Annotated in this window: 46 protein-coding genes and 3 tRNA genes (2 of these 49 running past the window's edge); 30 read left to right on the top strand and 19 right to left on the bottom strand. The window is 55.6% G+C overall.

Translation table 11 applies throughout. The features are described 5' to 3' along the window. The 3 genes from ACK4FF_RS06645 to ACK4FF_RS06635 form a co-directional block, all read left to right on the top strand. Positions 1–143, top strand: the 3' portion of a protein-coding gene (locus tag ACK4FF_RS06645) for a hypothetical protein (RefSeq protein ID WP_409706254.1). Its footprint begins 223 nt before the window's first position; 143 of the gene's 366 nt are visible here — the last part of the coding sequence; its start codon lies off the left edge, out of view; its stop codon occupies positions 141–143. A gap of 72 nt (positions 144–215) precedes the next feature. Next, the gene (locus ACK4FF_RS06640; RefSeq protein WP_409706251.1) at positions 216–848 is read left to right on the top strand and encodes a tyrosine-type recombinase/integrase; all 633 of its coding nucleotides are present in this window, start codon (positions 216–218) and stop codon (positions 846–848) included. Between the two features lie 23 nt (positions 849–871). Further along, positions 872–1,378, top strand: coding sequence for a hypothetical protein (locus ACK4FF_RS06635; protein ID WP_409706248.1), 507 nt, complete (start codon positions 872–874; stop codon positions 1,376–1,378). Positions 1,379–1,390: 12 nt separating this feature from the next. On the opposite strand, the gene mobC is transcribed toward ACK4FF_RS06635, so the two are convergent. The 4 genes from mobC to ACK4FF_RS06615 form a co-directional block, all read right to left on the bottom strand. Then, a complete protein-coding gene (mobC, locus tag ACK4FF_RS06630; RefSeq protein ID WP_409706245.1) occupies positions 1,391–2,134 on the bottom strand; it encodes a MobC family replication-relaxation protein in 744 nt (247 codons plus the stop codon). Beyond that, positions 2,134–3,909 (bottom strand): type IV secretory system conjugative DNA transfer family protein, encoded by a 1,776-nt coding sequence (locus ACK4FF_RS06625; RefSeq protein ID WP_409706242.1) that lies wholly within the window; start codon positions 3,907–3,909, stop codon positions 2,134–2,136. The genes mobC and ACK4FF_RS06625 overlap by 1 nt, the downstream gene beginning before the upstream one ends. A gap of 281 nt (positions 3,910–4,190) precedes the next feature. Continuing rightward, positions 4,191–4,952 (bottom strand): helix-turn-helix domain-containing protein, encoded by a 762-nt coding sequence (locus ACK4FF_RS06620; RefSeq protein WP_409706239.1) that lies wholly within the window; start codon positions 4,950–4,952, stop codon positions 4,191–4,193. A 4-nt stretch (positions 4,953–4,956) separates the two neighbouring features. After that, entirely contained in the window at positions 4,957–5,223 is a 267-nt protein-coding gene (locus ACK4FF_RS06615) for a helix-turn-helix transcriptional regulator (protein WP_409706237.1), read from the bottom strand. Between the two features lie 97 nt (positions 5,224–5,320). On the opposite strand from ACK4FF_RS06615, the gene ACK4FF_RS06610 reads away from it, so the two are divergent. Beyond that, positions 5,321–6,061: a hypothetical protein gene (locus ACK4FF_RS06610; RefSeq protein ID WP_409706234.1), complete on the top strand. Its 741-nt coding sequence runs from the start codon at positions 5,321–5,323 to the stop codon at positions 6,059–6,061. 412 nt (positions 6,062–6,473) lie between these two features. Here the strand turns inward: ACK4FF_RS06610 and ACK4FF_RS06605 are convergent, their stop codons facing one another. The 4 genes from ACK4FF_RS06605 to ACK4FF_RS06590 form a co-directional block, all read right to left on the bottom strand. After that, positions 6,474–7,991 carry a flavin-containing monooxygenase gene (locus tag ACK4FF_RS06605; RefSeq protein WP_409706231.1) on the bottom strand — a complete coding sequence of 506 codons (1,518 nt, stop codon included), beginning with the start codon at positions 7,989–7,991 and terminating at the stop codon, positions 6,474–6,476. 24 nt (positions 7,992–8,015) lie between these two features. Continuing rightward, the gene (locus ACK4FF_RS06600) at positions 8,016–8,849 is read right to left on the bottom strand and encodes an SDR family NAD(P)-dependent oxidoreductase (protein WP_409706228.1); all 834 of its coding nucleotides are present in this window, start codon (positions 8,847–8,849) and stop codon (positions 8,016–8,018) included. 42 nt (positions 8,850–8,891) lie between these two features. Further along, a complete protein-coding gene (locus ACK4FF_RS06595) occupies positions 8,892–9,803 on the bottom strand; it encodes a metal-dependent hydrolase (RefSeq protein WP_409706225.1) in 912 nt (303 codons plus the stop codon). Between the two features lie 73 nt (positions 9,804–9,876). Beyond that, a complete protein-coding gene (locus ACK4FF_RS06590) occupies positions 9,877–10,845 on the bottom strand; it encodes an alpha/beta fold hydrolase (RefSeq protein WP_409706222.1) in 969 nt (322 codons plus the stop codon). Between the two features lie 409 nt (positions 10,846–11,254). Between ACK4FF_RS06590 and ACK4FF_RS06585 the strand changes: the two genes are divergently transcribed. From ACK4FF_RS06585 to ACK4FF_RS06575, 3 genes are read left to right on the top strand one after another with little or no spacing between them, the layout of a single operon-like run. Then, positions 11,255–13,138 carry a 7TM-DISM domain-containing protein gene (locus ACK4FF_RS06585; RefSeq protein ID WP_409706219.1) on the top strand — a complete coding sequence of 628 codons (1,884 nt, stop codon included), beginning with the start codon at positions 11,255–11,257 and terminating at the stop codon, positions 13,136–13,138. Then, on the top strand, positions 13,135–13,818 hold the full coding sequence (locus ACK4FF_RS06580) for a response regulator transcription factor (RefSeq protein WP_409706216.1): 684 nt from the start codon (positions 13,135–13,137) through the stop codon (positions 13,816–13,818). Before ACK4FF_RS06585 ends, ACK4FF_RS06580 begins: the two co-directional genes overlap by 4 nt. Next, on the top strand, positions 13,819–16,221 hold the full coding sequence (locus ACK4FF_RS06575) for a TonB-dependent receptor (protein WP_409706213.1): 2,403 nt from the start codon (positions 13,819–13,821) through the stop codon (positions 16,219–16,221). It abuts the gene before it with no gap. Here ACK4FF_RS06575 and ACK4FF_RS06570 read toward each other — a convergent pair. Both ACK4FF_RS06570 and ACK4FF_RS06565 read right to left on the bottom strand, forming a co-directional pair. Next, positions 16,201–16,806 (bottom strand): TetR/AcrR family transcriptional regulator, encoded by a 606-nt coding sequence (locus ACK4FF_RS06570; protein WP_409706210.1) that lies wholly within the window; start codon positions 16,804–16,806, stop codon positions 16,201–16,203. The genes ACK4FF_RS06575 and ACK4FF_RS06570 overlap by 21 nt on opposite strands. Beyond that, positions 16,799–19,063 (bottom strand): molybdopterin-dependent oxidoreductase, encoded by a 2,265-nt coding sequence (locus tag ACK4FF_RS06565; protein ID WP_409706207.1) that lies wholly within the window; start codon positions 19,061–19,063, stop codon positions 16,799–16,801. Before ACK4FF_RS06565 ends, ACK4FF_RS06570 begins: the two co-directional genes overlap by 8 nt. A gap of 221 nt (positions 19,064–19,284) precedes the next feature. Between ACK4FF_RS06565 and ACK4FF_RS06560 the strand changes: the two genes are divergently transcribed. From ACK4FF_RS06560 to ACK4FF_RS06525, 8 genes are all read left to right on the top strand, one after another. After that, a complete protein-coding gene (locus tag ACK4FF_RS06560; RefSeq protein WP_409706204.1) occupies positions 19,285–23,871 on the top strand; it encodes a filamentous hemagglutinin N-terminal domain-containing protein in 4,587 nt (1,528 codons plus the stop codon). Next, positions 23,865–26,345: a CHAT domain-containing protein gene (locus ACK4FF_RS06555; protein ID WP_409706201.1), complete on the top strand. Its 2,481-nt coding sequence runs from the start codon at positions 23,865–23,867 to the stop codon at positions 26,343–26,345. The genes ACK4FF_RS06560 and ACK4FF_RS06555 overlap by 7 nt, the downstream gene beginning before the upstream one ends. Then, positions 26,342–27,073, top strand: a complete 732-nt coding sequence (locus ACK4FF_RS06550; RefSeq protein WP_409706198.1) for a hypothetical protein — start codon at positions 26,342–26,344, stop codon at positions 27,071–27,073. Before ACK4FF_RS06555 ends, ACK4FF_RS06550 begins: the two co-directional genes overlap by 4 nt. Positions 27,074–27,103: 30 nt before the next feature. Then, positions 27,104–29,050 carry a CHASE2 domain-containing protein gene (locus ACK4FF_RS06545; RefSeq protein WP_409706195.1) on the top strand — a complete coding sequence of 649 codons (1,947 nt, stop codon included), beginning with the start codon at positions 27,104–27,106 and terminating at the stop codon, positions 29,048–29,050. Positions 29,051–29,075: 25 nt separating this feature from the next. Then, on the top strand, positions 29,076–30,788 hold the full coding sequence (locus ACK4FF_RS06540) for a ShlB/FhaC/HecB family hemolysin secretion/activation protein (protein WP_409706192.1): 1,713 nt from the start codon (positions 29,076–29,078) through the stop codon (positions 30,786–30,788). Between the two features lie 170 nt (positions 30,789–30,958). Continuing rightward, complete coding sequence (locus ACK4FF_RS06535) at positions 30,959–31,654, top strand: DUF305 domain-containing protein (protein WP_409706189.1); 696 nt, start codon at positions 30,959–30,961, stop codon at positions 31,652–31,654. Positions 31,655–31,712: 58 nt separating this feature from the next. Beyond that, complete coding sequence (locus ACK4FF_RS06530) at positions 31,713–33,191, top strand: LVIVD repeat-containing protein (protein WP_409706186.1); 1,479 nt, start codon at positions 31,713–31,715, stop codon at positions 33,189–33,191. After that, positions 33,188–34,393: an MBL fold metallo-hydrolase gene (locus tag ACK4FF_RS06525; RefSeq protein ID WP_409706184.1), complete on the top strand. Its 1,206-nt coding sequence runs from the start codon at positions 33,188–33,190 to the stop codon at positions 34,391–34,393. The genes ACK4FF_RS06530 and ACK4FF_RS06525 overlap by 4 nt, the downstream gene beginning before the upstream one ends. 12 nt (positions 34,394–34,405) lie before the next feature. On the opposite strand, the gene ACK4FF_RS06520 is transcribed toward ACK4FF_RS06525, so the two are convergent. Then, on the bottom strand, positions 34,406–36,109 hold the full coding sequence (locus ACK4FF_RS06520) for an acyl-CoA dehydrogenase family protein (RefSeq protein ID WP_409706181.1): 1,704 nt from the start codon (positions 36,107–36,109) through the stop codon (positions 34,406–34,408). Positions 36,110–36,274: 165 nt separating this feature from the next. On the opposite strand from ACK4FF_RS06520, the gene ACK4FF_RS06515 reads away from it, so the two are divergent. Beyond that, positions 36,275–36,601: a hypothetical protein gene (locus tag ACK4FF_RS06515; protein ID WP_409706178.1), complete on the top strand. Its 327-nt coding sequence runs from the start codon at positions 36,275–36,277 to the stop codon at positions 36,599–36,601. A gap of 11 nt (positions 36,602–36,612) precedes the next feature. On the opposite strand, the gene ACK4FF_RS06510 is transcribed toward ACK4FF_RS06515, so the two are convergent. Beyond that, complete coding sequence (locus ACK4FF_RS06510; RefSeq protein WP_409706175.1) at positions 36,613–37,320, bottom strand: TetR/AcrR family transcriptional regulator; 708 nt, start codon at positions 37,318–37,320, stop codon at positions 36,613–36,615. Positions 37,321–37,379: 59 nt separating this feature from the next. On the opposite strand from ACK4FF_RS06510, the gene ACK4FF_RS06505 reads away from it, so the two are divergent. The 3 genes from ACK4FF_RS06505 to ACK4FF_RS06495 all read left to right on the top strand — a co-directional run bounded on the left by ACK4FF_RS06505 (position 37,380) and on the right by ACK4FF_RS06495 (position 41,901). Continuing rightward, entirely contained in the window at positions 37,380–38,522 is a 1,143-nt protein-coding gene (locus ACK4FF_RS06505) for an acyl-CoA dehydrogenase family protein (RefSeq protein WP_409706172.1), read from the top strand. 281 nt (positions 38,523–38,803) lie between these two features. Next, the gene (locus ACK4FF_RS06500; RefSeq protein WP_409706169.1) at positions 38,804–39,385 is read left to right on the top strand and encodes a two-component system response regulator; all 582 of its coding nucleotides are present in this window, start codon (positions 38,804–38,806) and stop codon (positions 39,383–39,385) included. Continuing rightward, positions 39,382–41,901, top strand: coding sequence for a SpoIIE family protein phosphatase (locus tag ACK4FF_RS06495; protein ID WP_409706166.1), 2,520 nt, complete (start codon positions 39,382–39,384; stop codon positions 41,899–41,901). Before ACK4FF_RS06500 ends, ACK4FF_RS06495 begins: the two co-directional genes overlap by 4 nt. A gap of 39 nt (positions 41,902–41,940) precedes the next feature. On the opposite strand, the gene ACK4FF_RS06490 is transcribed toward ACK4FF_RS06495, so the two are convergent. Further along, on the bottom strand, positions 41,941–42,279 hold the full coding sequence (locus ACK4FF_RS06490; protein ID WP_409706163.1) for an STAS domain-containing protein: 339 nt from the start codon (positions 42,277–42,279) through the stop codon (positions 41,941–41,943). 198 nt (positions 42,280–42,477) lie between these two features. Between ACK4FF_RS06490 and ACK4FF_RS06485 the strand changes: the two genes are divergently transcribed. After that, a complete protein-coding gene (locus ACK4FF_RS06485; protein WP_409706160.1) occupies positions 42,478–45,537 on the top strand; it encodes a SpoIIE family protein phosphatase in 3,060 nt (1,019 codons plus the stop codon). Here ACK4FF_RS06485 and ACK4FF_RS06480 read toward each other — a convergent pair whose 3' ends face one another. Further along, on the bottom strand, positions 45,538–46,356 hold the full coding sequence (locus ACK4FF_RS06480) for a sulfite exporter TauE/SafE family protein (RefSeq protein ID WP_409706157.1): 819 nt from the start codon (positions 46,354–46,356) through the stop codon (positions 45,538–45,540). A gap of 128 nt (positions 46,357–46,484) precedes the next feature. On the opposite strand from ACK4FF_RS06480, the gene ACK4FF_RS06475 reads away from it, so the two are divergent. Beyond that, positions 46,485–47,081, top strand: coding sequence for an isochorismatase family protein (locus ACK4FF_RS06475; protein ID WP_409706154.1), 597 nt, complete (start codon positions 46,485–46,487; stop codon positions 47,079–47,081). A 64-nt stretch (positions 47,082–47,145) separates the two neighbouring features. Beyond that, positions 47,146–47,478: an H-NS family nucleoid-associated regulatory protein gene (locus ACK4FF_RS06470; RefSeq protein ID WP_409706150.1), complete on the top strand. Its 333-nt coding sequence runs from the start codon at positions 47,146–47,148 to the stop codon at positions 47,476–47,478. A gap of 130 nt (positions 47,479–47,608) precedes the next feature. Here the strand turns inward: ACK4FF_RS06470 and ACK4FF_RS06465 are convergent, their stop codons facing one another. From ACK4FF_RS06465 to metG, 4 genes are read right to left on the bottom strand one after another with little or no spacing between them, the layout of a single operon-like run. Further along, positions 47,609–48,496, bottom strand: a complete 888-nt coding sequence (locus ACK4FF_RS06465) for a segregation and condensation protein A (protein WP_409706147.1) — start codon at positions 48,494–48,496, stop codon at positions 47,609–47,611. Next, positions 48,493–48,678 carry a DUF3460 family protein gene (locus ACK4FF_RS06460; RefSeq protein WP_409706144.1) on the bottom strand — a complete coding sequence of 62 codons (186 nt, stop codon included), beginning with the start codon at positions 48,676–48,678 and terminating at the stop codon, positions 48,493–48,495. Before ACK4FF_RS06460 ends, ACK4FF_RS06465 begins: the two co-directional genes overlap by 4 nt. 45 nt (positions 48,679–48,723) lie before the next feature. Further along, positions 48,724–50,385, bottom strand: a complete 1,662-nt coding sequence (locus tag ACK4FF_RS06455) for a SulP family inorganic anion transporter (protein ID WP_409706141.1) — start codon at positions 50,383–50,385, stop codon at positions 48,724–48,726. A 14-nt stretch (positions 50,386–50,399) separates the two neighbouring features. After that, positions 50,400–52,454 (bottom strand): methionine--tRNA ligase, encoded by a 2,055-nt coding sequence (gene metG, locus ACK4FF_RS06450; protein WP_409706138.1) that lies wholly within the window; start codon positions 52,452–52,454, stop codon positions 50,400–50,402. Positions 52,455–52,747: 293 nt separating this feature from the next. Here metG and ACK4FF_RS06445 point away from each other — a divergent pair, with 293 nt between their 5' ends. The 6 genes from ACK4FF_RS06445 (at position 52,748) to ACK4FF_RS06420 (ending at position 55,671) form a co-directional block, all read left to right on the top strand. Next, positions 52,748–53,767 carry a TIGR03032 family protein gene (locus ACK4FF_RS06445; RefSeq protein ID WP_409706615.1) on the top strand — a complete coding sequence of 340 codons (1,020 nt, stop codon included), beginning with the start codon at positions 52,748–52,750 and terminating at the stop codon, positions 53,765–53,767. Further along, positions 53,764–54,378 (top strand): adenylyl-sulfate kinase, encoded by a 615-nt coding sequence (gene cysC, locus ACK4FF_RS06440; RefSeq protein WP_409706135.1) that lies wholly within the window; start codon positions 53,764–53,766, stop codon positions 54,376–54,378. Before ACK4FF_RS06445 ends, cysC begins: the two co-directional genes overlap by 4 nt. An 88-nt stretch (positions 54,379–54,466) precedes the next feature. Continuing rightward, positions 54,467–55,186, top strand: a complete 720-nt coding sequence (gene queC / locus ACK4FF_RS06435; RefSeq protein WP_409706132.1) for a 7-cyano-7-deazaguanine synthase QueC — start codon at positions 54,467–54,469, stop codon at positions 55,184–55,186. 149 nt (positions 55,187–55,335) lie between these two features. Continuing rightward, positions 55,336–55,411, top strand: a tRNA-Gly gene (locus tag ACK4FF_RS06430). A gap of 79 nt (positions 55,412–55,490) precedes the next feature. After that, positions 55,491–55,564, top strand: a tRNA-Cys gene (locus ACK4FF_RS06425). 14 nt (positions 55,565–55,578) lie between these two features. After that, a tRNA-Leu gene (locus ACK4FF_RS06420) sits at positions 55,579–55,671 on the top strand. Positions 55,672–55,772: 101 nt separating this feature from the next. Here ACK4FF_RS06420 and ACK4FF_RS06415 read toward each other — a convergent pair. Then, positions 55,773–56,459: a LuxR C-terminal-related transcriptional regulator gene (locus tag ACK4FF_RS06415; RefSeq protein WP_409706129.1), complete on the bottom strand. Its 687-nt coding sequence runs from the start codon at positions 56,457–56,459 to the stop codon at positions 55,773–55,775. Positions 56,460–56,894: 435 nt separating this feature from the next. On the opposite strand from ACK4FF_RS06415, the gene ACK4FF_RS06410 reads away from it, so the two are divergent. Both ACK4FF_RS06410 and ACK4FF_RS06405 read left to right on the top strand, forming a co-directional pair. Next, positions 56,895–57,533 (top strand): RNA polymerase sigma factor, encoded by a 639-nt coding sequence (locus tag ACK4FF_RS06410; RefSeq protein ID WP_409706126.1) that lies wholly within the window; start codon positions 56,895–56,897, stop codon positions 57,531–57,533. Positions 57,534–57,545: 12 nt separating this feature from the next. Further along, positions 57,546–57,671, top strand: partial view of a hypothetical protein gene (locus ACK4FF_RS06405; RefSeq protein ID WP_409706123.1) — the start only. 291 nt of this gene lie beyond the right edge of the window; only the first 126 of its 417 coding nucleotides appear in the window; the start codon lies at positions 57,546–57,548; the stop codon falls past the right edge of the window.

Raw genomic sequence — 57,671 nt, 5'->3', positions numbered from 1 at the left:
GGGCTTTGAAAAATGAGTTGGCTGTCACGAAGGCAGAGGTCATTCGGGCAGGACTTCAAGTTTTGAATGCCCTGAGCGACTCAGAACTTTCTAAAGCACTCCGTGCTCTTGAAAAAGTCAAAACTGGACGGCCAAAGGTCTGATGGATTGGTGTTGTCTTTGTCCTGGGTCTAATCTTTACAAAAGGCCCATTTTGTTAAGAATTGAGGTTGACGATGACCAGTTCCACTGACTTTGCACTTGAAATACAAGAGTCGCCCAAACGGCGAAATGTAAAGAATGAGAAGCCAGATACCCTAGATGTCCACGAACGCCAGGGAAAAGATTTCCTCACCGCTGGCGAAATGGATATGGTTTTGAAGGCTTCACGCAAAGGCAAGTTTGGTAGCCGCGACCATTGCATGTTCTTATTGATGTATCGGCACGGCTTAAGGGTTTCTGAACTTATCGGAATGCGTCGTTCAGATGTGAGTCTTGATGAAGCTCGTGTTTTTGTTCGCAGAAAAAAAGACGGCTTATCAACATCTCAGCCCCTGGATGGAGAAGAAATTAGGGCACTGAGAGCCTATTTGCGGACCCGTTCTGATGATATGCCCTGGCTTTTTATCAGCATGCGACGTGCCCCATTTACCAGACAAGCATTGAACTACCTTGTCTCTCAGGTCGGAGAGAGGGCGGGTTTTGCTGGACTTCATCCACACATGTTCCGTCATTCTTGTGGTCATGCGTTAGCTAACAAAGGCACGGACACCAGGCTTTTACAAGACTGGCTTGGTCACCGCGATATTCGACACACTGCGCATTACACCAGGACATCGGCAAAGCGGTTCGAAGGAATTTGGGGCTGAGTTAGAAATGATTGGTGACTCGAATGGCACATCTTGATGAACAGTTGGTGGAGCAATGGTTAAACAAAAACAAATTCTTCACCATTCAGGGTCTAAAGTCTGGGAATGACGAAATAGATTTTTTGGCCATCAGATTGTTGGACGATGGCGGGGTCGAATACAAGCATGTCGAGGTTCAGGTCAGTTTTCGGCCGATTGGATTTGTTTGTGGGTTGCCTTTGGCAACTAAAGAACAAGTGGATGTCCAGGCAGGGGTTGATGCTTGGATTCACAAAAAATTTCTTAGCCCGAGGAAGGTTCAGTTGCGCGAGATGTACGCGCCTAGAAATGCGAAATGGGAGTTTGTCCTTGTTCACGGAGAGATGAAGCACTCGATTGAAAGTGAAATCTTTCAGAAATCAATCATTCAATTGGTCCCGTATAAATCGGTGTTGTCCGAGTTATCCAGTGAAGTCGCTCATGTGACCTCCTCACCCGCAAATGGCATTCTCGAAATTTTGAGATACGTTGCTAACAGAAACGGAAAGTAGCGTTGCACTTTATCAATTAGGCCAGTCTGCAATTGTCGTGAAATGAAGCTTTGAGTGATGGCGCTCGGGGTCAATCAACACACTTTGGCCGCGAACGTTCACCTTCCTGATACTCAGGATGATTTTTTCAAGCCGTTTCTTAAATTTGAGGTCTGGACAAATCCATACGACAGCATCCACTTCGCCTTGCTTCAGACTTTGAAGGTAGGTGGAAAGTATGGCTTCGTACCTTTTGATGGTTTTGAAACTTCGTTCGAATTCAATCGCACACCTGTTACCACTTGGTGATGTGAACAAGGCATCTGGTCTTTTTCCGTCTTTGGTCGAAGCCTTGAGTCTATTGCCGTCAGTCCAGTTGGTCCACCCGCTTTTTTCGGCAAGTAAGCGTATTTTCTGAATACCGATGTGATGGTGAGCGGTCGTTTCAGCGATGCGAGAGGGGTCAAAATAGTTTTGGTTAGGCGCCTCATCCGCATCTGGGTCAAAAGCGCAAATCTGACCGTGATTTGTGATTCCCCACACTGTTTTTTTCCCGCCGAGGCTCTCCAGGTGGTGCCTTTTAATAAGGTCCTGTTTTTCCATTCTGGACAGCGTTTGATGAATAGTTTGCCTGGCCTTCACATTAGCAACCTCCCTGAGGACTTCTGAGGTACTCCAAATTTGGTCGCGTAAGAAGCGCAGAATTTTATGTTCCTTTTCTTCTTTTCGAGCCATGCGTTCACTGGGTGATGCAATAAGGTTTTGTTGTTGGGTCATCAAATCAGGTCCGCCGCTTTTGCAATTGCAACTACATGTGGAGTTGCCTGGTAAATGGTTGGTTTGCTGTTGCTGTGTGGAACAGGTGATGTGCTGAAAGCCTTTGCCTCAGCGCCAATAAAAAGAACGCCACAAGACACGGTTTTCCCATCTGTATAGTCAGTTGGCATTGGTAAATTGGTTAGAACATTGGCTGGAATTGTGGGCTCGTAGACCTCGCGCCAACTACCTGTGCCCTGGTTGGTGAGTTCGTGTGGCTGCTTGCCTGTAACTTCATCAAAGCGCTTTTCTTGCACGGTCATCCGAGACAATTCATCGGCATAACCGACTTCAGGAATTCGAAAAATCATTTTGATGGCTGTGTTGGTCAAAACGGCGCTTTTTGCTGATTCCTCATTTAGTGTTGGATTGTCTGCTAGGTCGCCTATGGCTTGGAATGCCAGGAGGCAGTGGCAATTCGAACTTCGCATGACCCCAAGCGCTGTGAGAGCTGCAGGAGAGAGCATATATTTAAACTCATCAAGAACTACCGCAACAGAACGCTCCTTGTTCTCACGATCTTCGATGATTTGCATTATGCGCAGTAAAAGAAGTCTCTGAGCCATCCATACAGATTCGCTGCTAGAGCTACACTCAATATAAATTACAGCACCTGCTTGAATTTTTATTTCAAGGTCGGGGCCTTCGGCAGTCATAAAAACTTTTGAGCGTTCCAATTTTCGGAGTTTGCGAAGGAAATTTTCTTCTTCACAAACTACTGGGTCCGCATGTGCTTTTCCAATGATGCTTGCTAGTGAGTCGATTCCTTGGTCTGCCAAGGTGTAGGCGCAATCTTCTTCCCTGCCTTTATAGTAATCACCATCACTGCCTTTGGAACGCAACTCAAATGCTGCAATCAGGAGATCGGCGGACCTAGCAGCGGTCGTTTTGGCAAAGGGATTTACTTGTGGTATGGGCTTTTTGAGATTGAGGTAAACGAATTCTCGGCCGCTGGCCTTTGCTTCTTCAAGAAGGATAGATTTCGCGTGGGAATCGCCTTTTGGGTCAAAGAAAATGACCGTCTTTTTCATTCTGATGAACTGTTTTCCCATCAAAGACAGAGACACACCTTTTCCTGCTCCAGTGCTACCCATGATTTGGAAATGGGTCTCGTCGATTTTGCGCCATGGGACATAAATCGGAAGGCGGTTTATATCGATCCCGATGAAAAGACCTTTTGCTGTATTGATGAATTGATTGGGGTCAAACTGTGGTGATTTTTTAAGCGCATCCAGTAGGGATTGCGTTTTTGGCCCTAGCCCCTGTCTCACCACGCTGGGTATCAGGAAAACAGTGATTGCCAGGCTACAAAAAATTCCAAATATCAAGCCTATGGCCTGTGCCGTATGCGTACTGGATGTGGCTGTCCAGTACGCATCAATCGCTTTCCAAAACAGTGTGTGTGCGGAGAATCCTGCAAATGTTGGATGTGGGTGAATTCCAAAAGCCAAAACATAGCCTGCAATGGCAAGCCCCGTGGTGGAGAGTACGACGAATCCACTGAGCCAAAAAATAGGGTAAATCGACGTTGCACAAATCCGAACCAGATTTGAGACCTTGGGCCACGTTGGTTTTTCAAATTCGCGAAGTCGGCTCTGACTGAGTACCATCGTGACAATCAACATCGTCAATCCAGACCATACCAGGGGATGAAAGATGTTAATGGTGTTTGAAATCAGCCATTCAGAACCCTGAAAAGCGCGGTTGGCGATATTGGTCATCATGGGTTCAAGCATGGCGAGAAAACCTATAGTCAGAAGTAGGAAAGCGAAGAGGCGAAACATGGTTGTGAGACCTCAATCGAAGCTCTAGGGCTTTTCTCGCTCCTTCCGCGATTGTTTGTATCTCGTTTGCGGAAATTGATTCAGACCGCTCAAGTTTTTTGAATATGCTAAGCAAATCTGAAAGGTTCTCCGTTGATTCCATGCAGTAGTGCGATTGATTTGTCATATATGATGCCTTCATGAGCTACGTTTAAAATTTGGTGGCTAATTTCTAGGTTCCCCTAGACGTTGGGTCAGCTTTTGCTTGTTCTTGGCAAGAGACTTTTCGCCTTCCTTAGGGCTAACTCCGCAAGTTCTTTATTCGGTGTGTGGGCAAGCCTTGAGGGATTGCTTGCAATATCTCTCTCTATCTGGTTGTTGCGTTGTTCTGCTAGCTTCACCCCTGCCACTGGTTCAAATTCACGTTTTTGAAATTTGTGGATCAAACCTCTGAACCATTGAAGGTTTGTTTTCTTTATGGTTTTTGTTTGAATTGCTGCGCTAAGTTCGTCAAGGAGTTGTTGCGCAGCAACAGCTGGAATGCTAGTGAGCATTTTTTGTATGCTCGATTTTTCGATTTGCGATAGTTCGGGTGGGTATATGAGTGGTGGTAGTAGTGATGGATCATGTGGTGGTTCTAGGGGTGTCAGGTAAGTGACCGGCTCCCCCATGCCTACATCTGTCACCCTCTCCCCTGGCATTTGCTTCTCGTTTTTCGGGTAGGGTGTCAAATTGTCACGGTTCACTGAAACCGAAAGCATCAGGCGGTAACTGTTTGAGGTCTGCCGTCCATTTCCTTTAAACCGAGATTCTTTGGACAGCAATTTCATGCTGATTAACTTTCCAATTGTCCTTTGAGCGGTCCGGGTTGATATATTGCATTTCTTGGCGATCAACCTCATTCCTGGCCAACAAATTCCGAGATCATCGGCACAGTCTGCGAGGGCAAGGAGCAAGAGCTTTTCGGATGGCGCTAGCTGGATGTTCCAAGCCCAGTTCATTGCCTTTATGCTCATTTTTTCAGTCCTCTGAGCGGGGTCTGCCGATTTTCGACGATTGCTTAGTTGCAGGCTCTGGTGTACGACTCTGTTCGAGCCAGGCTTTGATGTCCCTGACGAACCATAAAGCACGACGTTTTTTCGGAAATGCCGTGGCAGGTAATTCCCCTCTGTAGGCCATCTGACTGATTGCATTTTCAGATGTGCATAACAGCTCCGCCAGTTCTGACCTGTTGATTATTGAGTCAGCTGCAAGTTGATTAAAAATAATTCTGAAATCTTGGGTCATTTCGATCACTCTGGTTTTTTAAAAATGCTAAGTTATTGATCGGAAGGCTATTCCCGATTGTTCTTGTTTACTAGGGCCAGTTTTTGAAAGGTGAGTTATGAACCGTGGGAAAAACAGAGGTAGGAGATTAAATCCTGCGTTAGTTCGCTTCGCTTCGATTTTGATAACCGAAGCGCGTGAATTGACCGGCCTGTCTTTGGCAAAATTAGATGAGGCTTTAGATTTGTCAACAGGCCAGTCAAAGCGTTACTCAAGCCCTTACGTTACAGACAAAGGGCGTGCGCCTCAGGCTGCAGCAATTCAACGCCTTGAGGATCGAGTCGCTGCGCTTTTAAAGCGACCAAACCATAAACTGTTCGTTTTTAAGATGGAACACGAAGAGGAACAGTCGGCGAGGCCGCTAAATCCGTTCGGGTTCTCCTTGGATGAAGTAATTGGAATCCCCGAGTCGGAGATGAATCTTAGGTTTGCAGATTCAATTGAACTGAGGATTGGGTATGAATACGAGTGGCCCGACTACCGTAGACTTCGAGCCACGAATTACAGACACGTAGATGAGACTGGAGTCTATTCGCTTTTTGATATTTGGAGCTGGCAATACGGGATATTTTGGGATCTAACCGACCCTTGTCCCCTCCGAACGAAGTTTTCTATTCCTACAGAAGTTCCTTCTACTGAGGCGATTAGGAACATTTACGAGTTTGCTCGTGCAGAGCGAATTAAAGTTTTGGAGGGAAGGCCTGACTCATTTTTCGCAAAGTATCCAGACCTAGTTATTAAGCCAAATCGCGTGTTTTTTGGACCGAATTCTCAAGCTGAAGACCGGTTTAAGGTTTAAATTGACCAATCTGGATGCAAGGCATGCGCAAGTACTAAACTTTTTGAATTGTGATTACATTATCCCTTCAATTTTTGTAAGTTCAAATCTGCCGGAAATCTGCCGGAAACCCTGAGAGATTTAGAGTTAATTCGAGAGATTAAAGAGTGCGTAAGCTGCTGTTACGTAAGAACAAATTGTGTTATGGTTTAGGGGCTTTGTTCGACTGTTAATCCGCAGGTCCCTGGTTCGAGTCCAGGTCGGGGAGCCAAACACAAAAAGGCCCGCAGCAATGCGGGCCTTTTTCTTTTTCCGTACGAGCTTCTCTCTGAAAAAAATTTGAACCAGGTTGAGCGTCAGGCGGGCGCGGAGCAACCGCTGTCGCCTACTTGCGCAATCAGAACGAAGCAGCTAGTTTGGTCGACCGATGGTGTTAGGCCGCCTTTTTACTGGCTTTCTTCGACGATTGAATGACGACATCGTAATCAGCCATGTTGAAGTGGCTCAGTCGTTTTTTCAAGGTGGCCAGTGACCATGGCCAGGCTGCGAAGTTGCGGCCGTTTTCGTCGAGGTAGTAGCTTCTGCATCCGCCTGCATTGAACACGGTGCCCTTCAGGTGTTTTTGCACTTTCTGGTTGTGGGCATCCAGCACGTCGGGTTTGATGGTGAGCTTGCTGATCGATTTGTTTTTGATCAATTTCAGGCCATCAATGATGTAGTCCAGTTGCGTTTCGGCCAGGCCGATGAACGAGTCATAGACCAACACATTGGGGCCCAGTACAAGGAATGCATTGGGCACATCGCGCAGTGTTGCGCCCAGGTAGGCTTCTGGCGAGCTTTTTTTCCACAAGTCGGCAATTCGCTGGCCCTTGGCATTGATCACTTTTTTGCCAATGGGTGGGTGCGACACGTTGAAGCCGGTTCCCCAGATGATCACATCCACTTCATGCTGTTCGCCGTTGGCAGAAATGACGGTGTTGCCGTCGATTTGTGTCAACCCATGGGGAATCAGTCGGGTGTTGCTGGCTTGCAGGGCAGGGTAGTAGTTGTTGGCAAACAGGATGCGTTTGCAACCCAAGGTGAAGTCGGGTGTAACTGCTTCTCGCAGGGCTTTGTCTTTGATTTGTACTTTCAGCAGTTGTTTGGCCGCAGTGCTGACTGGTTCAAGCACGCTGGGGTTTCGCAGGCCAAAGTTAATCACATTCAATGAGCCTGCCACGGCTTTGCGCCAGGTGCTTTGAATGACGGGCAATTTGTCCATCAGCAGTTTGCCCTTGGCACCCAGTTGCATGTCGGGTTTGGGCAGCACCCACGGGGCGGTGCGCTGAAACACAACGAGGCTTTTGACTTTGGGCTGAATCTGCGGAATGAACTGGATGGCGGAAGCACCAGTGCCGACCACGGCCACGCGTTTGCCGGTCAGGTCGATGTCGTGGTTCCAGCGGGCGGAGTGGAACATGTCGCCCTTGAAGGTATCGAGGCCGGGCAAGTTGGGAATTTGCGATTCGGTGATGGGGCCAGTGGCGAAGATCACTGTTCTGGCCAGGTACTGGCCCTTGCTGGTGTCCATGACCCAAAGGTGGCGTGTGTCGTCCCAAGCCGCCTGTTCCAGTTCGTTTTCAAATTCAATGAGCGGGGTGATGTTGAATTTGTCGCTCACGTCTTCAAGATATTCCAGAATTTCCGGTTGCAGCGCAAACAGACGGCTCCACTTGCTGCTGGGGGCAAATGAATAGGAATAAAGGGAAGAAGGCACATCGCATCCGCAGCCGGGGTAGGTGTTTTCACGCCAAGTACCACCCACTCGCTTCGCTTTCTCAATGATTTTGAAGTGATGGTAGCCTTCTTTCTTCAATTTGATGGCTGCTGCAATACCGGATATTCCGGCACCGACAATGAAGGTGTCATAAACGGTGTCGCTGGAATGAATTGTATTTTTTTGGGCGGGCATGGTGTGTACAGGGCCTTTTTCGAATTATTTGACAAACTGATAGGAGAAGCCGAGGAACTTGGCGTACAGGTTGGGCGCGGCGCGTTTCATGAGCCAGAACAGCTTGGCATCGACCTGGGGGGTGGTGTAGAGCTCACCGCTGTCCAGTCGGTTCAGGGTCAGCTTGGCCACCGAGTCGCTGGTGACCATGGCGTAATTCATGAGAGCGTGATCGGCCAACTTGGAGTACCGTGCAGGCAGGCGACCATCTTTAATGATGTTGGTGGGCACCAGCGTTGGGCAAAGTACATTCACCGAAATCTTGTCTTTCTTGAGTTCTGCGAAGAGTGTTTCTGACAGAGCACGCACCCCGGCCTTGGTGGTGTTGTAGGCGCTCATTTCCGGTGCTGCTGTGTACGATGCAGCGGACGCCACATTGACAATCGCACCCCGCCCAAGTTTTTGGAATTTGGGCACGAAGTAATGGCAGCCATGAATGACACCCCACAAGTTGACGTTCATGCACCAGCGCCAGTCGTCTAGAGTGGTTTCTTCAATCTTTCCACCCAAGCCAACACCTGCATTGTTGATGAGCAAGGTCACTGGGTGCCCCATCAATTCCTCGGCCTGTTCAGCCAATTGCTGCACCTGTTCTGCAATGCCCACGTCGCAAGCCACAGCAAATGCCTTTCCACCTTGGGCTTGGATCAGCCGTACGGTTTCCTCAGCACCTTCCAGCTTCAGGTCGGCGCAAACCACGACACCCCCCCTGCGCGCAATCTCCAGTGCGAAACTGCGACCAATGCCACTGCCCGCGCCAGTCACCACGGCGTAGGCGTTGTGGCTGGGCAGGTCCTTTTTTCTTCTCAGTAAATTCATGGTTGTCTCACTTTGGTTTGCTCAGCAAGGGCTCGCGCTGACTCAGGCTGCCTTGGCATTTGGGTAAAATTCCCGCGTCATGAAGGGGCTTAGCACGCCATTGACGGGGTTCAGCAGCTTTTCTTTGTAATAGGCCAGCAGGTCGCTGGTGTCATGGTCGCTGGGGTGGAAGTCCCGGCGCAGGTATTCAAGAATGTGCTTCATGCTGCCGCCAAAGACACTGTCCTTGCCGGTGAACAGCAAATTGAGGCTTACGCGGGCATCTTTCCAGAACCCGAGTGTGAAGACACTGCTGGGCTTGCGCAGAAACGGAATCAAGGCTCCACCCAGTGGCACCAGCATCAGGATGGTGACGAATGCCATGCCGAATCCGGTGATGCGCATCAGGTAGTCGCCCGACAATTGTTGATACACATCGTAGGCAATGTCTTTGTGCTCGCACTCTTCCAGCATGTGCCACATCCACAAGGCGCGCTGCTTTTCATCGTGGCTGAGGAAGAAGATTTCCTCGTGCTTCATCATGTATTCGGCCAGTACGGCTGTGAAGTGTTCGATGCCGGCCATCAAGGAAAGCTGCATGCCGTTGGGCAGTTGCTTAAAGCCATACTTGAAAACCTGTTCGGCAAGGAAGCGGTAGAACTTCACGGGGTAGTCGTTCTCGGCCAAGGTGTCATTGAACTCATGGTGCAGTTTGGAATGAATGGCTTCTTGACCAATCAGTGCGGTGACGCGCGCCTTCAAATCAGGGTCTTTGACAAATTGACGGTGGTGGCGGGCCGTGTCGATCACCAGGTCTTCACCAAAAGTCAGGAAGATGGACAAGGCGTGAAAGTAGGCGCTGGCAAAAGTCGTGTTTTTGTAAAACACGGAGTCAAGGTCTTTGCTGTCGAATTTGAAATCCATGTGCCGGATTGGGATTCGGGTGCCGCTGGGCATGGAAAAAACGTTGGTCATGATCACACTTCCATTGAATAAGACTGAGCGTTAATTCGGGGTTGTTGAAAAAAGTGCTTGGGTTAAAAAGTGGTTACTGGGCCGCCAGCCAAAAGCGCTTGAGCAGTTTCGCGGCCTTGACGGGTTTTTCCACCATGGGCATGTGCCCCACACCGGGAAGACTTTTGATCTCTGCGTGGGGTATCAAAGCCTTGAAAGTGTGGGCGCAACTGGAATGAATGATTTCATCCTGATCGCCCCACAGAATCAATGTTGGCGCTGAAATTGCCGAGAATGAAGGCTGATCAGGAGCCGGTGCATATTCCAGAAGTTGGCGAAAAATGTGCTGGTTCACATGGCGCCGGGACACCACATCCCAGTAAGCAAAAGGCGTCATCAACAGGGGCAGTGTCCGGCTGGCTATCGTCGAGCCCAGCAAATCCAATACACCTTTGATGTCATGGGCGATCAGCGTATTGCGCCCCTCCTGCAGGTTTCGTTCGAAGGGAGTCAACTCGCTGCCGACGACCCCTGCTGCGTTCATGAGTGTCAGGGAACTTACCCATCGTTGATGGCGTGCTGCGAGCAAGGCGGCAATGCCGCCACCCATGGAGCTGCCCACCCAGTGTGCAGGGCCTTGCAGTACCGATTCGGCCCAGTCGGCAAGCCTTTCGACTTGTTGGTCGAACCCGTATACCTTGTCGCTGCAGAAATGGCTTTGCCCCCAGCCTGGCAGGTCGGGAACGAGCAGCCTGTGCTGCTTCATCAGAAAAGGCATCAGGGGCAGCCAGTTCTCTTTGCAAGAACTGAAGCCATGAAGCAAGACCACGGGGCTACCTTCAGGGTTGCCCCCCTCGAGCCACACCATGGTGCTGCCGTCAATCGATCTGCGGTGCGTTGCAAAGCCGGTGAGTGAGCCATGCAGGCGGTGCAGCAGGGGGAAAAAACTGCGGTAACGCCAAGCCTTGACTCGCTCAAGGTTGGGCGATTTGGCCTTGCTCAGGTAAGCATGGGCCACCTGATTGACGAAACTGTTTTCCAGAACTTGCTGGGTGTTCAACATGACACGAACTTCCATAGGATACAAAACATGCTAAACCGTGACATTGATTGATGTAATGGTAAAACGAATGTTTGTTCGGATTCAATGCGGAATGCGCTCGGTTTGTTGGGTATGCCTACGATGAAAATAAAGCCATTGTTCTCAGGTGTTTACCTTTACAAATGGATGCAGAATTGAAAAGCACACATTGATTGTTCGGTTTCTAATCGTCTATGTTGTGGCCCAAAAGATGAAATGCAGGCTGCTAATGACGAGGTTGATGCTGCAGAAACTGGTGCCCGCCTGTGGGCGAAGCAACGCCTTTTGCCCTTAAACTAGCGTAGGGCTTTTTGGGGGTAGAGGGATTTCTATGGCGCCGTCTGATACAGAGGACAGTGGTGGGCAGAGGGCGCAGTTTTGGCATCCCCAGATGTTCTGGGCCGTCTTCCTGACGGTGGTGTTTATTGTGCTGATGGGCTATGTGTTGTCGCGCCCCGCTGCCCAACTTCACGACAACAACTTGATTACCGACTTGTCTGTGTTTCGGACCTCTCGGGTGTTGACTCTCGAACAAGCCATGTCTCAGCCTTTCAAGCCGTCTGACGGGGTACTGGTCAAAGGCAATTCCCGGGAGCAGGTTTGGTTTCGTTTGCAAACCCGGGCGATTGATCAACCGGTTGTGTTGACTGTGCAGCCGCCCTATCTGCGTCACATTCGGGTTCATGTGTTTGACGCCAGTGGCCGTGTTCACACCGAAGAGCAGGGCATGGTAGTGCCCTTTCAGAATCGTGAACTCAAGGCCTTTAGTTTTGCCTTTCCCCTCAATTTTGATCCGGATGGGTTCAATGCTGAGGTCAGCGTGCCGCAGGCCTACACGGTGTTTGTGGAGGTGAATAGTGAAACCTCCGTGATGTCGGTTCAGATTATGGCTTTGAGCCAGTTTTTGCAACTGGAAACCTCGTTGAATTTCGCCTTTGGTGTTTACATCGGCTTGTCAGCCATGCTGGTGCTGTTGGCCACTGTGGTGTGGGCCGTCACTCGCGAACGGTTGTGGATTCGGAGCGTTTGGTTTGACGCTGTGGCTTTTAACTTTGGGGCTATTCAGTTCGGTTTGGTCAGTCAATTCATACCGGAGTCGTGGGCCAGTTCGATGATGGTCATTTATTGCCTGTCGCAAACCTTGCTGACCATGGGGATATGTCAGTTCTATCCGAAGTTGTACGGCGACTTTGGTTTAACGCCCAGGCAGCTCGTGGTCTACCGGCCTTACCCCTTGGTGCTTTTGGTGTCTCTGGGGCTGATTGCTGCGGGCTTTTACGCTGAGGCACTGATGTTGAACAACATTTACATTTTCATGTTGGTGTTGGCTAGTTTTTACTTTGTTTATAAAGCCCGAATTGACGAGCCCTACCTGTTGATGATGTTCAGGGTGTTTACCCTTGGGGTGGTGTTGATGTCGGCGTTCTGGATGAGCTCGATCCTGTTGGGGATGAAGGTTTCCCGGGAGTACCTCTTCTACGCCTTGGCGCCAAGCAATTTGTTTTCCATGTTCATGATTCTCATGATTTTGGCTTACAAAACCATGTTGAAGGGCCAGGAACGGCAAAGGCTTGAGGTGGCGGAGAGGGAGGCCCGTACCCGCTTGGTGATGGAACACCAGAAACTGGAGGAGACGACGAGTTTCTTGGGTATGGTGATTCATGAGGTGAAAAACCCCTTGAACCACATACGGCTTGCAGTGCGCAACCTGCAAATGCGTGCCATGCAACGGGGGGAAAACGACCCGCGCCTGGATCACATTGTGAATTCGGTGACGGCTGTGGACGATGTGCTGGAACGCAGTCTGCAGGTGGATATGCTGGAGCAGGGCGCCTTACAGGTGCAGATGCTGCCTTGGGATTTGGACGAACTGGTGGCCCAAGGGGTTGCCCGGCACTTGGAGCACGAACGTGTGACCGTTCGTTCGCCCGGGCCGATGAGAGTGTTTCTGGACGCAGACGTGTTTACGTTGGTGTTTCGTAACTTGCTGGACAATGCGCTGAAATATTCGCCCAAGGGCAGCCCCGTATTCTGCGAGCTTGAACAAGCTGCAGAGGGCGTGGTGTTGAGGGTGAGAAATGCGGTGGGTTCGGCGGGGAGGCCAGACCCGGAGCGCCTGTTCAAGAAGTATTATCACAATCAGGCAGTTCGGCCTGCTACAGGGATGGGGCTGGGCTTGTATTGGGTTCAACAGGTGCTTCGCCGGATGAATGGGGACATTGCCCTGTTGCCAGGCCATGAAGAGGTGGTGTTCGAGCTATGGTTACAGGGATGAATATTATTGTCGTTGAGGACCATGACCTTGCACGCGAGGAGTTGGTGACGCTGCTGCAAGGGCAGGGTTGGCATGTGGATGGTGCCGATTGTGGTGAGGAGTTGAATAATCTCCTTCGGCAGCGCCGCTATCACTTGGTGGTGTTGGACTTGAACCTGCCTCAGGAAGATGGCCTGAGCATTGCCGCACGGCTGCGCGAAAGCCACCCCGACATGTGGATTGTCATGCTGACGGCGCGTACTCGGGCCACCGAGCGTTCGGAGGGCTATAAGGCGGGTGCGGATGTGTACATCGCCAAGCCTGTGAACCCCGATGAGTTGCTCGCGGTGATTGCCAATTGTGAGGTTCGCATCAACCCGGTGTTTGAGGGGGGCGCTCAATTGAATATGGCGGACCGGAAACTGACCTTGGCCAGTGGGGTTGAGGTTCGCCTCACCTTGTCTGAGGCTTTGTTGATTGAGGCCATCATGCTGATGCCCGACCGCATGGCCCACACCGATTACTTGTTGGAGAACTTGTCTCCCGGAGGTGATCAAGCGCTCAGTCGTGATCAACTCACGGTGATGGTTAGTCGCCTTCGGTCCAAGGTTCAAGACGCCGACGCAGGGCTTGATAGCCCTTTTATTTCTGCGGTGCGTGGAGTGGGTTACCGCCTTGACTGTGCGGTGTTGGTTCGCTGAATGCGGCGTTTTATTCTTCCGGCCCTGTGCTGTTTTTCGACTGCCAGCCCGGTGCTGGCGCAGTCGGCTGGTGGGTCGCCCTCGCGCTCTCTGGCTGAGGTGCAGGTGACGGCGGGCAGCACTGCCGTCAAGGACTTGTTGGACACGCCTGGCTCGTCCACCGTGTTGTTGACCGGGCAATCGGTTGAGGCATCAAGCAGCCAAACCCTGACTGACTTATTCAAGCAAGTGCCGGGCGTCACCAATTTCGGAACCACAGCCCGAAATTCAGGATTGTCTGTTCGGGGTTTGGGCAACACACAGTTCAATGATGGCGTGAGCAGCAGCGTTGGCTTGTACGTCGACGGCGTGTATCAGCCACGGCAGGCAGTGTTGGCCATGGGCCTGTACGACCTGGATTACGCCGAGGTGCGCCGTGGGCCGCAGGATGCCTCCTATGGTTTGGGCAGCACTGCGGGTGATTTGCTGGTGCAAACGCGCGCGCCGGAGCCCGGCCACAGGAAGTCCTTGTCGTATTCAGTCGGTGAGCTCGGCTTTCAGAGCGCCACGGCAGTGTTCAACAGCCCTTTGGGGCAAAGTGGTGTGTTGGGCCGATTGAGCGTGTATGGGCAGGTTCGGGACGGCAACCTGAAGAACCTCTACGACGGCAGCATGATCAATGCCCAGAACAAGTTGGGGCTGAGGGGCCAGTTGGCCTGGCAACCGAATGCGAACTCGTCAGTGAGGCTGATTGGTGAGTATGGCTTGATCAACCAATTGTGTTGTGATTTTCCATTGTTGGGCCCTGTCAGCAGAGGCACGGCAGCCTCGGACGCCTACATGCAGTTTCAGCGGCCGGGGACCAACCCGGCGGACCGTGTGGTGTCCAACGACACGCCCAACCATCAGCGCCAGTCGCTTAAAGCCTTGACCATGATTGTGGAGAATCAGGTGTCTGAGCGCAGCCGCCTGACCAGCATCAGCAGTGTTCAGGATTTGTCCTACGAGTCGTTCATTGGTGACAACACCCCACTGAAACTGTTGTCGGGTGAGTTCAGCACTCGGTCGCGCCACATGGTTCAAGAACTCAGATTGAGCACCGAGTTGAAACGTTGGCGTTCCACAGCCGGGGTGTTCTACCTCAAGCAGCGCATCAATGGCCAGGAGATTGGGACGCTCGGCCCTGACATTGCCCGCTATGCCTTTGGTGGGCAGTTGAATCAAGCGTCGCCCGCATTGAACCAGAGCAACAGTGGGCTGTTGATTGACGCGGTGGTGCCGCCTGAAGCAGTGAATGGTTTGCAGGTGGTGACCCCGGGCCGGCAGGAAGCGGATACGCTGTCCACTTACTGGATGAATGAATTGGCGTTGAGTACCCGAACACGGTTGACGGGCAGTGTTCGAATGACCGCCAGTGATCGCTCCTCGTCGGTGTTTCGGTTTCAGCGGGGCGGCAACCTGAACGCAAGCCCTTTGGCCTTCACCAACAGCTTGAATGTGTTAGGCGGGCTGCTGGGGCAAGATGTGAGTGGAGTCACTTTTAATGGCCTGATTCAGGACTTGGTGGGCCGCAATTTTCAACGCACCGATGGCCGCCGTGACTTTGGCATGTCGACCACTTTCGGCGCTTTGCACCGTTTGACCTCTGAGTCGTCAGTGCATGTGCGTTTGGCCAGTGCGTATAAAAATGGGGGGCTTAACCTGGCGGGCACCCCTGCGTATGTGCCTGCCCAGTTTGAGCGGGAGCGCTTGAATGGTTGGGAAGCAGGGTGGGTGTTCAATTCCACGTCCCGGCGTTTGCAGTCGCAAGTGAATGTGTTTCAAAGTTGGGTGAAGGATTTTCAGGCAGTTACTTTTGACCAGGGCGAAGGGTTGATTCGTGTGCCCCGGCAGTCGGTGGTGTTGAATATTCCGCGGGTCAAATTACAAGGCGTGGAATGGAATGCCTCGGGCCGCTTTGGGGCCAATTGGGCCTTGGGAGGTGGCTTGTCCTACACCGAAGCCATCAGCACCCGGTTTCCGAATGCACCCAATGAAGACACGAATCAGGCGGACAAGGACTTGTCCGGGCGCCAACTGTTCAATGCACCCCGGTGGAGTGGTTTTCTGGGTTTCGAGCACACGCTGGCACGGGTCAACGGCGCGCAATGGTATTGGGGCGGCAATGCAATGTTCAAGTCGTCCTATTTTGGCGCGGTGGAACAAAGCCGAACCAGCTTCATTGACGGCTATGAGGTGCTTGATGCACGGGTGGGCGTGCGCAGTTTGAAACCGGGATGGCAGGTGGAGGCCTGGGTGCGTAACCTGCTGGATGAGCGTTATCTCAGTGGCGTATCCACCGTGTACGGTATTGGAGATTATGGTGGCATTGCCGGGGATGCCCGCATGCTGGGGTTGACCACCTCATTCACCTTGGGGCCTTGAAAGGCGTTTGCACTCAGCAATTGTGTTGCCCAATAGTGCCAGCATCACTTGGCCCGCTTGGTCCAAGGCTTGCGTACTGCGTTGAATGCGGCACGTCAAAATGGCCCCTTCAAGGGCGCAGAGCACTGCTGTGGCCAGTGGCCGCGCTGCAGATTGGCTGACGCCGTGGGCTTGAAGTGAATCGGCCAGCAGTTCAGACCAGCGCGTCAATGCGCTTGACGCACTGTTCAGGGTAGGTGTGAATTCTGCCCCGGATTGACTTTCAACGGCAATCGCAATGACCGGGCAGCCCGCTTGGAAGTCCGATGCTTGAAGCACTTTTTTCCAATGCTTCAGGAAGGATTCAATGCCTCCGAGCGTGCCATATTGGTTCAACACTTTGGCCAGGGTTTGGCTGACATGCTCGCCAGCCAAGTCAACCGCCTCGGTAACCAGTTGTACCTTGCCCTCGGGAAAGTAGTGGTACGTGGACCCCAATGGGGCACCCGTGTGCTTGGCCAGTTCACGCACACTGGTCGCCCCAACGCCCCGAGTTCGAAGCAGGTCGATCGCACCCAACAACAGCTTGGAACGGGAATCAGACATGGGCGGGCGCTTTTTCCAGTTTCACCGGCACGAACTTGTGGAACGGTGTTTTGCTGAAGGGGTCGCAGTCTGCGGAGCGGGTCAATTGATTCAGTTCAGGTCCCAAAGGTGGATTGCCTTGGCTGCGGATTCCATAGCCGTGCGGAAGGCTGACGGTGCCCCGTCGCATGGACGCGTCCAATTGTACAACCGCCCGAATTTGTCCCCCTCGTGAGCTGCATTGAACGGTGTCTTTGTCGGCCAGGTTCAGGGCCATGGCGTCGTCCGGGTGAATGCGCATGCTGCCTTCTCGGTCCACTTTGCGCCATGCAGGGTCGCGGAAAATCTGGTTGGCGTTGTAGGCGCGTCGTTCACCCGCAGCAAGAATGAATGGGTAGTCTGGGTCGGTTTGGGTGCGTTGGGCGGGCAGTGCTTGAAGCTCTTCCAGCATTTCCGAAATATTGAGGTGAACTTTCCGGTCGGGTGTGCGCAGGAGCGTCCAGACATCGGCGTACTCGTGTCGGCTGATGATGAGGCCGGAACGGGCACGAAGGATGGCTTTGAACAGGTTGATGCCCAAGGTGAGTCTGTTGCCTTTGATGCCCGCTGCTGCAACAGCTTTGGCGTGCCTTTTGCCGTAGTCCATGCACATGGCGAGCAATGGCGCTGCAGCCGCAGACCCATTGGGCATGTTCGGCCCCAGTGTGCGGTACATCAGTGAGACGGCGTAGGGCATCAGGTGTTTGTTGCGTGCCAGTGTGGCCATGGTTGCTGCCATGTAGGCCATTAACCCGAGGGTAGAGCCCGCCGTTTTGCCCAGTAGGGCCAGTAGGCGATTGGGTTTGGGAAATACGCCCATGCGTTCGATCAGGCGGGTGTAGATTTCTGGCTCGGGCAGGGTGTCGCCTGTGGGTTTGACAACGGGGTGTCGAAGGTGAAAGCCGTTGACCGGGAAGTCAAGGTTGAAGCCGGTGAATTCCCATTTTTCAAATTGGGAGGAAGCGGGTAGCACATAGTGCGCCAAGCGTGCAGTTTCAGTCAGTGCGACGTCGGTGACCACCAGCAAATCCAGGCTTCGGAAGGCTTGTTCAAGCCGGGGTGTGTCAGGCCAGGTCAGCATGGGGTTGCAGCTGTCGATCACCATGGCACGAATGCGATGTTCGCCCGCCAGCAGGATTTCATCAGGCAACAGGTTGGGGGGCATGATGCCGGCGATGGGAAACATCTGGTGGTGAACAGTTCGAACCACTTTGCCCCGTTCATCCGTGTGGCCCAAGATGGGGGCCAGAAAGGTGTGCAGGTTGTTGCCGCCTTGTTTGCCGAATTGCCCGGTCAGTAAATACAGCAGTTTTTCGAGGTATCCGTTCAAGGTGGTGTTCAGGGTGTGTTGAATGCCCAGGTCGATGCGCACACTGGCGCTGCGGGCTGTGGCGAACCCTCGCGCCACCCGTTCAACCAGTTCAAGAGGCACATCGGCACGTTGCACGTAGTCCTCAATGGGCACAGCCCTCAACACAGATTCAACGGCCTCAAAGCCGGTGCAATGTTGGGCGATGAAGTCACGATTGTGGAGATTGTCCCTAAGAATGATGGCCAGCATGGCGCTCATCAAAAAGGCGTCGGTGCCGGGTTTTAATTGCAGGTGGATGTCCGCGTGCTCGGCAGTTTCCGTGCGGCGAGGGTCGATGACCACCACCGTTCTGTTCGGGTCTTTTTTGAGGTGCTTGAGGGTGTCCCGTGCGTTGGGAATGCCGTGGGCTTGATAGGGGTTGCATCCGATGAACAGCGCGAAATCCGCATGCTCGACATCTTCGGTGGTGTGGCAGGTTTGGTGCCCAAACAGTCGGCCATTCACCCAGAAGTCGCCGGTTTTTTCCTGCCCCAGTGAGTTGTAGTTATAGCGGCTCTTCATCGCAGCCCGCACTTGCGCAAGGTAAGCGCCGCCGAGGTGATTGCCCTGGCCACCGCCGCCTGCCGTAGCAAAGGCTTTGCCGCCATGTTGGTCGCGGATGGTGGTGAGTTGCCTGGCGATGTCTGTCAGTGCTTCGTTCCAGCTGACGGCTTCAAACTCACCCTGCGCGTTGCGTTTCAGCGGGTGTGTGAGCCTGTCGGCATGGTGTTGATAGTGGCCCAAGCGTGCCGCTTTCTGGCAGATGTAGCCCCCGGTCAGCGGGTGCGCCTCATCCCCTTTGATCTTGGTGATCTTGTTGTCTTCGATGGTGAGTTCCAGGCCGCAGTTTCTGGAGCACAGGATGCAGGCGGAGGTTTCGGTGGTCATAGAATGATGCTCCATTTATAACGGATGTTATAAACGAGCTTATCGGCTTGATATGGTGTCGTCAACCGTTCCTCTGCGAGCCTTGCTGGGCGGGGGTGTGAGCATTGTCACACCTGCCTTTCGGCAGTGCTTCGGGTTAGCTTGCCATGGTGTTACCATTAAGGGTTAACTCGGGTTAAACATTCGAGTCCTGTGGCGTTTTAGGGTATCTGGGGGGCAGCTTGGGGCGTGCTGGATTGAACCGTTGTTACTCACTGGTTTGGAGTGTGAGCCGATGGGCCTGGGTGGTGGTGTCCGAACTCGGCAGGACAACGTCCGGCCGTTCGGGTGGTCCATCCTCCAGCAGGCTGGGTGCTCTGTTGATGGCATTGTCGTCCCTGGCCAGCCCGGTTGCGTGGGCACTCGACCCGCTGGCCCTGCCCGGCGGTGCCGCTGTGGTGTCCGGCACTGTTCAGCTTCAACACACCTCGCCGGGCGCATTGACCATCCAGCAGACCGGCAGCCGTGCCATGGTGGATTGGCAGTCTTTCTCGATTGGCCGTGATGCTTTGGTAACGGTGAATCAGGAGTCTACTCAGTCTCTTTTGGTGAATAGGGTCACAGGCGCCACGCAGTCTGTGCTGGACGGCAAACTTCAGTCCAACGGACAAGTGTGGTTGCTTAACCCCAACGGCGTGTTGATGGGGCAGGGCGGGCGTATTCAGACCCACGGTTTTTTGGCCTCCACGCGAAGCCTCAGCAACGCTGACTTCTCGGCTGGCCGCTTTGGGTTGTCCGGGCAAAGTGTTCAGCCCATTGTGATCCATGGTGAGATTTCTTCGGGTGTGGGTGGCTACGCAGTGCTGAATGCCAGTCAGCTTGAGCAGAATGGTCGCGTTCAAGCGCCGCAGGGCAGTGTGGTGTTGGCCACCAGTCATGGCTTGAAACTCGATTTGGTCGGTGACCGTTTGTTGTCCTTCAATGTGGAAGACACGCCCGTTGCCACACAGTTGGTGCATCAGGGCATCACGGTGGCTGACGGAGGCCTTGTTGCGCTGAATGCTGCAGCCGCCCGCGAGGTGGTGGGCAGTGTGGTGAATGTGGGCGGTTTGGTGCAAGCCAATTCGGTGAACACCAACAACGGTGTTGTGGTGCTTGGGGCCGGTGCGGGCGGTCAGGTGCAGGTCAGTGGCACTGTGTTGGCCCAGGGGCAGCAGGCAGGCCAGTCGGGCGGGATGATTCGGGTTCAAGGCCGACAAATCACCGTGGGGCCCACCGGTGTGCTGTCGGCCTCCGGTGAGGGGCATGGGGGCCAGGTGCTTGTTGGTGTTGGCAGCAACAACACGCTGGCTGAGCAACTGACGCTGAAACACGGTGCAAAGATCACCGCGCAATCGCGCACTTTCGGCGACGGTGGTTTTATTGAAACCAGTGCAACGCGAGTGAATATTGCTGATGGTGTGAACATCAGTACGAAGGCCGCGCAGGGTAAGGATGGCCAGTGGCTGATTGACCCGGATGATTTCACCATTGCCGCCACGGGCGGTAATGTCACTGGCGCAGCGCTCAGTGCCGCTTTGCAAAACAACCATGTCACGATTCAGACCCTGGCTTCGTCCAACACCTGCAGCGGTGTGACTTGTTCTGCGGGTGCCAGTGCTGGCAACGGTGACATCGTGGTTAACGACACCATCAGCGCCACAGGCAGCGGTAAAACACTCACCTTACAGGCTGTCAGGGATGTGAACCTGAACAGTGCTGTGTCCGTGGATGGCCTGGAGCTTACGGCCGTGCGTGATGTGAATGTGGGCGCTGTCGTCAGCGTGGGCAATCAACTGTCCGTGAACTTCTCGGCCAATCCTGATTTCACACCCAACAGTGCTGCAATTCCCGGCAGTGCCGGGGCCTTGAACATGACCATGAATGGTTCGGGGTTCGTGGGTCGAATTGATCTGGGTGCATCGGCCACTGTGGCCATCAACGGTGTGGCCCACACCGTGTTGCGTTCGGCCGCTGAAGTGGGCAGCGCACGGGATGCCATCAACGCCAATGTGGGCCTCACCAATTCATATGTGCTGGGTAACGACATCGACCTCGGGAACGTGAGTTGGGTGGGCATTGGCAACGAGCAACAAGGCTATCAAGGTGCATTTGACGGTTTGGGCCATCAAGTTTCTGGCCTTAACGCCAATTCACAGTACCCCGGCTTCTTCGGCATTAGCCTGGGGGCGCGTGTGAGTAACCTCGGCGTTGCCGGTATGTCAACCATCAATTCCACAACGGCCGGTTTTGGGGGTGGTTTGGTTGGCGCTGTTGTCAACTCAACCCTGAGGAATGTGTACGCCAAAGTGGATGTGAGTAACCCTGCGTCAGATAGAGCGCGCGTTGGGGGCTTGGTGGGCTATTTGTGGACGAGCCCTTCATTTGCCGCACTCCCGAATTCTTCAATCACCAATGCCTTTTCGACAGGCACAGTCAGCACTTCCCAAAATGCCACTGTGGGTGGCCTGATTGGGTTGGCCGATGGCAGCATTCAAGTCACCAACGCCTTTGCCACGGGTGATGTGATGACATTGGGCGGAAGCTCGAATGCGGGTGGACTGGTGGGCATTGCCGATGGTGCAACATTCAACCGGGTATTCGCGACGGGCCGGGTGGGTAGCTTGGCCAATGCCGCTGCTGCGGGTGGTTTAACGGGCGGGGGTACTGGTCATCATTTTTCAGATGCCTACGCCACAGGGGCGGTGGAAGGTGCTTACGCAGGCGGTTTGGCCGGTGTGACATTTTCATCCTCATTCAGCAGGGCTTACGCCACTGGCGCAGTGACCGGGCCAGCCGGGCAAGCAGGGGGCATTGCGGGCTTTGCGGATTCGGCGGGCACCCATGTGTATTGGGATGACACATCCACTGGGCAAGCCACAGCGGTGGGCGGTGGTGGTATCAACGCGCAGGCGATTCGAATTGGGCAGTTGACCGCGTTGCCCACCGGGTTTACCGCGGACGTTTGGCGTTTGTCGGGTGGGGTGCCGTTGCTCAACAGTGTGTTGCTGGCCCCCCCGGTGATCACCACACCAGTGTTTGTCCGACTGAACTGTGACCCATGCTCGAGCACTTATGGGGATCTGCCAGTGTTCAGTTTCGCCCTTTACGATGCAGCGACCGGCGGGCAGTTGGTGACTGATGCGCAACTGACCGGGACAGCGCTGTACAGCCTGACGCGCAACGGGCAGTTGAGCGGTACTGAGCTAGGGCGACTGACCGACGCAGGCACGTATTCAGTCAGTTACACCGGTGGCCTCGTTGCGGGCAATTCATCCTATCAATTGGCCGCAGGTTCGGACATTACCTTCACGGTACAACCCAGAGCCCTGACAGTTGCCTTGGCCGGAACAGTGGCCAACCCGTTGAGCAAGACCTATGACGCAAGCCGTTTGTTCACGCTGGTGGCCAGCAACTTCACCTTGGGAAATTTTGTGGACCAGCAGGGGGCCGGTGCCAGTGTCAACCAGACGCAGGGCATGTTCAACAGCAAGGATGTTGCGCAGGCTAACCAACTGACTGTCGAGTTAAACGCTTCCAATTTGGTTGTTGGGCCCGGCGTGAACCCTGACAACTATGTGTTGCCGAGTTCAGTGACGGCGGCAGCCAACATCACACCCCGTGCATTGATGATTTCTGCCAGCAGTGTGGCTGCGCGTCAGTATGATGGCACTCGTGTGGCTGCAGTCACTGCGGGCAATCTGTCTGGAACCGTGTCAGGTGAAACCTTGGGGCTTGTTACCTCGGCCTTGTTTGACACCGCTGATGCGGGCGATGCGAAAGCGGTGACCGCTGCGCATGTGCTGCAAAGCACTGGAACAGGCTTGGCCTCCAATTACACCCTGGGCCAGTTGGCCAATGAGTCGCTCACCGGTCGAATTGATCGGCGGGACTTGTCGGCACAGGCCACTGTGGCCGACAAGGTGTTCGATGGTGGCACAGCCACGGCAGTGTCTGTGGACTTGGTGACAGGCTACGTTGGCCTTGAGACATTGGCGGTCAGCGCGGTTGCCAATTTCGACACACCCGCAGTCGGCCAGCGAAAAAGTGGTGTGACTCAGTTCACATTGAACGATGGCAGGAATGGCGGCAAAGCCTCCAATTACCGGTTGGATGATCAGGTTTTTGAGGCGTCCATCACGCCTGCGCAGCCTGCTGTGCCGGCACAGCCTACGCTACCCGTGGCGGGGGCGCCTTCGTTAAGTCAAATTACCCAACTGTTGATTCCTTCGGTGACACCCACTTTGGCGCCTGCGCCAGCCGCTGCAAGTAACTCGGGCTCCGGGCCATCAGCCACCGGGAATACTCAGCCATCCTCGTCCAGAACGGAAAAAGCATCGCCCTCCAAAACATCGGACTCGGGACCTGCAGCCTCTTCGGCATCTGTTTCTTCCGCCCCTGTTTCTGGCACTCAGGGCGCAGGGACTTTGCCCACTGCAGGCGCGGCACCGGTGGCAAGCCCATCTGCAGCACCCGCTCAAAACGTGGCACCAGCCAACGGACTGGTGGTGGCCTTCGTTCCTGATGTGGGGGGCGCGGCGGTGACACCCACGCCACCGTCCCCGGTCGGTGACACCAAGCCAGAAACCAAAGCCGACGAAGCCGATGCAGCCGACCCTACGCTGCAGTCCGTGGGCGAAGGAAACACTACTGGCCTGAGCGGTAGTGGGCCTGTCAGCACACCCTTGGTGCCTGGGCTTTTGTCACAGGTGACTCAGCCACCACGCCGGGCAGCCCGTTCTGCGGCCGCGGCCAGAGTGTCGAATTTGGGGGATGAGGGGCGATGGTAATCCGTCAATGGCTGTTGGCATTGCTTGGCCTGTTGGGCAGTGGGCTGGGCATGGCAAGCCCGTTGGATGAGGCTCGCAAGCTGGACGCCAATGGCCGCTATGCACTGGCCGAGCCGCTGTATCGCCAGGCCTTGGAGCAACTGCTCAAGAGCAAGGGGGAACGTGATTCGGACACAGGCAATGTCCTGCTGGATTTGGCGTTGAATCAAAGCAATCAAGGCAATTTTGAAGTCGCTGACACCTTGTTGCGCCGTGCCGAGAATTCCCTTCAGTCGTCGGTGTTTGAGTCGGACCGCGCCCGTTTGGCCATGTATCAGTCGTATCACTTCGCCAATCAGGGGCGTTACGATCAAGCCTTGGCCGCAAGCCAAATGGCTGCGGGAGTCTGGCGCAAGCTGTTGTCCGGTCAGGGGGCGAACAAGCGCCTCGGGGCCACTGAAGACGAAGCACCCGACCAAAGCGTGGAGCAGGGTGAACTGGCGATGACCCTGAATTTTCAGGCGAGAATGGCTTTGCGTCGTGGTGAGTTGTTCACCGCTTTGGCCCTTGGAGGCGAGGCCCTCCGAGGTTTGCAAGCCACCGAAGGCTTGCCTCCAGCGTGGATGGCCAGTGTGATGCAAACACTGGGAGAGATCAGTCTGGTGCAGCGCCGCACTGCGGCAGCCGAAACTTACTTTGCCAAAGCCTATGACTTGCGCAGGCAACAATTCGGTGTTGGCCGTGCCACGGTGCAAACACTGGCGGAGCTGGGGCGGGCCTATCAAGCCGATGGGTTGGACACGTCTGCCATCATCACCTTCCGGCGTGCATTCAATGAGGCCCGCCAGTTGCGCAATCAGCAAGACCTCTTCACCCGTCAGCAACTGGTGGCTTTTGGCACTGCAGTTGCCGACTACAGCAAGAGGCTGACCGACCCGGCCCAGAAGGCCGCTTTGTACGCTGAGGCTTTTGACGCATTCCAGTACAACCGAAGCACCGTGGTTGAACAAACCATCGACAAAGTTCAGAACGCTGCGCGCTTGAATGACTCGGAGTTGCAAAAGCTGGTGCAGGACATTGCCTTGGCCGATCGTGAATTGACCCGTGCCAAAGCAGACCGTTTGACCGAGGAGAACAAACCCGTACAGGAACGCACGCGTGGCCTGCTGGAGCAATTGAGTTCAGCACAGGAGGCTGCCCTTCAGCGGCTTACCCTGCTGGAGCAAACCCTGCGTTCACGATACCCCGACTATGTGGCAGCCAGTGACCCGCTGAAGCTGAGCCTTGAAGATGTGCGCAGAAGCCTGCGCGATGATGAAGCCATGGTCAGTTTCATGCTGGGCCGCACGGAGTCTTTCGTGCAGTTGATTCGCCGCAGTGGGTCTATCGTGGCCCGAGTGCCCGTTGGTGAAGATGACCTCGCAGACTCAGTCAAGCAATTGCGCCGTTCATTGCAGGTACAGGCTGGGACTGTGTCTGAATTCAATGTCGCAATTGCGAGTCAGTTGCATGACCAGTTGTTGGGTGGCGTGGCTGAGCAACTGAAGGGTGTAACACATTTGGTGGTGGTGCCCGATGGGCCCTTGGCCAGCTTGCCCTTTGGTGTGCTGGTGCGCAGCGCGCCTCAAAGTGGCGATTATGTGAAGGCGGACTGGTTGGGGCGTCACGTGGCACTGTCACACACGCCATCCATTCAGGCCTTTTATCAGTTGAGAACCCGGGTCCGCAGCGCTTCTTTCAAGCGTACTTTGTTGGCGTTCGGTGACCCGGTTTTGCAGGGAGGTGCCCAGCGCAACGCCCTTCGTGGAGGGTCGACCCCAACCCAGCCACCCACGGAAGTTTGCCGTGCAGAAGGGCCGATGGACCCCGCGGCCTTATTGGCGATGCCCCCATTGCCAGAGACTGCGGTTGAGCTTAAAGCAGTCCAGAAAGCATTTGGACCTGGACAGTCTGACGTATTCCTGAGGGCTGACGCCACCGAAAGCCGCCTGCGGCGAATGCCCTTGAGTGATTACCGGATTGTGTACTTCGCAACACACGGCCTGTTACCCGAAGAGTTGACATGCCAGGCGGAGCCCGGGTTGGTTCTTACTCCGCCAACATCAGCGCGTGCCTTGTCGCGTGCTGACGATGGCCTGCTGGATGCCAGCGAAATCGCTGCCTTGAACATCAGGGCAGACCTCGTTGTTCTGTCGGCCTGCAACACAGCAGCCAGCGGTACCTTGGGTGGAGAGGCCTTGAGTGGCTTGGCCGAATCATTTTTCTTCAGCGGGGCCAAAAGCCTGCTTGTCAGTCATTGGCAGGTGCCTTCAGGGGCAACCGCCGCGTTGATGGGCGGCTTGTTCGCAGAACTCTCGCAGTCCAAGGGGCTCACACCGAGCAGGGCCTTGCAACAGTCGCAAGGCCGATTGATGAATGCAACAAAAACAGCGCATCCGTTTTTTTGGGGATCGTTCGTGGTCGTCGGCGATGGCATGGGGGTGGTTCAACAATGAAGCTTGCACGGTTTTTCAGCAGCGGGCTTTTCGCCTTGGCTGGGGTCTGGGCCATGGGCTCGGGGTCGGCTTGGGCGGCTTACACGCTCATCGATGTGAAGGGTGGTGGTTTTAAAACCGGGCAACAATTGGAAGCCAGCGACACAGTCAACCTCAAAGAGGGCGAGCGTATCACGGTGGTGGGGGTCAATGGCAAAACCATCACCTTGCGGGGGCCCTACAGCGGGCCTTTGTCCAAAGAGCCCGAGGGGGCGACTGACCGTGCATCGGCTTTGGCTGCACTGATCGCCAATCGTGACGCCCGAACCAGCACAGTCGGAGTCATTCGTGCGGGCAATGATTCAGCCCGCCTGCCATCCCCTTGGCTGGTTGACGTCAGTTTCTCCAGTACCAAATGCATACAGCCGGGCAACAAACCGGTGTGGTGGCGGCCCGATGCCGCCGGTACCGACACCCTCAGTGTGTCGCCTGCCGACAGGTCCTGGAAAGCGGACTACGTGTGGCCCGCAGGTCAAGCTGTCCTGAACCCGGACCAAGTGTTGCAATTGCAAGCCCAGAACCTGATGTATGTCCGCACAGGGCAGAAGGAGGTGGGCATTCAATTGTTGGTGCTGCCGGCAATGATCAAGGACCCGATTGTTCAACTGGGCTGGATGTTGGAGAAAGGATGTGTCCAACAAGCCAACGCGTTTCTGGATGAACTGCGAGACAGAGAGCAGCGTCAGTGATACCCACCAACACCGCTGAAGTGGTCAGCCATGACTAAGCACCAGCGCAGGGTCTGGTTCACAGCCGCGTGGGCGACCCTGCTGGCCACCTGTTTGGCTGTGGGTGCGACACGCTACCTCAGCTTTTTGAACCACTTGGAGAATGTGGCGCTGGACATCCGGATGGCCGCATTTCAGCCGCCGGTGCCTCAATCCAAGGATGTCGTGATTGCCGCCATCACTGAAGACACCGTTGCACAGTTTCCCTATCGTTCACCGGTGGACCGCGCATTTTTGGCAGAGTTGATTCAAACCCTCGACCGCAAAGGCGCCAAGGTGATCGCTGTTGATGTGCTGATTGACCAGGGCACCGAACCGACCAAAGATGAGCAGTTGCGTGCGGCGATGCTGTCCACCCGTGCCCCCTTGGTGTTCAGTTACTCCTCGACACCCAGCATCGTCAATCAAGCCCAGTTGAGTTTCTTGAACGGATTTGTTCCAGAGTCAATGCGCGCAGCCGCCAATTTGGCCACTGACCCTTTTGATGGCGCAGTTCGATGGATATTCCCTGGCCAAACCAGCGCGGGTATGCCTTTGGGCTTTGCCTACAAGGTTGCATCTCTGTATGGTGTTACACGAAGCCCGGGTTGGCCAGAGATTGCCTGGCGGCCGCAGAGTGATGCTCAAACCTCGGCCTTTGCCCAATACCCAGCCCACGCCATTGGCCTGTTGCCGGACGATTGGTTCAAAGACAAAGTGGTGCTGGTGGGCGCGGTGCTGTCAATCACTGACCGGCACCGTACGCCGCTTCGCGTGGTGTACGACGATGAGCGCGGCTTGATGCCGGGCATTCTCATTCAAGCGCATGCGGTACAGCAATTGATCGAAGGTCGAGAGTCTCCCCGGTGGTCGTTTCCACCGTCAACGGCATTCACAGCGGCCTTGGCCTTGGTTGGGGTGCTGATTGGCTTGGCAGGCCTGGGGGTGATGTACACCTTGTCTGCCGGTGTGCTGGCGCTGCTGGGCTTGTGGTTGTCGGCTGTTCTGGGTTATGCCCACGGTTTGCCCATGGTGCCTTTGGTGGCGCCAACCTTGGCCATGGCACTGGCCTTGTGGTTGACTGACCTCGCCATTGGCCGACAGGAACGGCGGCAGCGGCAGTTTGTTCAAGGCGCGTTTTCTCGCTATGTGTCACCCGCAGTGGTTCGGCAACTGCTTGACCATCCTGAACGCCTGTCCATCAGCGGGCAACGTCAAGAGGCTACTTTTCTGTTCACCGACATTGCCGGTTTCACCACCTTGTCGGAATCGTTGGAGTCCGGCAGTCTCTCGGACCTTCTCAACGAATACCTGGATGGGGCTTGTCAAATTATTCTCAGGCACGAGGGTACAGTCGACAAATTCATTGGGGACGCCATCATGGCCATTTTCAATGCGCCTGTTGCTCAAGTTGACCACGCTGAACGGGCCTTGCGCTGCGCTTTGGAACTGGATGCGTATGCCGAGTCGTTCAGGTTGACGAAAAATGCTGAAGGCATCCCCCTTGGGTCCACGCGCATCGGCATTCACACTGGTGTGGCGGTGATCGGAAACTTCGGCTCTGTCTCACGGATGGACTTCACCGCACTGGGTGACACGGTCAACACGGCCGCGCGCACCGAAGGTGTGAACAAAATCGTGGGTACGCGAATTTGCTGTACCCATGAAGTGGTGGCCCGCGCGCCCCTCATCAATGCCCTGCCGATTGGTGATGTGCTGTTGAAGGGGAAACACCAAGCTGTGCGGCTTTATACGCTGATGGATCAGCACACTGCGGCAAGCGATTTGCCTTGCGCATATGCAGACGCGTTTGCCTTGTTGGAGCGTGGTGAACCCAGCGCCTGCGACGCCTTCGAACAGCTTCACCAACAATACCCCCATCACGCCTTGGTGAACTTCCATCACCAGCGTTTGCGTCAAGGGCTTTGTACTGCCCGCGTGGTGATGGATGACAAATAACCCGATCGAACGACAATCTTTCAAGATGATGAATGCACCGGCACCCCAGTTTTTTCTGACGGCTTACCTTTGCACAGCCATAGCCCTGTTGTTCGCAACGCCTATTGGCCATGCACAAGTGGTTATTCCGCCGCAATTGGACATCTCCCGGCAGCGCGCACCACAACTGCCTGTGCCCACAGACCAGCCTCGGTTTGACCTGAAACTGCAGTCCACGGAAAAGTCCGCAGTCCCCAAGTCGGCTGACTTCATTGAATTTCCCGTGCGTCAGTTCGACATTCAAGGGGTGACCGCTTACCCAGCAGAACGCGTGGCCGAGATTTTTGCCCCATTGGCCGAGGGCACCAGCAGCTTGGTGAAAATCAGGGAAGCTGCGGAACAACTCGAGAGGGTGTACCGCAACGATGGTTTTTTTCTGACGCGGGTGTTTGTTCCTCCGCAATCCATCGGTGACGGCACAGTCCGAATCCAGGTGATTGAAGGCTACGTGGGGGACGTGCAGTTTGAAAATTTGTCGGCTGGCCTGCAACAAGCCGTGAATGCCCGCCTGCATGCGGTGTTGGAGGAAAAGCCTGTCCGCTTGGCGACACTGGAAGACGCGTTGATGCGCATCAACGATTTGCCTTCACTCAGCGTGCAGGGGGTGTTGAAATCAGGCCGGGAATTGGGTGCTTCAACCTTGACTGTGACGCGCGCCGAGTTGGATGACGTGCAACTACTGACCCTGAATAACCAGAGTTCAACCGTGACAGGCCCCTGGAATCTGGGTTACAGCGGGCAGTTTAAGGCGCCGTTGACCGTGCTGGATACCCCACACACGCTGTCCGTGGGGGTGAACGGGGCAGGTGGTGGATTGAGCGAAGTTCGTTCAGTGAACGCCTTGATCAGCGCGCCCCTGGGCGACAGCAACTGGATTGCAGGTCTCGGTGGCTTGTGGGCTCGGGCCGAGCCGGGCGGCGCTGCCAAGCCGCTTGATCTGGTCAGCCAGTCTTCCAGCCTCTCTGCCCGAGGGCGATATGCTCTGCAGCGTTTAAGGGCCAGTTCATGGTTTGTTGACCTCGGCCTGACCTTGAACCGGACAGAAACCACCCTGTCAGGCATTACGCTGGCTGCCGATCAAACAACCGTGGGTGAAGTGGGGTTGAGTTGGTTGGGGCAAGGCCCACTGGGGGGCAACAGTGCCGCGTCTGTACAGGTGTACAAAGGGCTGGATTGGTTCGGTGCCATGGACCGTTCGGCAAGCAACCCCAGTGTGATCGGCTTTGAGCCCGATTTCACCAAAGTGGTGGTGAATCTTCAGCACACCCAGCCATTGGCCGAGCAATGGAGCCTTCATGCCCAAGCACTGGCCCAACTGAGCCGCGACAAATTGGTGGCTGGGGAGCAAGTGGCTTTTGGTGGCGCCAACTTTGCCAAGGGTTATGACCCCTCAACCATTTTGGGAGACAAGGGGCATGGGGTTGCCTTGGAACTTCGGCGCGACGTCAGCAGTCCGGTTGAATGGCTGAAGGGCCTGCAACTGTATGGTTTTGTGGACATGGGGCAGACCACCGCTTTGGCCACACCCGGAACGCCAGAATCAAAGTCCTCTCTCGTTTCAGCGGGTGTGGGTGCGCGAATGGCGATTGGGCAGGCGTGGAGTGTCAATCTGTTTTATGCCAAAGGGCAACGGGAGCGGGGTGTGATGACCGCCGTCGATGAGGACCGTATCGTCCTCAGTTTGATTCACCGGTTTTGAGCCCCCAAGCCCCTGAATCTGAGCGTGGCACTCACGAGTATCAACTCATGGTGCTCAGCACCAGACAATGACTGGCAATCAAGCCAGCGTGAGGAGCCATACATGACTTTGTTGTTCACGGGTGATTGCACTCAACCGTGCCCGAATGCGCCTTTGGACCTGCCCAACCCATGACACAGGGTGTTGACCAATCGGGCTTGAAAGGCTTCAGGTTCTCAAGCCGCCATGTGTTACTGGCCGCACTGGTTCTGGTTGCCTTAGGGCTTGGATGGCTGGTTGGCCCACGCCTTGCTGCCCTGGTGACTCCCGCTGAAAACCACTTGCCTGCGGACCTTAACGCAGTGGATGTCGGGTTTGCCCAATCCATGATGTTGCACCATGCCGCAGCCATTCAGATGGCCATGGCCGTGAAAGCGGCGGACGACCCGCACCTGCGCGGCATTGCGCAAAATATCGTGTTGAACCAAACCCGCGAGAGTGGGGTGCTCGAGGGGTGGTTGACCGCCTGGAAGCAGCCTGTGATGGCCATTGGCCCCCAAATGGCGTGGGTTGAGCAGGCCAGGGATATTCAGCATGTGGACGACCAACTCTACGCCAGCCAATGCAAAGACAGTGGCGGCAACATGGCGGGCATGCCTTCTGCACAAGACATTGAAGCGTTGGCGGCACTGACTGGCGTTGCGCAGCAGCGCCGATTTTACGAACTGATGATTGCACACCATTCGGCAGCGATTCCCATGGGTTGGTTTGCTTACCGGAATGGACAGTCCAGCCTGGTTCGTGCCATGGCCCGCTCGATGATTCGTGACCAGGCCTTCGAAATTGCCTGGATGCAAACCCGTTTACAGGCCTTGGGGGCGCCCTGATCAGGGGGCGCAAAGCCTGTTAAAGAAAAAACACAACAACAAGACGGAGACATTCGGCATGAACAGTCGAAACAGAGTGAGCCATGCGGTGGCGGCCGCATGCGTATTGACCGGCCTATTCGGTTGTCTGGGTAATTCATCCACCTCGGGCTCGCCCGACAGAATCACCCCCAGCAGCGTGCAACCGAGCAACGATGGCATCGACATTGCAGCCACGCCCCAAGGCCTTTGCGGTCCGGGTTCCCGTCCAGAAATGGGCATGCAGGGCAGGGTCAGTCAGGAAGATCACGACTCAGGCCGGGCCGCCTTGGGCTTTACCTGCAACACCGAGATGATCAGCAGCTTCAGCCCCGGTTTTGTCATTGGCACTGTTGGCGGTTTCAAGGTAGAACGCTACCGCGACAAGAATGGCCGCGACTGCGCGTACTTTGACAGCACCCTGTTGTTTCCCACCAATTTGTTGGACCGCGAAATTGGCGTCAATGTCATGGACATGACCGACCCTGCCAAACCTGTGCGCACCGCGCGTTTGGTGACGCCAGCCATGCTGTCGCCCCATGAGTCGCTGGTGGTGAGCCAGGACGGCGGCATTCTGGCGGCTGTTCTGGGCAACCCCAGTTTTGGCCCCGGCGTGGTGGATGTGTATGACTTGAAAGAGGACTGCCGCTTTCCAGTGTTGAAGTCATCAACCCCGTTGGGCATTTTTGGCCATGAAAGCGGCCTGTCGCCCGATGGCAAAACCTTTTATTCAGCCTCGCCATCAACCTCCACCATTTTTGCGTTGGACATCTCCAACCCCAGCCTGCCTAAACCCGTGTGGAACGGCCAGTACCCCTCGCATGGACTGTCGCTGAGCCCAGACGGAAACCGGGCTTATGTGGCTGCGGTGAATGGCCCCGGTGGCTTGGTGGTGCTCGACACGTCCGAGGTGCAGGCCCGCAAGGCCAATCCGCAGGTTCGACAGATTTCTGCTTTGACTTGGGACACGGTCACCATTCCACAAAATGCGATTCCCATCACCATCAAGGGCAAGCCCTACATCGTGGAAATTGACGAGTACTCCGGCAACCCCAGCGGCGACCTTGCACCCGTTGCACCTCACGGCCAGTTGGTGGGCGCCGGGCGAATCATCGATATCTCGGATGAAACGCGGCCCAAAGTGCTGTCCAATTTGCGGCTGGCTGTGCACAACCGCGTGAACCGCGATGCCATTGCCAATGACCCTGGCGCGTTCAACCCCACAGGCGGCTATGCGGGCCATTATTGCAACGTGCCCACCCGTGTGGACCCCACCATCGTGGCCTGCAGCATGATCCTCTCCGGTTTGCGGATTTTTGATATTTCCGACCCCGCCAACCCGGTGGAAGTGGCTTACTTCAACGCACCCGTTAAACAGAGGGCCATCACCGCGCCTGCCCCAGCCAGCAACTGGGCCATGTCCAGCCCGTCCTTTGTCCCTGAGCGCAAAGAGATCTGGTACACCGACGGATACCAAGGCTTCTACGTGGTCCGCGTCACCAACGGCGTCTGGAAATGATGGCCCGGTTGGCTGCCGCGCTGCTGTGCCTTTTGCTCGCAGGCTGTACGGGCAATGAAGGCTCAGAAGCGGCGTCGGGCTCACGGGTTGAGCCCGGGCAGTTCGACCCCTCGCAACCGACATTCACCACCAGCAATTTTTCAGCCTTGCCCCCAGCCGCGCCCGATACAGCGCTGATGGCTGAGCGTGAGCGGATTCTGGGGCCTGGGGCCAACAACCCGGATGAAGTACGGCTGTGGTGGGTGGGCGTGTCCAGCTTTGTGGTCACCATGAAAGGGCACCTGTTCCTGCTGGATGCTTGGGAGATCGTCGGCCTTCACGCCAATTACGTGCCCATTGGGCGAGAAGAATTGGCCGCCTTGAAGCCCGAGGCCATTTTTATTGGTCATGGTCATTTTGACCATGCGGCCGACGCAGGCTATGTGGCTGGCCACAGTGGTGCAGTGCTGGTGGCTGGCAGCACCGTCTGCGACAGCGCCCGTGCCAGCGCAGCCCGCGATGGCTTGTCCACTGCATTTCCCTGTGTGGTACTGGGCGATGTCAACAACACCGCACCGGGACAAACCCAGTCCTTGAAGTTGTGGGCAGACTTGCCCGCGGTGACCGTGCTGCGCCACACCCATTCCGAGGCCGATCCGACCGACCTTGCGATGGGGGGGCGCCCCTTGCTCTACATCCCCGATGTGCTCACCTACCCACAGTACCTGAACACCAACGTGGGCGAGACTCTGCGGTTCCTCGCGACGTTGCGGGACGATGGGGGTGTTGGGCAGCCCGCAGGTGGCACCTGGGCCTACCATTTCAGGGTGGGTGATTTCACGCTGTTGTGGCACGACTCCACTGGGCTGATGCGCAGCGGCGATGCCGACAGCGAGGCCATCTTCAATGCCTTGCGCAAATTGCCTGATTGTGTGGATGTGCAGCTCAATGCGATCGTCGGCTTTGGCATGGTGACCAGTGCTTACCGCGATGCCTTGGCGTATGTGGCCGCCGCGCAGCCCCGACTGAGCATGCCCACCCATCATGATGCCTGGGCGCCCGGCATTGGCGGTGGGGCCAACGCCTATGAACAAAGCTGGACGTCTGCGGTGGCCAGCCTGCCATTCAACACTGAAGTTGATTACCTGAAAGACCCTTCGGACTACCTAAAACCCCGTGTTTTCAAGTCCGACGACCCTCGCTGGCAACCCGGGTGCCGTTGAGCAGTCGGCGCATCAGTACTTCTCAATCGCCGGGTCGGCGCGTTGCAGGATGGTGCTCACATCCGTACCCGCAGGCAGTGTGCCGTAATGATGCTGCCCTTGCCCGGCCAACCGGCTTGCGCAGAAAGCGTCAGCAACCGCTTCGGGGGCGTGTTGCACCAACAGCGCAGCCTGTGCAGCCAAGGCCATTTGATCCACCAGGAAACGTGCGCCAAACTGAATGGTGAGGGCGTCAGCGCTCATTAATTGGCCAAGCTGGCTGCGCAACTGGCTCATGTACTGGTCCAGGTGCCGGTTGCCGCCGCGCGCTTTGTCCAGTTCTGTCTGGTAGCTCATCAGCACGCTGGGGTCTTTGGCCACCGCACGCAACACATCGAGACACTGAACATTGCCGCTGCCCTCCCAAATCGGGTTGATCACCGATTCACGGAACAAACGCGGATACACCGAGTTCTCCATCACGCCACTGCCACCAATGCATTCCATTACTTCGTAGGTGTGGGTTGGGGTGCGTTTGCAGATCCAGTACTTGCCCACCGCAGTCATCAGGCGCGCCAAACGGGCCTCATGTTCGTCGCAGTCTTTGTGGTCAAGCGCGCGTGCCATGCGCATGCTCAGTGCAATGGCCCCTTCGTATTCCAGTGCCAAATCAGCCAACACGTTCTGCATCAGCGGCTGGTCAATCAAACGCGCACCGAATGCCGCCCGGTGACGGGTGTGGTGCATGGCATTGGCCAAGCCCATACGCATCAAACCGGCTGAGGCCCCCATACAGTCAAAGCGAGTCAAGCTGACCATCTCAATGATGGTGGGCACGCCACGGCCTTCCGCACCCACCAGCCACCCTTGGGCGCCCCGGAATTCCACTTCGCTGGATGCGTTGGACTTGTTGCCCATCTTGTCCTTCAGGCGAATCACATTCAGCGCATTTTTGGTGCCGTCCGGCAACCAGCGAGGCACCGCGAAGCAAGACACCCCAGCCGGTGTTTGGGCCAGCACAAGAAACAGGTCACACATCGGGGCCGACAAAAACCATTTGTGCCCCACCAGCGAATACAACTGCCCGGGCCCGGCCTGGCTTATGGGCGTCGCCTGTGTCGAGTTGGCCCGCACATCCGAGCCACCCTGTTTCTCGGTCATGCCCATGCCCACCGTGATGGATTGTTTTTGATCAACCGGTACATTGCGCGGGTCGTATCCTCGGTTCAATACCTTGGGCAAAAACAGTGAGGCGACCTCAGGCTGCAACTGCAGGCTGGGTACCGCTGCGAAGGTCATGGTGACAGGGCAACCATGGCCAGCCTCCACCTGGCTGTGCATGAAAGCCTTGGCCCCCCGCACCACGTGCGCACCTGCAACAGGGGCTGTCCACGGGGTGCTGTGCAAGCCTTCCTCAAGGGAGGCCTTCATCAAGGCGTGGTACGCGCTGTGGTAACGAACAAGGTCCACCCGGTTGCCGAAGCGGTCATGGGTGTCCAGCTCGGGTGTGTAGCGGTTGGCCAAGTGCCCAAGTTCGAGCGTGTCCGCTTGCCCGCAGTACTGGCCAAATCGTTTGATCTCGTCCATGCCCCACGCGCCACCCTCGCGTTGCACTGCCTCCACCAGTGGGGCATCGGTGGTGAACAGATTGAAATCCGTCAGGTCGTGCGCCACATTGTGGACATGGTGTGTTTCACCGACTGGGGTTGATTTCAGGAATTCATGGGTGGCGTTCATGGTGCGTTCACGGGCTGAGCTGGACGATGTGTCAAATAATTACACGAAATGACAATACTGTCAAAATAAGGTAATTATTTACAGGAGGTTGCTCACCCCGGTGTGGGCCTTGTTGCGTGCAGCCGGGTGGGGTATAACAAACAAGACCCACACCGAGGCGATAGCATGAGCGAAACCCATCGAGTGAGTATTGACCTGGAGACCCTTATGGCCTTGGTCAATGAAGTGGCCCGGGAAGACCCGCTGGATTATGCCGACCTGCCCGTCGACGAAGCGGCGCTGAGGCAGGCCTGCTGCCTGGGGGCGCTTAACATTCTTCAACACGCCTCAGAGTTCAAGGCCGAGGAAGTGTTGTATGTCTTGCTCAGCGCCATGGCCAAACTGATTGAAGAAAATGTGTTGCTGCATGCCCAGCACATCGAGAAGGGTGCGCAGATTCACAGCAATCTGGTCAGGGATGTGCTTGAACGTGCGAAGAAAGGAAAGGGGTAGACCAGGCGCCTTCAGGCCTGGGTGGCCAAACGCAAAAACGACTGGCGCGCCGCTTCTTCCAACTGTTTGCGGGTCAAGCCACTTTGCGGCCCCACCAACTGCGTGGCCAAACCGTGAATCTGCACCACAATCATCGCCGCCCTCAATTTGTACTCAGCCGTGCTTAGGGCGGGGTTGATGCCCACAATCAGTTTGAACACCTCTTTGCGCTCACGCGCATACACGCTTTCCATCAGCCGCGCGGCAAAAGGCAGGCGGTTCGCCAGGGCATAAATTTCCGCAAGAATGCCGTAGGTTTCAGGGCGGCGTATCTCCTCAATGACCATGTCCACAATCACCTGAAAACGTTCGAGCTGGCTTTGGCTGCCCAAGGTATTCATCAACTCCGCCACCACGGCTTGATAATTGTCCATCACATAAGTCAACACCGCCTGCACCAGCGTGTCTTTGTTTTTGAAGTAATGCTGCACGGTGCTCAGAGACACCCCCAGCGAATTGGCCACCGAACGCATGGTCAAACCGGAATACCCTTCGGCCGCCAGCAGGTGTTGCGCCGCTTTCAGAATTTCTTCAAGCCGCTCCTGGCCTTTGCCGGTGGTGTGGCTGAGTTTGTCTTCGTAATACTCGGACAGTGCTTTGGACATGGGTTCAAGCCCACAGGGCAGGGCGCGCAAGGTTGTAGGGCCACAGAATACCGCAGGATTTGACAAATAGGTCATGTGACCTATAATCGATGCGTTTTGTAGGTCATGTGACCGGTTATTGAGGATGATTTGCCATGAGATACCCCAACCCCAGCTGGATGAACGCCGATCTTGAACTGTATCGCTCCAATGTGCGCCGGTTTGTGGATGAAGAAATTGTCCCCAACCGGGAACGCTGGGCCAAGCAGCAGCATGTGGACCGCAACACCTGGCTGAAAGCAGGTGAGCTTGGGATTTTGCTGGCCGATATTCCTGACGAATACGGCGGCAGTGGTGGCGACTTCTCCCACATGGCCGTCCTGTTCGAGGAATTGGCCTATGCGGGCGACCGCGCCTTTGGTGTGCATGTGCACGCCATCGCGGCGCATTACATTCTGAACCACGGCACGGAAGAGCAAAAGCAGAAGTACCTGCCCAAAATGGCCACCGGCGAAATGATTGGCGCCATCGCCATGAGCGAGCCAGGAGCAGGCTCCGATCTTCAGGGCATTCGCACCACAGCCACGCGGGATGGCAACGATTACGTGGTCAATGGCTCGAAAATTTTCATCTCCAACGGCTACATGGCCGACCTGATTGTTGTGGTTACCAAGACCGACCCCACCGCAGGTGCCAAAGGTGTCAGCCTGCTGTTGCTGGAAACCCGCAATGCCCCCGGCTTCAAAGTAGGTCGCATTCTGGAAAAGCTCGGCCAAAAGGGCCAAGACACCTGCGAGCTGTTCTTCGACAATGTTCGGATTCCCACCAGCCAGATTCTGGGCGCTGAGGGGCTGGGTTTCATGCAGTTGATGACCGAGTTGCCCTACGAGCGGCTTATGCTGGGCGTCGGGGCCATGGCGATTGTCGAACTGGCATTGGAAATGACCCTGGAGTACACCAAAGAACGCAAAGCCTTTGGCCGCAGCGTGTTCGATTTCCAAAACACCCGTTTCAAATTGGCGGAGCTGAAGTCTCAAGCGGTGGTCGCCCGCGCATTCATTGACGATTGCGTAAACAAAATCATTGCGGGCAAGTTGGACACCACCACCGCCTCAATCGCCAAACTCCACCTCAGCGAACTGGAATGCAAGGTCATTGACGAATGTTTGCAGTTCTTTGGCGGGTACGGCTACATGATGGAATACCCCATCGCCCAGATGTACGCAGATGCCCGTGTGCAGCGCATCTACGGTGGCACCAGCGAAATCATGAAAGAAATCATTGCGCGTTCCCTTTAATGCCCGAAATTGTGAATCAATGACAAAAAAACCCCGAATTGTTTCGGGGTTTTTTGTTTGTGGTTTAATGATTGATGAGGCCAAGTCAACCAGTAAAATTTGTCTATTCGCGGGGTTTCAGGTTTGGTAGACTGGTCTTGGTCGATGTTAAAAAATATTAAGAAATCGGGAGGTGCTGTAAGTACCTCACTGATACAACTATTGCCTCTGAACAGTCTCCCCTATTGAACTGGGCTTATCCGCGCAAGCCGCGGTGTTTGGCCCAAAGTTGGTGTTTTGCTGTGTTGAATAACAAAAAATACACTGTGTTGATTGTGGACGATGATCCAGTCACCACAGCCATGTTGGGCTCTCTGTGCACCAGCTACGGGTTGAATGTCATCACCGACACTGATGCCGAGCGTGCACTTCAACGTGTGGCCGATGGGCAGGCCCAAATCGTCATTTCCGATTGGCACATGCAGGGCATGAATGGCCTGCAGTTCTGCGAGCGCATTCGCAGCCTGCCCGTGGGCGATTTTGTTTATTTCATCCTGATGTCCGCGTACAGCGAGGATGAATTCATCCGTGACTGCATTCTCAGTCAAGTCGATCAGTTTTTGCCCAAACCCATCGAGAGCCAGTTGCTCAGGCACAGCCTGTTCAACGCATTTCGTATTCTGGATTTGAAAGACAGCTTGGGCAGCCTGGACCTTGAACTGCCTGAGCAACAAAAGACCTTGCAACAAGACCTTCAATTGTTGCGTTTGTTGCAATTGAGCATGATGCCCCAGCGCAATCAGGTTCTGTCGGGCACCCGCTACACACTTACTCCAAACCCAGGGCAGCACTCTCAGGCGACCACTGCGGCGTATTCCGCTTGAACGATGACACCATCGGTTTTTACATCGTTGATGTGGTGGGGCACGGCATGCCTGCGGCCATCCGTGCGATGGGCGCTGCGCGTCTTCTGTCGTCGTCGCCCTACGAGTCCGTGGTGTACAAGGACCGCGAGAATCCGGACGATCCCCTCGAGATTCGGGGCTGCGCCGAGGTCATGACGGTGCTGAACACCATCTACCAGATTTCCGACGAAGACCAGGCCTACGTCTGTGGCCTGTATGGCAAATTCAACCGCACCACCGGCGAGCTGGAAGTGTCCGTGGCGGGTATGCCATTGCCCTATCTGGTCTCAGAACTGGGCGAGGTCGAGCTTTTGGGCCAGAGCGATTTGCCGCTGGGGATTCAGGACACTCAGCAGTATCGCAGCGTTCGCCGCACCCTCAGACCAGGCGACAAACTCGTCATGATTTCGGACGGTTTGGTTGAGATACGCAACCCCGCAGGTGAGGTTCTCGGGCTGGAGCAGTTCAACGATTTGTTGGCAGGCTGCGTCAAAACGGCCACAGACAATTTGCTGGATTGCGTCGTCGGTGGCGTCCTTAAGTGGGCCGACCGACAAGAGAGCAAGGAGTTTCAGGACGACGTCACCCTGATGCTGCTGGACTTCTACCCGGAGCCTGCGCGTCCTGCCGTCCAAGGCGAAAAAAGGCCAGTCGCTGAGCCACTGCCCAAACCCAGAGTCAGGCGTTTGGGGTGGCCTTGGGCCGGCATTCAGAGCGCCGCTGAGGTGAACAAAGCGGGGCAGGCACTCAGCGAATTCAACCTTCGCAAATGCTTGGTCGTCTCCGGCGAAAACACCATGTTGGACGCACTGCTTCAGGGTTTGCAAGCCATGCACCTGAGTGTAGAGCGGGTGGCACAGGACTATTTTCTCAATGCCGAAGACCCCATTCTCAACGGCGTGGATGTCGTGTTTATCCACGCACAGGACGGCAGCAGCAAAGCCGCCAAGTGGGTTCAGATCATCCGTGACGCCATGGATGATCATCCGCCTTACATCGTTCTTTGCTTTGATCAACCCAAACTCAAGCAGGCCAGCGACCTCATCAAGCTGGGCGGTGACAACTTCCTGCAAGCGCCCGTGAGGCCGGAACGGTTGAGTTTCCTGATGGAAACCATCAACCGGCAGCACACCCTGCGCCAAAATGTGCGGCGGCGCACGCGCGAGTTGAAAAGCCTGCGACACGAACTTAAACAAGACCTCTTGGCCGTCTCCCGGATGCAGGCGGCCACCTTGCCCAAACCCTTTCCTGATCTCAAACACCTGAAGTTTGATTGGGTGTTCAAACCTGCAGAGTCTGTGTCTGGCGATTTTCTTGGGGTGATGAAGATTACCCGCTCAGTCATCGGTTTTTACGCTATTGATGGTGCAGGGCAGGGGGTTCTTGCCTTGATCAAGGGCTGGCAAGTGGCCCGCCTGTTGGCGGGTGTTCAACGCAGCAAAGCCCCCTCATCATTTCAGGCCATCAGCGGGCTTAGCGGGCACAGGGTATTGAAGTCTCCTGCCGCAGTGCTGAAGGGTTTGAATGAGCGACTGTTGGCCATGCCCTCGGCCTACGGCATGCGCTGCTCCTTGGTGTATGGCACGCTGGACTGCGAGACTGGGCGCGGCATGATTGCCATCGCGGGCCACCCGATTCCGGTGATCTCCCGGCAGGACGGCACCTTGACTGCGCTGGGCCATCAAGGGCCTGCGGCCGGTGAATCCAGCGGACACGACTATGTGGACGTCGCCTTTGTGCTGCGCCCTGGCGACCGCCTCAACCTGTTTTCCGATGGCTTGGTGCAAATGTTGGGCGCACCCAATTCAGGTGTGGCACAACCATTGGAGCAGGTTCATGCCCTGCTCAGCACCCTTGGGCGTCATCCCCTGCCGGAATCCAAGGCCCTGTGGGACAGTCGGCTGGACATGATCGAAGCCGCAGACTCCAAGGATGTGTCCTTGTTGATGATGGAATTGGGAGAGTCCAAGCCAATCCGCAGCCGTGAGGTCAGTGTGACCGAATGGGTTGACCGGTTTCAGCCACTGCTTGAAGGCATGGCCGCGCAGCATGCGCTTCCCGGCAAAGGCAAAGTGTTTGACACCCATTACAACGAATCAGCGCTGCACAGCCTTGTGCAACAAGTGCGCGACTGGTTGTTGGTGGAGTACGGGCATGAGTTGGCTGCCATCGATCGCCTGGCCCACCTCATTGTCGAATTGGGCTGGAATATTCAACGCCAGCCACGCCTGTTCAGCGGAGAGATTCGCATGGAAGTGGCCGTAGTTGACCTAGGGGCGCAGTGGCTGGTTGTGATTCACGACAATGGCCGAAGCATCACCAATGAAGAGCTTGACCGAGCTTCATCCATGGCCGTGGACGACACTGAGCACCATGATTCCGAGGACACTCAATTGGGCATGGGCTTGATCATGGCCATGAATTTGTCGGACGACATGCGCTACCACGCAGGCCATCACAACAACACGTTTGTGGCGGTTCAGAGCAAAAATTGAGGTGTTGGCCCCCGTCCATGCGGGCGGGGCAGCCCGAACTCAGCCAGCGTTCAGGTTGTTCAGCGCATTGTCCAAGGTGTCGGCCAGCACAAACACCTTGTCCATCCGTGTCATCTGAAACACCGACATTACGGTTTTCGTGAGGTGGCACAGATTCAATCTGCAGCCGTTGTTCTTGATGAACTTCTGCAACATCACCAAACCGGCCAAGCCCCCACTGTCAATCAAATTGGTTTTCCCGAATTCGATGACAAACAATTGATGGGGGGGCACCATGCCGGCCACTGTTTGACGGATCGCGCCTGCGATGCGTGAATCCACAATCTGAGATTCCACGTGGATAACCTGAATGGCTCCGTGGTTGGACACTGTGATCATGAAAAGGGTCGATTAGAGTCTGGAAGTAGCAACTTTGCTGACAGCTAAATGTTTAAAAATGATTCATCATGTGAATCAGATCAAAACTATGCCGATACTTCAGCATACACCGAGTGTTAAAAAGGGCAACACGTTTGTGGCTAAATTCGTGTTTTGTCCTGATCAATTCGCATTTTCGGTGGGTTTGGTGTCGGGCCAATGAATCACGCGCCTTCTTGGCGTGGTCTTCAACAGTGCATTGCCGTGGTCAACTCAGCAGCAGAACTACACACCTTGAAGGTTCTCGTCATCGACGATGACCCAGTCAGCCGAACAACCGTGGCCTCGCTGTGCGAACGGCTGGGGTATAGCTCACTGGTCTCCAGTGGGCAAGACGGTGTGGTTGATCGCATTGAGCAGGAACAGATTGATCTGGTGATCTGTGATTGGGAGCTTGAACACACCACTGGCCTGGATGTGTGCGCAGCAATACGCAACCGTTGGCCCGATCGCTTTGTCTATTTCATCCTCATGTCAGCACATTCCGCAGAGCGCTACATACTTAGCGCCCTCATGGCGGGCACCGACGAGTTCATTCACAAGCCGCTGGACCAGGGCGAACTGTCTGTTCGGCTGCTGGTGGCGCGGCGCATCATTCAACTGCAGCACAAGTTGCAGACCCTTCGGGCCGAGGTGCCCAAGGCGCTTCGGGAGTCAAGCCGCGACCTGCGCGCCATGGCCTCGCTTCAGGCCTCACAACTGCCTGACCGTTCAGTGCGTTACCCGGGTGTGGAGTTTGATTATTTCTGGATGCCCAAGTTGTATGTGTCGGGCGACCACTTGAACCTGATGCAGCTTGATGAGCACACCACAGCCTTTTACATGCTGGACGTGGTGGGGCACGGCGTGCCCGCTGCACTGCGTGCACTGGCCTTGTCCAGGGTGTTGTCGACCCATCCCTATGAAGGCGTTTTGATCGACCGATGTAAAACCTCTGGTGCAGCCCGCGTTCGCAGGCCTCACGAGGTGTTGAACATTCTCAACGCCCGGTACCCCATGCAGGAAGGCTCCGAGGTCTATTTCACCGTGGTGTATGGGCTGATCGACGCGCGCGCAGCCACGGTGACGTTCTCCACCGCCGGCAGCCCTTACCCCATGGTTCAGCACCCGAGCGGGTCATTGGAGCTTGTAGGGCAGGCCTCCTTTCCAATCGGCATCGTGGACGACCCCGGTTTTGAGGATGTCACCGTGCCCTTGCAGGTGGGCACGCGTCTGTTTTTCTACACCGATGGATTGACCGAGTTGCGTGATCAACAGGGTCAGCAACTCGGTCAAGAGCAACTTGCCAAACTGTTGCAGGACAGTGCTACATTGGCCTTGCCTAGTCAACTGGCCATGAGCCGTCAGCATTTGGTGAACTGGGCGAATGGCAAGCCAGCAGACCGTGTTTTCGAGGATGACGCTTCGCTGTTGGCCATCCAGTGGCACGGTCTAATTGAGCAGAGCCAAACCGACGATTCACCCTCGCTGGCCAAGCGGTTGCTGGCCCAATTCGGCGCGCATGCCCACCAAACCCCGGAAATGACGGAGCCATTCCAGTTTGCGCGCAGAAAAGACAACAGCCGCGTGCTGCTGTTCACCGATCGACCCGACGTGGATTGGTTGACGGGCAACCTCAAGGAATGGGGTTATCAAGTGGACTTGGTTCACGAATCCGAGCAGGCTGCCGATGCGCTGCGCCAGCGCTACTACACCTTCTTGCTGTTGGACCTGGCCTCCATGCCACGCGACCTAGAGGCTTTCCTGTGGAACGCCCGGGGACAAGGTGCCAACCGCAGCCTGTTTGCCTTGATGCTCACACGCCCCGAGAACCACCGTCAGATGATGCGGGCCCTGTTGGCCGGGGTGGACAATTGCACACTCGTCGCTTACTCCGCGCGCGAAATCTACATTCGACTGGCCAACGGCTTGCGGATCGCTGACTATCACAAACGGATGATCAACAAGAACAACATTTTGAAATCGCTGCGTCACGACATTGAGCAAGACATGCAGCAGATCACCCACATGCAACTCTCCAATCTACCCGACCCCCAACTGTCCTACGGCCATGTTCAATCGCGTTGGTTGTTTGATGGCCACGGCCAACCTTCACGCCATTACATGAACATCGTGGACTTGGGCCGCGACCAAATCGCCTTTTTTCACCTCAGCGCCAGTGGCAGTGGGTTGGTGGGTGCAACGCGTGGCTGGGCCCTGCATCGCCAGTTGACTGCAGCCGCTTACGATCAGCGCAACAAAATGGGCCACGAGCATCGCTTGTTAAGGCCTGTGAATGTGCTGAGCGAATTGAACGCCTTGGTGTTGGTTGAGCAGATTCGCGACCTTGAATTCGCCATGGTGTATGGCACTTTGAATACCCAGACCGGTGAAGGCAGCTTGGCGCTGGCGGGCTACCCCTTAAGCTGCATAGCCCGGGCCAATGGGTGTAGCGAACCCTTGGGTGCCTACGGCCCCGCAGTGGGTTTGAGTGCTGAAAGTGAATTCAGGGAAGTGGGGTTTGTGTTGAACGCCGGAGATCGGCTGTATTTGGTGCCGCCAGACTTGTTTGATCAGGATGTTGCAAACCATCTGTTTGAACAACATGCGGATCAAGACCTTGAGTCCGCCGTTCATGGCATCGGCCTGGCATTGAACGAGCGCACTGGTGGGGTGGAAGTGTCGTTGCTCGCCCTGCAATTCGGTCAGTACCAACCCGTTCGTGAGACAGCGCTGGATGCCAACACCTTGCCGCAGGTGTCCGCCTTGTGCCAAGCCTTGCCTGAGCCCTTTCAGTTGCGCTACAGCGCAGGTTGCCATTTTGAAGTACCCATGGTGCTGAGTGCCGTCAGCGACCTGGTGGAGAATGTTGACCATTGCCTCGCCCGTTTTGAGGTGAGCGAGGAGCAGCGTCATGCGGCGCGCCTGGCCTTGTTTGAGGTGTGCACCAACGTCACACGGCACAGCCAGTCCGATGTGAACCAGCCATTCAAAGTGCAGGTGCTTCAAACCGAAGGCGAGCAGTTCGCGGTGCTGGTGCAAGACCACGGTGCCATGTGCCCCTCGACTGAACAACTCAGCGCAGCACATGAATTCGATTTTGTGTTTGACGCCGAGGACGACGACTCCGTGCCCGAGGGTGGGCTGGGCCTGGCCATCGCCTGCCAGTTGAGTCAGGGTTTTGAATCGCGTCGAGTGGGTGACAGCAACATCACAGCCATGCTGTTTGCCAAGGAATAATCAGCCGCCGCTGTAGGCTTTGACGGCCATCATCATGGCCACTACGGCGCACAGGGTGCCAAACAGCCGTCGAACGATTGTTGGGTCCACCGACTGGCCCAGGCGGCGCCCAAGCACCATGCCTGTGACCGCAGCCAGCGAGAAGGGCAGTGCTTGGCTGGGCTCCAGCGTGCCATGCAGCCAACTGACCCCCGCACCCCACCAAGACACCAGTGCAATCACGCCCAAGGCAGTGCCACTGATGGATTGCAGCGACAAACGTGTGAAGCGTTGCAAGGCGGGCACCAGCACAAAACCGCCACCCACGCCCAGCAGGCCTGAGAGCAAGCCTGTCACGGATGCAGCGGCCAACAGGGCCCTCGCACAGGGCAAGGTCCAGAGGAATCGCCCGGTTTCCGGGTTCAACTCGCAGGGCGCAGGGGCCACTTGTGCATCAGGCAGTTCGTCAATACCGCGTGTTTGCCCCTGCAAGAAAAGCGACCGGAAGGCCACCCAGCAGAGCACCGCGGCAAACAGCGCCTGTATCCATCGCGCGTTCACCTGATGGGCCAACCAATACCCAAGTGGCGACACCAGGGTGCCAATCACCCCCATGAACAACGCTGCGCGGTAGCGCAAGTCCCCCGCCTGAAAAGCCATCAACGCCCCCACGGTGGCTGCCAGCGCCATTGTCAGCAGCGAAATGGAGGCGGCGGTGTGCACCGGCATGCCCAGTGCGAAAATCAGCAGCGGTACGGCCAGCACCCCCCCACCAGCGCCAGTCAGCGCCATCAGTAGGCCGATGAAAACACCGAGCGTTGCGGTAATCAGCGCGGTCATTCGTACAATCGGTTCAACAATTCAGTGCCCAGCATAACCGACATTGCGGGCAAACCACGGCACCCACGCTCCACAGCACCGTGTGGCCGGTTATCCTTGGCCCTTGTCTACAAGAGGTGAGTGTCGCCATGCTGTTGAATCATGAATTGTCGCAATTGGTGTTGGTGGATTATCAGGCCAAGTTGATGCCAGCCATTCACGACCATGAGTCGGTTCTGAAGAATGCCCGCATTCTGGCCCAGATGGCCAAAAAGTGTCATGTGCCCGTGTTTGCCACCGAACACATGCCCGAGAAAATTGGTGAGTTCGACCCCACACTGGCCGCTTTGTGTAAAGGGCGCTTGCGCAAAAGCCATTTCAGCGCTTGTCCCGAGGGCCTGGTGGACCTGTTGATGGCCAAACCCCAGGCCAGCGGCAATGCCCGCAGCCTGCCCAAGCACCTTCAAAAGGCCAGTGCGGCCGAGCCTCGCAGCAGCATTGTGATTGCAGGCGTGGAAACCCACATCTGTTTGTTGCAAACAGCCCTTGACCTGCTGGACCAGGACCTTGAGGTCTGGGTGGTGACCGATGCCTGTGGTTCACGCACCGAGCGCAACCGCGATGCGGCGTTTGATCGTTTGGCTGGCAATGGCGCTGAACTGGTGACCACGGAAATGGTGATTTTCGAATGGCTTGAAAATGCCGAGCACGAGCATTTTAAAACTGTGCTGGATTTAATCAAATAATGATTTTCTCCTCATTTTGTGGATAAAATAGAATCGTTGTCCCCAAAATGTAGCGAGTATAACCATGAAAAAAATCAATCTGACCGCCATGTCTGCTTCCGAACTTCAGGCCCTGAAATCGGAAATCGAGCGCGAACTGAATCAGCGCAGCGCCAAACTCCAGGCCATTGAAGAGGTCAAGAAACTGGCCGCCTCCAAAGGCTTGAAACTGGATGATCTGCTGGCTGAGCTGGGCGGCGACAAATCAGTCAAAGGCAAACGTGAATTGGGGCCAGCGCCCATTCGTTTCCGTCACCCACAAAACCCTTCATTGACATGGTCTGGCCGTGGCAAACGCCCAAACTGGATGCGCGATGCCTTGGCGGCGGGCTTGTCTGAAGAGTCCATGCGCATTTGATTGTTGAAATTCGGAAAATAAAAAACCACCCGTTTGGGTGGTTTTTTTATTTTATTTTTATACAAATTATGCAATTGACCTGAATTGAAAGCACTCACTTAATTGCAGCGTAATTATTCTGAGTGAGAAATTACTGCTCTGTAGCGTGAAACTCGGTATTGTCCGATTCGCTGCCCTTGGATTCATAACCCAAGCGGACATAAATAGGGGCATAAGGCTCTGCCTGGGTCACTTTCACCAAGCCTTCACGGGTTAATTCCAGCATGGCAATGAAGTTAACCACCATGACAGCCACGCCCCGTGTCGGGTCGAACATGTCAAAGAATTCCACAAACTTCAGGGTTTGCAGGCGGCGTAGAATCATGGTCATGTGTTCCCGCACCGACAATTCTTCCCGCGAAATGGTGTGTGCCTTCACCAGCGAGGCCCTGCGCAAAATGGCCTGCCAGGCTTCTTTCAGCTCGTCCAGGTTCACATCAGGGTACTGAACCACTGTGCTGGGGTCGTGAAAGGCGTGGGCTGTCCAGAAATCGCGGCCCAACAGAGGCACGCGCTCCAGTTCTTGGGCCGCCATTTTGATTTGCTCGTATTCGATCAGGCGGCGGGCCAGTTCGGCGCGCGGGTCTTCAGCTTCGCCTTCGCCTTCCTTGGGAATGACGGGCAGCAGCATGCGCGACTTGATCTCGATCAGCATGGCGGCCATCAGCAGATATTCAGCAGCCAGTTCAAGGTTTCGGCTGCGAATTTCATCGACATAGCTGAGGTACTGGCGGGTCAGCTCCGCCATGGGAATATCCAGAATGTTGAAATTCTGCTTGCGGATCAGATAGAGCAGCAAATCCAGAGGGCCTTCAAAGGCCTCCAGAAACACTTCAAGGGCGTCTGGCGGGATGTAAAGGTCTTTAGGGACATTGAACAAAGGCTCGCCGTACAGGCGCGCCAATGCAACCCCATCGACTGTGTTGGGGGTGCTGTCCGCAGGAGACGGCGAGAGAACCTCGCCAGCCGTTTCGCTCAATTGCTTTGGTACACGTAAGGCTTTTGCGGCACTTTGGACTGCTTGAAGCCGTCTTGCAATTGGCGGTCAAGCTGTTTGTCCCACAGCAGGGATCGGCCTTGCTGTTGTTCCTGATCCAAGTGGGGGCGTTCCTGCTTGAGCTGATTCAGGAATTGAGTGGCTTCAGATTCGTAATGGGCCATGGTTCTGGACACAAAAAGCGGGTAAGCCTTTATTTTAGCAGGTGACTAGCGCTGTGGTGCAGTGTCGGGGCCGCCTTGAAGAATGCTTTTCATGGCCATCTGAAAGCTGTCTGCCGGGTGGTCGGGCCCAAGCGCGTCGATGAATCCGCTGCGTTTGAACAAGGAGAGCGCTTGTGGGTTGGCGCCACACAGTCTGAGGCGAACCCCTTGCTGGTCCAGTTCGGCTTTCAAGTCACGCAAGGCGTCCAGCGCTGTGGTGTCGATTGAAATGGTTTGGTGCAAGTCCAGCAGCACAGTGTGGGTTGATTCGGGCAGGTCGGCGCACAGCGACTCGATCTTGCCGACAACCCCAAAAAACAGCGACCCATAAATGCTGTAGGCCTTCAAACCCACATGTTCCGGGGTTTCGGGCAAGGCGATTGGAATGAACTGCGTCAGGCTGGACACCCGGTAAATGAAAAACAGCGCCGACAAGGCCAATCCCACTTCTACGGCGACGGTCAAGTCCACCACCACGGTCAAAATGAAGGTGGCAAGCACGATGATGCGGTACACCGGGTTGTAGCGGCGCAGGGCCTTGAATTCCGACCATTCGCCCATGTTGATGGCCACAAACATCAGGATGGCCGACAGCACGGGCAGCGGCACATGCGAGGCCAAAGGGGCCGCCAGCACCATGATAAGCAGCAGCGTGAGGGCATGAACCATACCAGAGACTGGTGTTTTGGCGCCTGAGCGAATGTTGGTCACCGTGCGCGCAATGGTGCCCGTAGCGGGCATGCCACCCACCAGCGCGCTGGCCATGTTGGCCACCCCCTGCGCCATCAGTTCCTGGTTGGGGTTGTGTTTGTCATGCGTCATGCCGTCGGCCACACGTGCGCACAGCAGCGATTCCACAGCACACAGAAAAGCGATGGTCAAGATTGGGCCGATCAGCGTTGGCAGCGCGGCCCAGTGAACCTCGGGTATGGCCAGCGCGGGCAGGCTGGCGGGAATCTCGCCAAAGCGGCCTCCAATGGTGTCGACATTCAGCCCCAGCGCCGTGGCGGCTGCGGTGCCACCCACCACCACCACCACACTCACTGGCACTTTGCTAAAGGAGGATGACTTCACCAGTCGAGACCAGCCCAGCAGCACCACCAAGCAGGCCGAGGACAATGCCAAGGCCTCGGTGTTGAAGTTGGGCAGTGCCTGCAGCAGCGCGCCCACCCGTTCAAAAAAATGATCGCTGTGCACGGCAGGCAAGCCGAGAAAGTCGCTGACTTGTGACAAGCCAATGAGCACCGCTATGCCGTTGGTGAAGCCGATCACGATGCTGACGGGCATCAAGCGAACCAGACTGCCCAAGCCCAGCCAACCCATGACGATCAACAGGCCACCGGCCACGAATGTGCTGACCAACAGGTTGACCACCCCATGCTGCTGCACAATGCCCAGCACCACCACCACAAAGGCACCTGCCGGGCCGCCGATTTGCACATTGGCGCCACCCAAGGCGGCGATGATGAAGCCCGCCACGATGGCCGTGAACAGGCCAGCCTGTGGGGGCAGGCCACTGGCGATGGCAAAGGCCATGGCCAAGGGAAGGGCCACGACGCCGACAGTGATGCCTGCCAGTACGTCTTGCCCGAGCAGGGCTTTGTTGTAGCCCCTCAAGCTGCTCAGTAACCGGGGGCGGAACCGCTGCAGCTTGATGGGTGGGGTCATGGTGTGGGGCCTGTTCAGCTGATTTTCATGCCAGGTTTCAACTGCCCCTGTGCGGTGAGCGTGGACAGCGCTGAATCATCCTCAGCCGCTGCACACAGCACCATGCCTTCAGACACGCCAAACTTCATTTTCCGCGGGGCAAGGTTGGCCACCACCACCACGTACTGATTGTTCAGCTGTTCGGGCTTGTAGTGGGCGGCAATGCCGCTGAAAATGTTGCGCGGCTTGGCCTCGCCCAAATCGACGATCAATTGCAGCAATTTGGTCGAGCCTTCAACTGCCTTGCAGTCCAGCACCAAGCCCAAGCGCAGGTCAACTTTGGCGAAATCATCAATGCTGATGAAGTCGCCTGAGGCGGGCTTGTCCGCAGAGGGTTGGGCTGTCGTTGGCGCAGTGGGCTCCAGTGTTTGTCGGTTCGCTTCAATCAGCGCATCAATCTGCTTGCTGTCCACACGCTGCATGAGGTGTTTGAAGGCGCTGATGGGGTTGTCGCTGCGCAGGGGAACTTGTACATCGGCCCATACCATGGGCGTCACGCCCAGCAGTTGTTCGGCATTGGCGGCCAGTGCAGGCAGCACGGGCTTTAAGTACAGCGTCAGCAGGCGGAAGGCTTCCAGACACACGGTGCAGGCCGTGTGCAGCGCATCGCGCTGGTCGTCTTGGCGGGCCAGTTCCCAGGGCTTTTCTTGGTCCACGTAAGCATTCACCGCATCAGCACCGGCCATGATCTCCCGAATGGCTTTGCCGTACTCGCGCTCATCGAAGTGGCCGGCAATGGTGTCGGCCAAACTGCGCAGTTGCAACAGCACCGGGTGCTGCATGGCCTCGGTTTTGATTCGGCCCCCAAAAAACTTGACCAGAAAACCTGCACTGCGGCTGGCGATGTTGATGTACTTGCCCACCAGGTCGCTATTGACGCGTGCGGTGAAGTCCGCAAAGTTCAGGTCGAGGTCTTCCATGGTGGCGTTCAGTTTGGCTGCAAAGTAGTAACGCAGCCACTCTGGGTTCATGCCCTGTTGCAAATAGCTTTCGGCGGTGATGAAGGTGCCGCGTGACTTGCTCATTTTGGCGCCGTCCACAGTCAGGAAGCCGTGGGCATTCACCTTCGTTGGTGTGCGCAGGCCAGCAAATTTCAGCATGGCTGGCCAGAACAGCGCGTGAAAATAGAGAATGTCTTTGCCAATGAAGTGAATCATCTCGGTTTGCGTATCGGCGCGCAGGAAGTCCTGATAGTCCACACCGATGCGTTCGCACAGGTTTTGGAAACTGGCGAAATAGCCTACTGGCGCGTCCAGCCACACATAAAAGTATTTGCCCGGCGCATCGGGAATTTCGAAACCGAAGTAGGGCGCATCACGGGAAATGTCCCAGTCGGCCAGTTTGCCGCTGCCTGCTTCACCCAGCCATTCTTGCATTTTGCGGCTGCCTTCAAGTTGCAGGCGGCCCGGTGTTTGGGTCCATTCACGCAGGAAACCTTCGCAGCGCGGGTCGGACAATTTGAAGAAATAATGGTCCGAGCTTTTGCGCACCGGGGCTGCGCCCGACACGGTCGAATAAGCGTTTTTCAGTTCGGTGGGCTGGTAGGTGGCGCCGCACACTTCGCAGGAGTCCCCATACTGGTCTTTCGCGCCGCACTTGGGGCATTCGCCTTTGATGAAACGGTCGGGCAGAAACATGGCCTTGACCGGGTCATAGAACTGCTCAACAGACCGGGTTTCAATCAGGCCTTCATCGCGCAACCGTTTGTAGATGACTTCGCAGTGCGCTTTGTTTTCCGGGGCGTTGGTGGAATAGTAGTTATCAAAGCCCACCAAGAAGCCTGCGAAATCGCGCTGATGTTCCACGCTGACACGGGCGATGAGTTCCTCGGGGCTGATGCCTTCCTTCTGGGCCCGCAACATCACTGGGGTGCCATGGGTGTCGTCGGCGCACACATAGTGCACTTCATGCCCCTGCATCTTCTGGAAGCGAACCCAAATGTCGGTTTGAATGTATTCAACCAGGTGGCCCAAATGAATGGCGCCATTGGCGTAGGGCAGGGCGGAGGTAACCAGTATTCGGCGTGTCACGGTGTTTGCAGGCGTATTGTTGCTTAAAACTCTATTGTACGCGTTGCTTGGGCTCTGGCATCTGGATGATGCTCATGCCTTGAGAATCTGGATCATCGAATAACTGCTGATGCCTGCCTCACGCATCGGGGTGGGGTTAATCCAATGGACCCGCATGTTAGGTATAAAGAAGAAAGTTAAATTCAACCCATATTGGGCTACCCGTTGTGACAGATCTGAAATCCAGCGACAAAGCGATCCATCCGCATTCAGTACCTTCAGAGGCCCATCATTCGTCTACTGCAAGTTATTCAATGTCCCGAAACTTGACCAGACGTCTGCGAGAACTAGGGGTATCAATCTGCTTCTCCTCGTATCAATCAGGACTTCTGCACACGGTCGGCTCTGGGCCTGACGGGATATCTCAGGTACAGCACTGCGCGGTGCGCAAACCCATGGGTTTGCATTACAGCCCGGGGGATGGGCTGTTTGTGGCCTGTAGCGACCATATTCTTCGGTTTGCAGATGTTCTTCGTCGAGGCGAGTTGGCCAATGAAATATTCGACGCCTGCTTTTTGCCCAGGACCACCCACCATACCGGGAACTTGGATGCACATGACCTGTCCCTCGCAGCGGATGGTACCCCGATGTTCGTCAATACGCGCTATAACTGCCTGTCACGATTGTCCACGATCCACAGCTTCGAGGTGGTATGGAAGCCCACGTTTATTACAGCGATCGTTCCTGAAGATCGCTGCCACCTCAATGGTTTGGCTATGCTTGATGGTGCCCCCGCGTATGTTACTGCGGTCAGCCGGTCCAATGTGATTGACGGGTGGCGTGATCGCCGTCAAGGCGGCGGGGTGGTTATCGATGTTCGCAACAACCAAATTGTTTGTGAAGGTCTGTCGATGCCACACTCCCCGCGCATTCACAACGGGACTTTGTGGCTCTTGAACGCAGGTAAAGGGGAGCTGGGGTATGTCGACCATGCCCCTGGGTTACCGGGCCGGTTCGTGCCCAAGGCTTTTTGTCCCGGCTTTTTGAGGGGGTTGGTGCTGGTCAAGAATTATGCATTTGTGGGTCTGTCCAAGCCGAGGTACCAGCGTTTCGAAGGTTTGGAGCTTGATAATCGGCTCAAGGAAGCTGACAGCGAGGCTTGGTGTGGTGTCCAAGTGATCGACATCAACACAGGCGTGTGTGTTGATTGGTTGAGGATCGATGGTGGGGTTACCGAGCTGTATGACGTTATTGCGATTCCTGATAAACAATGCCCATTTATTCGTTCGCCGACAACGATGGGAGATGATCCTGTCGTTACATTTGAGAGGTGAATCAGTTGGTTCATCGTGTGCTTCAGCCGTACACAACGACTCGTTCGGACAGAGAGTCGAAGCTTGGGCAAATTGGTGGAATTGTTTGGTTGACTGGGCTCTCTGGTTCCGGCAAGTCGACCATGGCAGACGCTCTGGATGTTCAGTTAAATGAACTTGGCTACCACACTTATGTCCTGGACGGGGACAACATACGGGCTGGGCTGAACTCAGATCTTGGTTTCTCTGAGGGAGATCGTCGGGAAAGTACTCGCCGTGTTGGCGAAGTGGCTCGGCTGCTTGTTGATGCGGGTTTGATCGTTTTGGTCGCAATTATTTCCCCCTATGAGAAGGAAAGGGCGGCAGTGCGGAGAAATTTGCCTGAGGGCTGCTTCGTGGAGGTGCACTGCGATTGTCCGCTGGAGGTGTGTATCACCCGTGATGTAAAAGGGCTTTACGCTAGGGCCATCGCGGGGGAAATCGAAGATTTCACTGGGGTTAGTGCTCCCTATGAAACACCCTCGTCCCCCGAGGTGTACCTTGATACCTCACGCATGTCCGTTGACCACTGTGTAACTAAAGTGATTCAGGGGATCTCAGGCTGGTTACGGAGGCACAACACTTTTGTCTAACCCAGCATGCACTCCGTCGCTGCAGTATTGCCCCTTCGTTGTTGCACGCTAGAATCCCGCCCTACAACTCGATTTTAAGCGATTGACTATGAGCAAAAAGGCGTTGGTGCTGTTTTCAGGCGGCCAAGACAGCACTGTCTGCTTGGCCTGGGCCCTGTCCAAATTCGATCATGTCGAAACCATCGGCTTTGACTATGGCCAGCGACACCGGGTTGAGCTTGAGTGCAGGCTGTCAGTGCTGGATCAGTTCAAAGACCAATTTCCACAATGGGCCAGCAAACTGGGGGAAGACCGAGTCATTGACTTGTCCTGGCTCGGCCAGATTTCAGACTGTGCGCTGACTGAAGAACGGCAGATTGAACTGTCCGCCAACGGACTGCCCAACACCTTTGTCCCTGGACGCAATCTGGTGTTCTTCTTGATATCCAGCGCGATTGCGTACAGGCGTGGTTTGGACACTTTGGTGGGCGGCATGTGCCAAACCGACTTTTCAGGTTACCCAGACTGCCGTGAAGACACCCTCAAAGCCTTGCAAGTGGCCACCAACCTGGGCATGGCCAGCAGCTTCCGCTTTGAAACTCCGTTGATGTGGATCGACAAAGCCGACACCTACGCCTTGGGCAACACCTTGGGCGGCACTGCTTTGCTCAACATCATTCAGGAATACACCCACACCTGTTACATGGGCGACCGCAAGCAACGGCACGAATGGGGCTACGGATGTGGCACATGCCCGGCCTGCGAGCTGCGCAAAAACGGATGGGAAAAGTACAAACTTCAGTCAAATCAAACGCTTGAAAACTATTGATGTAAAAAATGCCCAAAGCAAGTACCCATGCGGTTTTGCACAAGATTTAAGCAACGGCAAATTTCTTGTCTTTTTTTCAAAAAGTATTTGACAGCAGTTATTTTTCAGCTATAATTTCGTTCTCTCGACGACGCACTGTTGTCAAGAACGCGGGAATAGCTCAGTTGGTAGAGCGCAACCTTGCCAAGGTTGAGGTCGCGAGTTCGAGCCTCGTTTCCCGCTCCATATTCGAAAAAGGGGAAGTTGATACTTCCCCTTTTCCACGTCTGGGGGAATGTGTTTTATTCCCATCAGGTGCACCCTTGGCGGGGTGGCAGAGTGGTCATGCAGCGGACTGCAACTCCGTGTACGCCGGTTCGATTCCGACCCCCGCCTCCATTACACCCGATCTGGCCCGGGTGGTGAAATTGGTAGACACAGCGGACTTAAAATCCGCCGCTTACCGTAAAAGGGGCGTACCGGTTCGATTCCGGTCCCGGGCACCACAATCAAACCCTAATGTGATGTAAGCGTTGCTTAAACCAGCAATAAAAAAGCCCGCTTTGAACGGGCTTTTTTACTGCTGGTTTGCGAGATTGGCGGTCTGTCAGCTTGCCAAGCCTGCTGAAATGGCGTATTTGACCAACTGAACACTGGAATCCAGGCTCAGCTTTTGCAGCAGGCGGGCGCGATACGCGTCGATGGTGCGGGGTGACACTTTCAGCAACTCCGCAATCTCACGGCGTGGACGGCCTTGGGCAATCAGAGTCAGTACCTGGCGCTCGCGGCGGGTCAGTTGGGTGCTGTCTTCTTCATCGCCAAAAGTGTTGACGCTGCCACTGGCTTCGTTGCGGTCGCCAGTACTTGCTGCGGCTGGCCGGGCGTTGGCCAGTTCCTGGGCCAGGTATCGGCGGCCTGACGCCACCATGTCAATGGCTTCCCGCAGGGTTTCAACCGAAGACTGACGGCCTACACAGGCCCAAACGCCCGCTTTGAAGGCCATGGCCAGAATGTCTTGGGCGCTGCCTTCGCACACCAGAACAATACGGACATCCAGATAGCGCTCACCAATGTGTTGCACCACGTGTTCGCCGTGCTGGCTGCCACGTTCCAGAGTAACTACAACAATGCGCGTCTCTGCGCTGGCCAAATGGTTGTCAATTTCTGCAATGGTGGTTCGGTTGGTCACGAACATGGGTTGCAGGCTGACGGTGCGGTTGTGCACCGGTTGCTGCTGGGGAAGGTTGTCCCGTCCGACCACGGGTCGTCCAGCCATCATTTTTTCGTTCGTCATGGTCCCACCCATAGTAGGCTGGCTTGGCCAGCTCGATCGAATTGTCATCTCGGTCTACGCCCCGTTTGTTTGTGGATGCTGAGAAGTCTTTTTTGCTGTTCTTCGCCTATTACTGACCAGAATGTGAAATTGGATTCAAGTTTTGTCGGTAAAACTGAATGATTTATTTCACATGTATGCACGAAAACTGTGCACAAACAGGGGTTTGTCTGTCGGTAAATGCTGGAAAGGGACTGGTGGCCCTCCTCAACATTTGCTAGTATCACTTGACTGAGGGATACCGAGCAGTTACATCCTTGGTATGGGGGATACCTTAATGGGTGGATTAGGCCCGGAAAACCCCCCTTTTTGTGGGACCCTCCGGGACCTCCCAGAATTACATTACTACTACACAGGCCCGCACAGCGGCTTGAACAGGACTCTCGGGGACCTTTCTTGAAAGAAGAACTGGCTGCATTGATCGAGCGTATCGCCAAGCGGGACCGCGCTGCATTTGAGGAGTTGTATCGCCTCACCTCGCGCAAGATGTTCGCTGTGGCGTTGCGTATCGTCCGGGAACCCGGGATGGCTCAGGATGTCCTTCAAGATGCCTACATACGCCTCTGGCGTTATGCCCACACCTTCAATGCCAAGTTGTCCGCGCCGGAAACCTGGCTGCATCAAGTGGTGCGCAACCGCGCGCTCGACCTGATCGCCCAGCAGGGCCCGACACTGAACAGCATTTCCATCGACCAGTTTGCTGACCCCGATGAAGCGGAGCAGGTGGTGTTTGGCCATGCCCATGTGCAGCCCTCGGATGAGCATGACTCCGGCAGCATCATGAGAACCTGCGTGCAGCGTCTGGATGGCAAGTACCGCCAGGTGCTGACATTGGCCTACAACCACGGCATGAGCCACGCGGAAATCGCAGAGCATTTGAATGTGCCGCTGGGCACCGTGAAAACCTGGGCCCGCCGAGGTTTGCTGGAACTGAAAACCGTCTACGACCAATACCAAACCGAAATGGCTGCGCTGGCAATGTCTTCCGTGCGCAACAGCCGGGTGGATGTTGAGCAACCGGGCTATCTGGCCTGAAAGGAGTTGCACATGAATCAGGATGATTACAACTGGCTGGCCGCCGATTACGTGCTTGGCGTCATGCGCGGGCCCGAAAAAGCCGCGTTTGAAGCGCAAATGCAGCGCGAACCAGCCTTGGCCGCCTTGGTGTTGGAC

It is taken from the genome of Limnobacter sp. (genome assembly GCF_046297615.1).
Taxonomy (GTDB): Bacteria; Pseudomonadota; Gammaproteobacteria; order Burkholderiales; family Burkholderiaceae_B; genus Limnobacter.
This window is presented reverse-complemented; position numbering and strand designations above follow the sequence as displayed.

Excerpts from the sequence above, each read along its gene's own strand:
- ACK4FF_RS06600 (WP_409706228.1), bottom strand. The coding sequence starts at position 8,849 with ATGAATTTACTGAGAAGAAAAAAGGACCTGCCCAGCCACAACGCCTAC.
- ACK4FF_RS06515 (WP_409706178.1), top strand. The coding sequence starts at position 36,275 with ATGAGCGAAACCCATCGAGTGAGTATTGACCTGGAGACCCTTATGGCC.
- ACK4FF_RS06550 (WP_409706198.1), top strand. The coding sequence starts at position 26,342 with ATGAAGCTTGCACGGTTTTTCAGCAGCGGGCTTTTCGCCTTGGCTGGG.
- ACK4FF_RS06485 (WP_409706160.1), top strand. The coding sequence starts at position 42,478 with ATGAATCACGCGCCTTCTTGGCGTGGTCTTCAACAGTGCATTGCCGTG.
- ACK4FF_RS06540 (WP_409706192.1), top strand. The coding sequence starts at position 29,076 with ATGATGAATGCACCGGCACCCCAGTTTTTTCTGACGGCTTACCTTTGC.
- ACK4FF_RS06505 (WP_409706172.1), top strand. The coding sequence starts at position 37,380 with ATGAGATACCCCAACCCCAGCTGGATGAACGCCGATCTTGAACTGTAT.
- ACK4FF_RS06530 (WP_409706186.1), top strand. The coding sequence starts at position 31,713 with ATGAACAGTCGAAACAGAGTGAGCCATGCGGTGGCGGCCGCATGCGTA.
- queC (WP_409706132.1), top strand. The coding sequence starts at position 54,467 with ATGAGCAAAAAGGCGTTGGTGCTGTTTTCAGGCGGCCAAGACAGCACT.
- ACK4FF_RS06555 (WP_409706201.1), top strand. The coding sequence starts at position 23,865 with ATGGTAATCCGTCAATGGCTGTTGGCATTGCTTGGCCTGTTGGGCAGT.
- ACK4FF_RS06510 (WP_409706175.1), bottom strand. The coding sequence starts at position 37,320 with ATGACCTATTTGTCAAATCCTGCGGTATTCTGTGGCCCTACAACCTTG.
- ACK4FF_RS06460 (WP_409706144.1), bottom strand. The coding sequence starts at position 48,678 with ATGGCCCATTACGAATCTGAAGCCACTCAATTCCTGAATCAGCTCAAG.
- mobC (WP_409706245.1), bottom strand. The coding sequence starts at position 2,134 with ATGACCCAACAACAAAACCTTATTGCATCACCCAGTGAACGCATGGCT.
- ACK4FF_RS06525 (WP_409706184.1), top strand. The coding sequence starts at position 33,188 with ATGATGGCCCGGTTGGCTGCCGCGCTGCTGTGCCTTTTGCTCGCAGGC.
- ACK4FF_RS06635 (WP_409706248.1), top strand. The coding sequence starts at position 872 with ATGGCACATCTTGATGAACAGTTGGTGGAGCAATGGTTAAACAAAAAC.
- ACK4FF_RS06590 (WP_409706222.1), bottom strand. The coding sequence starts at position 10,845 with ATGTTGAACACCCAGCAAGTTCTGGAAAACAGTTTCGTCAATCAGGTG.
- ACK4FF_RS06570 (WP_409706210.1), bottom strand. The coding sequence starts at position 16,806 with ATGTCTGATTCCCGTTCCAAGCTGTTGTTGGGTGCGATCGACCTGCTT.
- ACK4FF_RS06565 (WP_409706207.1), bottom strand. The coding sequence starts at position 19,063 with ATGACCACCGAAACCTCCGCCTGCATCCTGTGCTCCAGAAACTGCGGC.
- ACK4FF_RS06490 (WP_409706163.1), bottom strand. The coding sequence starts at position 42,279 with ATGATCACAGTGTCCAACCACGGAGCCATTCAGGTTATCCACGTGGAA.
- ACK4FF_RS06545 (WP_409706195.1), top strand. The coding sequence starts at position 27,104 with ATGACTAAGCACCAGCGCAGGGTCTGGTTCACAGCCGCGTGGGCGACC.
- ACK4FF_RS06585 (WP_409706219.1), top strand. The coding sequence starts at position 11,255 with ATGTTCTGGGCCGTCTTCCTGACGGTGGTGTTTATTGTGCTGATGGGC.
- ACK4FF_RS06415 (WP_409706129.1), bottom strand. The coding sequence starts at position 56,459 with ATGACGAACGAAAAAATGATGGCTGGACGACCCGTGGTCGGACGGGAC.
- ACK4FF_RS06580 (WP_409706216.1), top strand. The coding sequence starts at position 13,135 with ATGAATATTATTGTCGTTGAGGACCATGACCTTGCACGCGAGGAGTTG.
- ACK4FF_RS06535 (WP_409706189.1), top strand. The coding sequence starts at position 30,959 with ATGACACAGGGTGTTGACCAATCGGGCTTGAAAGGCTTCAGGTTCTCA.
- ACK4FF_RS06470 (WP_409706150.1), top strand. The coding sequence starts at position 47,146 with ATGAAAAAAATCAATCTGACCGCCATGTCTGCTTCCGAACTTCAGGCC.
- ACK4FF_RS06610 (WP_409706234.1), top strand. The coding sequence starts at position 5,321 with ATGAACCGTGGGAAAAACAGAGGTAGGAGATTAAATCCTGCGTTAGTT.
- ACK4FF_RS06480 (WP_409706157.1), bottom strand. The coding sequence starts at position 46,356 with ATGACCGCGCTGATTACCGCAACGCTCGGTGTTTTCATCGGCCTACTG.
- ACK4FF_RS06615 (WP_409706237.1), bottom strand. The coding sequence starts at position 5,223 with ATGACCCAAGATTTCAGAATTATTTTTAATCAACTTGCAGCTGACTCA.
- ACK4FF_RS06640 (WP_409706251.1), top strand. The coding sequence starts at position 216 with ATGACCAGTTCCACTGACTTTGCACTTGAAATACAAGAGTCGCCCAAA.
- ACK4FF_RS06605 (WP_409706231.1), bottom strand. The coding sequence starts at position 7,991 with ATGCCCGCCCAAAAAAATACAATTCATTCCAGCGACACCGTTTATGAC.
- ACK4FF_RS06575 (WP_409706213.1), top strand. The coding sequence starts at position 13,819 with ATGCGGCGTTTTATTCTTCCGGCCCTGTGCTGTTTTTCGACTGCCAGC.
- ACK4FF_RS06445 (WP_409706615.1), top strand. The coding sequence starts at position 52,748 with ATGTCCCGAAACTTGACCAGACGTCTGCGAGAACTAGGGGTATCAATC.
- ACK4FF_RS06475 (WP_409706154.1), top strand. The coding sequence starts at position 46,485 with ATGCTGTTGAATCATGAATTGTCGCAATTGGTGTTGGTGGATTATCAG.
- ACK4FF_RS06520 (WP_409706181.1), bottom strand. The coding sequence starts at position 36,109 with ATGAACGCCACCCATGAATTCCTGAAATCAACCCCAGTCGGTGAAACA.
- ACK4FF_RS06595 (WP_409706225.1), bottom strand. The coding sequence starts at position 9,803 with ATGACCAACGTTTTTTCCATGCCCAGCGGCACCCGAATCCCAATCCGG.
- ACK4FF_RS06620 (WP_409706239.1), bottom strand. The coding sequence starts at position 4,952 with ATGAGCATAAAGGCAATGAACTGGGCTTGGAACATCCAGCTAGCGCCA.
- ACK4FF_RS06455 (WP_409706141.1), bottom strand. The coding sequence starts at position 50,385 with ATGACCCCACCCATCAAGCTGCAGCGGTTCCGCCCCCGGTTACTGAGC.
- ACK4FF_RS06625 (WP_409706242.1), bottom strand. The coding sequence starts at position 3,909 with ATGCTTGAACCCATGATGACCAATATCGCCAACCGCGCTTTTCAGGGT.